Consider the following 54,349-nt stretch of genomic DNA (forward strand, 5'->3'; position numbering starts at 1 on the left):
GGGGGGCGATCAGGCCGAGACCTTTGTCTTTGCCGACGGGTTCGGGCAGGACACGATCACCGATTTCGACGCCCTGTTCGACGGGCGCGAAGATATCGACCTTTCGGCCGTGTCGGCGATCACCGACTGGGCAGACCTGGCCGCCAATCACATGACGCAGGTCGGCAGCAGCCGCGTGATCATCGCGGATGGCTCGGGCGATTTCATCCGGCTGGATGGTGTCAGCCTGGCCGATCTGGATCAGAACGATTTCATCTTCTGATGGTCGTCTGAGCACCTTATGGTTGGTTTCCAAACAGGCCCTCCCCTACCGGGGGCGGCCAAGACGCCGGTAGATTCTTATCATGTCCAAAGATCAGATTGCGTGCATAAACCCTAGCTGGTGCAATCATAAGGCAAGGCCAACTGTTGTGACCTACGACCAGAAGCGCGAAACCACCATTCCCGATCAGACCATGCAAAGTGCCGGTGTTTGATCCCACGGTTTGATGGTGCGATCCTTTCGCGGGAATGGAAGGAAAGCCTTATGGGACAAGTTCGTCACGGGAGCGCCACGACCACGCACGCTGTCGAAGCTGGAGTTTTACAGCTGATCCTTCCTGGCTGGGAGAGCGATTGCCTTGCACATGCAGCTGAGAGACGCCAGCCGCTGCGCACCGAGGACCGCACTGCGAGATCGGCAAGGTGGACGATCGATGTTCAGGCGCGATCTCGCTGGAATCCTTACGCTTTCCGTTCAAACGAAAAACGCCCGCCGGTCAGGCGGGGTCAACGCATAGTAAAGTATGGTTGCGGGGGTAGGATTTGAACCTACGACCTTCAGGTTATGAGCCTGACGAGCTACCGGGCTGCTCCACCCCGCGGTGTTTGTTTTTGAGTGGTCGTTTTGAGAGGGATTTGAGGTTTTTGCTAGGATTGGCGGTGACCTACTCTCCCACGTCTTGAGACGCAGTACCATTGGCGCGACGGCACTTAACTGCCGAGTTCGGGATGGGATCGGGTGTTTTGCTCGTGCTATGACCACCAAACCGAGGAAAAACCTCATTCTTTCGGCGATATTTTGGTATCGCCGAGAGGTATCAACAACCGTTGTCCAGGTTTTAGTAGGGATGTGTTTGCTTTGATTTGTGGTTCAGTCTTTCTGTTACTGGATCAAATCAAGCCTATCGGGCCATTAGTACCGGTCAACTGAACGCATTGCTGCGCTTACATCTCCGGCCTATCGACGTGGTGGTCTACCACGGCCCTCAGGGATACCTTGTTTTGAGGGGGGCTTCCCGCTTAGATGCCTTCAGCGGTTATCCTTTCCGATCATAGCTACCCTGCACTACCGCTGGCGCGATAACAGGTCCACCAGTGGATCGTTCACCCCGGTCCTCTCGTACTAGGGGCAACTCCTCTCAAGTATCCTACACCCACGGCAGATAGGGACCGAACTGTCTCACGACGTTCTAAACCCAGCTCACGTACCTCTTTAAACGGCGAACAGCCGTACCCTTGGGACCTGCTCCAGCCCCAGGATGAGATGAGCCGACATCGAGGTGCCAAACACTGCCGTCGATATGGACTCTTGGGCAGTATCAGCCTGTTATCCCCGGCGTACCTTTTATCCGTTGAGCGATGGCCCTCCCACTTGGGACCACCGGATCACTATGGCCGACTTTCGTCTCTGCTCGACTTGTCAGTCTCGCAGTCAGGCTGGCTTCTGCCATTGCACTCAACGAGCGATTTCCGACCGCTCTGAGCCAACCTTCGCGCGCCTCCGTTACTCTTTAGGAGGCGACCGCCCCAGTCAAACTACCCGCCACACAGGGTCCCGGAACCGGATAACGGTCCGCGGTTAGACATCAAGCAATGCAAGGGTGGTATCTCAAGGGAGGCTCCACAGGAACTGGCGTCCCTGCTTCGAAGCCTACCACCTATCCTGCACATGCATGGCCTGATGCCAGTGTGAAGCTGTAGTAAAGGTGCACGGGGTCTTTCCGTCTAACCGCGGGGAGCCTGCATCTTGACAGGCAATTCAATTTCGCTGAGTCGATGTTGGAGACAGCGGGGAAGTCGTTACGCCATTCGTGCAGGTCGGAACTTACCCGACAAGGAATTTCGCTACCTTAGGACCGTTATAGTTACGGCCGCCGTTTACCGGGGCTTCAATTCAAAGCTCTCACCTCTCCTTTTAACCTTCCGGCACCGGGCAGGCGTCAGACCCTATACGTCGTCTTGCGACTTCGCAGAGTCCTGTGTTTTTAGTAAACAGTCGCCACCCCCTGGTTTGTGCCCCCAGCCCCTAGTTGCCTAGGAACCGGGCCTCCTTCTCGCGAACTTACGGAGGTATTTTGCCGAGTTCCTTCAACATCGTTCTCTCAAGCGCCTTGGTATTCTCTACCAGTCCACCTGTGTCGGTTTAGGGTACGATCTCATGGATGGAGCTATTTCCAGGAACTGCTAAGCGGCCCACCCAATCCGATAAGGGGGGACAACCGTCGCAATCCGTCACATCCTCCTGGCTCAGGAATATTAACCTGATTCCCATCGTCTACGCATTTCTGCCTCGACTTAGGGGCCGGCTTACCCTGCTCAGATTAGCTTTAAGCAGGAACCCTTGGACTTTCGGCGAGGGAGTCTCTCACTCCCTTTATCGCTACTCATGTCATCATTCTCGCTAGTGATCTCTCCACCGGATCGCTCACACGCCGGCTTCACAGAAAAGACTGTATCCTGCGCTACCGCTTCGCTACTTGAGCGCGTTTGACCGCGCTGTCGCATCGAGGCGATAGAAGAGGACAAGTCCTATGTCACACTACGCTCTGCTACCATGCACTATGTGCATCCCTAGCTTCGGCTCATGGCTTGAGCCCCGTTACATCTTCGCCGCAGGACAACTTGTTTAGACCAGTGAGCTGTTACGCTATCTTTAAAGGATGGCTGCTTCTAAGCCAACCTCCTGGTTGTTTTGGTCGTCCCACCTGCTTTCCCACTTAGCCATGAATTGGGGGCCTTAGCTGAGGGTCAGGGTTGTTTCCCTCTCCACAACGGACGTTAGCATCCGCTGTGTGTCTGCCATCTAGTACTCCCGGGTATTCGGAGTTTGGTTAGGATCAGTAAGCCTGTGGGGCCCCATTACCCATCCAGTGCTCTACCCCCCGAGGGTATTCGGATGACGCTCTACCTAAATAGATTTCGCAGAGAACCAGCTATCTCCGAGTTTGATTGGCCTTTCACCCCTAGGCACAGCTCATCCCGATCCTTTTCAACGGATGTGGGTTCGGTCCTCCAGTTGGTGTTACCCAACCTTCAACCTGGCCATGCCTAGATCACTCGGTTTCGGGTCTGATCCCACGAACTCATGCGCCCTATTAAGACTCGCTTTCGCTGCGCCTACACCTATCGGCTTAAGCTTGCTCGTGAGACCAAGTCGATGACCCATTATACAAAAGGTACGCCGTCACCCCGCAAGGGGGCTCCGACTGATTGTAGGCGTTCGGTTTCAGGTACTGTTTCACTCCCCTCGTCGGGGTGCTTTTCACCTTTCCCTCACGGTACTGGTTCACTATCGGTCAGCAAGGAGTACTTAGCCTTCGAGGGTGGTCCTCCGATCTTCAGACAGGATTTCACGTGTCCCGCCCTACTTAATACGTCCTGTTGTGCTTCATATACGGGACTGTCACCCACTATGGTTGGCCTTTCCAGACCATTCTATTCACACGCAAGGCTCGGCTGGTCCCCGTTCGCTCGCCGCTACTGGGGGAGTATCAATTGATTTCCTTTCCTCCGGGTACTTAGATGTTTCAGTTCCCCGGGTTTGCTCTTCAAACCCTATGTATTCAGGTAAGAAGTACCTGGTTTTGCCCCTAGATAAGCGCGCAGCAACCACAGTGCCGATCCAGAGGATCGGTGTACCTGCATCGCGCTCAAGTAACGCTATGTGATAGCGCACTTAAACGTGCAGGCACGGAGTGGTTATCGCTGCGCGATAACTAGAAACTGTCAGGTGGGTTGCCCCATTCGGAGATCGTAGGGTCAAAGCTTATTCTCAGCTCCCCATGGCTTATCGCAGAGTATCACGTCCTTCATCGCCTCTTACTGCCAAGGCATCCACCAAACGCCCTTCTCGCGCTTGATTTGATCCAGAAAGAGAAAGACTTGATTGATTGTCCTACCGCCCGGAGGGCTACTTGAGGACAGTTGGCTGCCCCGCCGCGACCCGCGGACAATGGAAATCTCAAGCTCACGCTTTCCGATCAAAAGCAAACTATCCCGCTCCCGTCATCTTGATGACGGGAACATGACCGGTCCGTGCGGACCGATCTTGGTTAGTGTACTTGACTTGGACAACGTTGCTCTTTTTCCGGCGCTTGCGCGCCTCAGGTCACCTGTTACTCCAGGCAACCAAGCAAGTTGTTGATTTCTCTCTAAACGATGTCAAAGCTTCTTGCGAAGCGACGTCCGATTGGACGGGCAAACAGTCCAGACGACTGCTTGCCGATCATATCGGTATGTTGGATGACGAAGATACGCGGCCGGGGGTGGAGCCACCGCCAATTCACTTGAGGATTGGCGCACTCAAAATGCCTGGGCTTCACCATGACGAGGCGCAGCCGAGGAATGGTGGAGCCTAGGAGGATCGAACTCCTGACCTCCTGAATGCAAATCAGGCGCTCTCCCAGCTGAGCTAAGGCCCCATCAATGCCGCATCGCGTATCATCAAAGCGCCGCACCCGGCAGGGTATTCCAAAGGAATGCCCGAAAGGGGAAAGGCCCGACGATCCGAACGCGGTGCAGAAACATGCGGAACGAACGGCTCTCGTCGATTGCAAGCAATCGACTGCCGCCCGTCATTTTTGCCCTGCAAAAAAGACGTTGGTGGGTCGAGGAGGACTTGAACCTCCGACCTCACGCTTATCAGGCGTGCGCTCTAACCACCTGAGCTACCGACCCAAGTTGATTTTGCCAAAGGCAAAATCGACGTTGCCCGACAGGCGGATTTGCAGGGCAAATCTGCCGAAAGGGCAAGCCGCCGCGTCAGGCAATCACGAAGACCGGCAGGCCTGCGTGTTCTGTACTGAAGAGATACGAGGACGGTCCGGCCTGCGAGTTTGACCAACTTTGTTTGTTGATCTTCTGCTAAGTGATCTTTGTAACCGGCCGAGGCCGGTCATCCCGATCATCCTTAGAAAGGAGGTGATCCAGCCGCAGGTTCCCCTACGGCTACCTTGTTACGACTTCACCCCAGTCGCTGATCCTACCGTGGCCGCCTGCCCCCTCCGAAGAGGTTAGCGCAGCGTCGTCGGGTAGAACCAACTCCCATGGTGTGACGGGCGGTGTGTACAAGGCCCGGGAACGTATTCACCGCGTCATGCTGTTACGCGATTACTAGCGATTCCGACTTCATGGGGTCGAGTTGCAGACCCCAATCCGAACTGAGATAGCTTTTTGGGATTAACCCATTGTCACTACCATTGTAGCACGTGTGTAGCCCAACCCGTAAGGGCCATGAGGACTTGACGTCATCCACACCTTCCTCCCGCTTATCACGGGCAGTTTCCTTAGAGTGCCCAGCCGAACTGCTGGCAACTAAGGACGTGGGTTGCGCTCGTTGCCGGACTTAACCGAACATCTCACGACACGAGCTGACGACAGCCATGCAGCACCTGTCACTCTGTCTCTTGCGAGAAAACCTGGTCTCCCAGGCGGTCAGAGGATGTCAAGGGTTGGTAAGGTTCTGCGCGTTGCTTCGAATTAAACCACATGCTCCACCGCTTGTGCGGGCCCCCGTCAATTCCTTTGAGTTTTAACCTTGCGGCCGTACTCCCCAGGCGGAATGCTTAATCCGTTAGGTGTGTCACCGAATAGCATGCTACCCGACGACTGGCATTCATCGTTTACGGTGTGGACTACCAGGGTATCTAATCCTGTTTGCTCCCCACACTTTCGCACCTCAGCGTCAGTATCGAGCCAGTGAGCCGCCTTCGCCACTGGTGTTCCTCCGAATATCTACGAATTTCACCTCTACACTCGGAATTCCACTCACCTCTCTCGAACTCAAGACACCCAGTATCAAAGGCCGTTCCGGGGTTGAGCCCCGGGATTTCACCTCTGACTTAAATGTCCGCCTACGCGCGCTTTACGCCCAGTAATTCCGAACAACGCTAACCCCCTCCGTATTACCGCGGCTGCTGGCACGGAGTTAGCCGGGGTTTCTTTACCTGCTACTGTCATTATCATCACAGGCGAAAGTGCTTTACGACCCTAAGGCCTTCATCACACACGCGGCATGGCTGGATCAGGCTTGCGCCCATTGTCCAAGATTCCCCACTGCTGCCTCCCGTAGGAGTCTGGGCCGTGTCTCAGTCCCAGTGTTGCTGATCATCCTCTAAAACCAGCTACTGATCGTAGACTTGGTAGGCCATTACCCCACCAACTATCTAATCAGACGCGGGCCGATCCTTCACCGAAATTCTTTCCCCCCGAAAGGGCGTATACGGTATTAAACCCAGTTTCCCGGGACTATTCCGTAGTGAAGGGCACGTTCCCACGCGTTACTAACCCGTCCGCCGCTAGACCCGAAGGTCTCGCTCGACTTGCATGTGTTAAGCCTGCCGCCAGCGTTCGTTCTGAGCCAGGATCAAACTCTCAAGTTGAAACATCCTAAGATGTTCTTGACGTTCGAACCTCTGCACATCCTTGGTTGTGCTACCGCCTATCGGCTACTTGAGCACGATAAACAGCCAACCCACCCGGCTAAGGAAAGGGTTGCAACCAAGAGTCATCTGTCTGATGCACATCGATCTCCAAAGAAACCGAAGTCCATACAAGACAGTGAAGCTGACACTCCATCATCGGGGTATTCTAGCGTGCTAACGCCTTGCGGCTATTCAGCACAAACCCTAAGAGCGCGATATACAGACGTTGATCCATCGAATGAACCAAACCGCCCACATATCTCTTCAGATACCATCAATGTCAAACAGCCCAAGACAACAAACATACAGTTGCGCCCTAACTAACGGCGCGCCCGCACGTCCATGCCTCGATATAAATCCTCAACCAACAGCACCGCAGCGCCGCCGGTGAAGGGGTTCTAAGGATAACGCTCAACACCCGCAACCCCTTTTTTCATACACCAACACATTTTCTTCATACCATAAAATATCATTACATTCCATTAGGTTGGGTGAGATCCAATGTTGAATGCCTGTATTGTTCAGCCAGTCACATCGTAAGTTCAGGCCGACTCAAATTAAGTAGCTGGCCACAGGGCTCTCGATTCAGGTTCTATAGTCCGTGAACCGAGCCGCTGTTAACAGCTTCAAAGTGCAAACTCAGCTGTCTTGCAAAGGCACCCTGTGCGGCGAGGTCGGCAATCACGTGCTGATCGGCGGGGCCGGAAACGACCTGCTGGTTGGCGGCGATCAGGCCGAGACCTTTGTCTTTGCCGACGGGTTCGGGCAGGACACGATCACCGATTTCGACGCGTTCGACGGGCGCGAAGATATCGACCTGACAGGCGATGTCGGCGATCACCGACTGGGCAGGCCTGGCCGCCAATCACATGACGCAGGTCGGCAGCAACCGCGTGATCATCGCGGATGGCTCGGGCGATTTCATCCGGCTGGATGATGTCGCCTGGCCGATCTGGATGCAGGCGATTTCATCTTCTGAGAGGCGTCAAACGGGCCACCCCCTGCCCCGGTCAGCCCTTCAACAGGCCCAGCAGATACCGCCCGTAATCGTTCTTTGAGAATTGCCCGGCGCGGGCGCGCAGAGCGTCCGCGTCGATCCAGCCATTGCCATATGCGATCTCGTCGGGGCTGCCGGTCTGCAGTCCTTGCCGCTTTTCCAGTGTGCGTACGAAATTGCCGGCGTCCAGCAGGCTTTCGTGGGTGCCGGTGTCCAGCCAGGCATAGCCGCGCCCCATGCGCTCCACCGACAGGCTGCCATCGTGCAGGTAGGATTCCAGCAGCGTCGTGATCTCAAGCTCGCCGCGCGCCGAGGGTTGCACCTTGCGGGCACGCTCGGGCGCGCTGCCGTCCAGGAAATACAGCCCCGTCACCGCATAGTTCGACGGCGGCACGTCCGGCTTTTCGACGATCTGGGTCACGGCGCCCACCTTGTCGAACCCTACGACGCCGTATCTTTCGGGATCGGCCACGCGATAGCCGAACACCGTGCCCCCTCCGTCTTGGTATCCGCCAACGCCAGCATTTCCGACAGGCCGTGGCCGAAAAAGATGTTGTCGCCCAGCACCATGGCTGACGGGCTGCCATCCAGGAAATCCTCGGCCAGGATATAGGCCTGCGCCAGCCCGTCGGGGCTGGGCTGTTCGATCCATGTCAGGGTCAAACCCCACTGGCTGCCATCGCCCAGAGTGCGCTGGAACTGTGCCTGATCGTGCGGCGTGGTGATGATGGCGATCTCGCGGATGCCTGCCAGCATCAGCACCGACAGCGGGTAATAGATCATCGGCTTGTCGTAGATCGGCAGCAACTGCTTGGATACGCCCATGGTGATCGGATACAGTCGCGTGCCCGAGCCGCCGGCCAGAATGATGCCCTTGCGTGTGGTCATGGAAAAATGCCTTTCAGGTTCAATATCAGGATCAATTCGAAAGCGCCGCCAGCGCGCGGTCGATGCCCGCGCGCCAGTCGGGCCGGTCAATGCCGAACTGCGCCTTGAGGGCGGAACAGTCCATGCGCGAATTCAGCGGGCGTTGCGCGGGCGTGGGATAGGCGAACGTAGGGATTCCGGTCACCGCCACATTGCGCCCCGCGCGGGCAAAGATCTCTTCGGCAAAGCCCTTCCAGCTGGTGTCGGGCGTGCCTGAAAAATGATGCATCCCGCCCTTGCCGCCATCGTCCACCATGGCGCGGGCCATGGTCAGGCAGGCCGCCGCGATGGCATCCGCCGGGGTCGGCCCGCCGATCTGATCCTCGACGATGTTCAGCGCGTCGCGGGTCTCTGACAGGCGCAGCATGGTTTTCAGAAAATTGCTGCCATGGGCCGAAAACACCCAACTGGTGCGCAGCACCGCCCATTGCCCGCCAGCCTCGGCAATCGCGCGCTCGCCCGCCAGTTTCGAGCGGCCATAAGCCCCCAGCGGGCCGGGGGCGTCATCGGGGGACCAGGGCGCATCGCCATCCCCGGCAAAGACATAATCGGTCGAGATATGCACGAACGGGATCGCCCGCGCCGCACAGTCCCGCGCCATGGCACCGGGGGCGGCGCCGTTGATCACGCTGGCTTGCGCCTCGTCTTCCTCGGCGCGGTCAACGGCGGTATAGGCGGCGGCGTTGATCACCACGTCGGGCGCGTGGGTGGCGATGGCCGCCGCACAGGCGGCGGGGTCGGTCAGGTCGGCCCGGTCGCGCCCCAGCGCGATCACATCAGCCCGGTCGCGCCCCAGCGCAATGACCTCGGCCTGGGCCTGCAATTGCGTGGCCACCTGCCCGCTGCGTCCGAATACCAGTATCTTCATCGCATACCTCCCTATTCCCCCAAGGGGATGTGCCAACTGTCGGGCACGTCCAGCCCCAGATCGCCCAGCCGCGCCACCTGTTCGGCGCGGATCGCCTCGGCCCGGTCCAGAAACGCGGGCGGTACGCCCATCTCGCGCGACGGGTTGATCCGGGCCTCCAGCGCGTCCTGACGATACTGATGCTCGGGCAGGTCCAGAAACCCCTCGATCCGGCGCAGCGTTTCCAACGGGTGGGCGCGCACCTGCTCGAAGAAAAAGAACGCCGCGCGATCCGCCCCCAGGTGATGACGCAGCGATTGCACGACGCGCGCGTAATCGGCATGGGCCCGCGTGCCGGGATCGTCGAAATAGGCGGCAATCGTGGCCTCGTCCAACCTGGCCAGCTCCGCCGCGCGCCCCGAATATTCATACGAGAATTTCAGGCTCGACCACAGCCGCGCCGACGGGTGGCGCATGGTATAGATCGCCCGCACCTCGCGCGCGACACGGCCCACATGTGCCCAGCCCTCGCCATCCAGCACCGCGTAAAGGTTGGAAAAATCCGCCACCCAGGGCGCATCGCTCTTGCGCGGGGGGCGCATGTCGAACAACCCGCGATACCAGGCGTCATCGACCTGCGGCGCCAGATAGGGGTCGGCATACCAGGCCAGGTTGCGCTGCACATGCGGGTTGAGGCGGTCGGGGGCAAGGTTGCGCACCACGCGCTGATAGCGATCCAGCCGCCCGGCCAGCGACATATAGCTGCGCCCCTGCGGATCGGCGAAATAGTGGATTTCCTTTTCCGGGCTGAAATGGATGCCCGGATGGCCGGCCAGGTGGCGGTGCAGCCATGTGGTGCCCGCCTTCATCGCGCCCACGGACAGGAACAGCCGGTCCAGTTTTTGCGGTGTCTCGCTCATGCGGTGCCCTTTCCCGGCGATGCTGCCTGCGTGCCGTCCTGCGCCGATATCTGCCCGGCCACATCGGCGCGCGCCCATGTCTCTCCGCGACGGTTGAGCCACAGATCGTCCAGCCCGTCAAACAGGCCGGGCCGGTCCAGCGCACGGGCCAGCGCTGGCAGGACCGAGCCATCACCGGCCAGCGCCGCATCGTAATCGACCACCCGCACCGGGCCGAACCCGGCCCAGAAATCGCACAGCGCCTGCCAGTCATAATACCACGGGCCATCCGACGACTTGCCCGGTGGCAGGGCGGTCATCTCCTCCCACACGCCGGTCTTGCGCAGCTGATCCTGCCGCGCGGCCCGCCAGTCGGCAAGGTTGCGACGCGCGAGGATGGGAATGACGCTGTCAAAGGGCGCAAGGGCCGCGCGCAGGGCGGCGGCCTCGCCCGTGCCACGCAGATGGCTGAACGCCTCGGACGAGATCACCATGTCGCCCCGCGCCGGGGCCTGCGCGGCCTGTGCCGCCAGCGCGTCCCGCATCGCGGCGCGCAAGGGCGCATCGGGGGCGGGCACCTGCCCCTTGAGGCGCGGCATCGTCATCAGGCCGGGGCGGGTAAAGGCATTGGCGAACCGCGCGGCGTTGACCGGAGTTCTTGCGCGTCTCGGCCTCGACATAGACCGCCAGATCCTGCTGGCCCCGCCGCTCCCACAGGGCGATCTGGAACGACGTGGTGCCGGTCTTGTGCGGACCTGCATGCAGGAACAGCCGCCGCATTTCCCGTCACCCCGTGCCCAGACGTTTGCCCACACCGTCGCGCGATTGCAGCGCGCGCCACCAGCCCTCGTTATCCAGATACCATTGCACCGTGCGCGCCAGACCTTCCTCGACCGTCACGGAGGGCCGCCAGCCCAGTTCGGCGCGGATGCGGGCAGGGTCGATCGCATAGCGCGCATCGTGGCCGGGCCGGTCGGTGACGAATGTGATCTGATCGGCGTAAGAGCCCTGCGCCTTGGGCCGCTTGTCGTCCAGGATGGCGCACAGGGTCTGCACCAGATCGAGGTTCGTGCGCTCGTTCTCGCCGCCGATGTTGTAGCTGCGCCCGACCTGCCCCTTTTGCAGCACCAACAGCAAAGCCTCCGCATGATCTTCGACATAGAGCCAATCCCGCACGTTAGAGCCTGTTCCATAGACGGGAATGGGCTCTCCGGCCAAGGCTTTCAGGATCACCACGGGGATCAGCTTTTCGGGGAAATGAAACGGCCCGTAATTGTTGGAACAGTTGGTGAGCACGCACCGGCAGGCCATAGGTCTCGTGCCACAGCGCGCACCAGGTGATCGCCGCAGGCCTTGGAGGCGGCATAGGGCTGTTGCGGATCGTAGGGCTCTCTTCGGAGAACACGTCCGGATTTGCGGCAGGCTGCCGAACACCTCGTCGGTCGAGATGTGGTGAAACCGGAATGCCGCGGGCTTGCCCACCTGCGTCCAATGACTGCGCGCGGCCTCGAGCATGTTGTAGGTGCCGGTGATGTTGGTCTCGATGAAATCGCCCGGCCCGTCGATGGAACGGTCCACATGCGATTCCGCCGCCAGATGCATCACCGCATCGGGCGCATGGGCGGCAAACACATCGTCAAGGGCCGCACGGTCGCGGATATCGACATGCGCAAAGGCGTAATCGGGGTGATTGGCAACGCTGGCCACGTTGTCCAGACAGGCCGCATAGGTCAGCGCATCCAGGTTGACCACCTGATGCCCGTCGGCAATGGCGCGCCGCACCACCGCCGAGCCAATGAACCCGGCCCCGCCGGTGATCAGCAGTTTCATTGCCCGCCCTCCCACGCAAACGGGCTATCAAAGCCTGCGATGCCGGGGGCGGCGGCGTCCTTGTCGGAAATCACCGCATCGATGTCTTCCAGCGGCCAGTCGATGCCGATATCGGCGTCGTTCCACAACAGCGCGCCTTCGGTCTCGGGGGCGTAGTAATCGCTGCATTTATAGACGATCTCGGTATCGGGTTGCAGCGTCATGAAGCCATGGGCAAACCCGGCAGGCACCAGCAATTGCCGCCCGTTTTCAAACGACAGCTCGTATCCCACCCACTGCCCATAGGTCGGGCTGCCGCGGCGGATATCCACGGCCACGTCGAACAACGCCCCGCGCCCGCAGCGCACCAGCTTGTCCTGCGCATGCGGCGGGGCCTGAAAATGCAGGCCACGCACCGTGCCCACGGTGGACGACAGCGAATGATTGTCCTGCACGAAGTCGATGTCGATGCCCGCCTGCGCCAGCTTGGCCCGGCTGTAGCTTTCGCTGAAAAAGCCCCGGTGATCGCCAAAGCGCGGCGGCGTGATCAGCACGACGCCGGGCAGCGCGGTCTGGTCTGTCTGCATGGATCAAATCCTGTCGGTCTGAAATGTCTCGGCCACCGGGATAGCAATGCCGCGCCGCAGAGTCACCCGGTTAGTCACCCGGACACCCCGCGCCGCGCCATGCTGCCGAAAGAGGCCGGGTGGAACGGGCCCACCCGGCCTTCTGCCCGGTCGCCCGGTGCCGTCAGACCAGCACGATATCGTTCTGGATCGTGGCGAAATCGGTGATCCCGGTAAAGGTCAGGCTGTCGCCGCCCCCGAAGTCCAGGATCACGAAGCCATCGGCATTGAGGCTGGCAAAGCCGCTGGCATCACCGGCCCCGCCCAGCAGGGATGCGGCGATCTCGACCGTATCGACGGGCTGGAAATCGGCCACCCGGTCGGCACCAGACCCGGCACCAAAGACAAAGGTATCGGCCCCGATCCCACCGATCAGCACGTCATCGCCGATCCCGCCGTCCAGCGTGTCATTCCCGGCATTGCCCGACAGCCGGTCATCGCCATCTCCGCCGAACAGACCATCGAACCCGTTGCCACCGAACAGCAGGTCATTGCCCGCGTCGCCATGGATCGTGTCGAACCCGATACCGCCTTCCAGCCGGTCGTTGCCCGCCCCGCCCATCAGGCTGTCATTGCCGGCATTGCCTTCCAGCATGTCATTGCCGTCGCCGCCATACAGGGTGTCGAACCCTTCAGCGCCGATCAGGGTGTCGTTGTCGGCATCGCCATGCATCTCGTCAAAGGCGATCCCGCCTTCCAGCCGGTCATCGCCCGCCCCGCCATACAGCAGATCGTTGCCCGCATTGCCCGACAGAGTGTCGTTGCCACCGTCACCATGGATCGTGTCGAACCCGATACCGCCTTCCAGCCGGTCGTTGCCCCGCCCCGCCACATCAGGCTGTCATTGCCGGCATTGATGCTGATCCTCGCCCGCACCGGCATCTATCGTGTCGCTGCCCGGGCCGCCAGAGATCACATCATTGCCGTCACCCGCAGTGATGTTGTCCTTGCCGTCAAGCCCGTAGATCACATCGGCACCCGCGCCCCCGGTCAGGATTTCGGCCCGCATCGTGCCGATCACCGACAGCGGCGTTTGCAGCGCCGAGGTCAGGAAACTGGCATCGTTCGTCAGGGCGAAATCCAGCACCGCGTTGTCATAGGCCGCCGTGCCCGGCACCAGCCCTGCGTCCTGCGCCGCCTGTTCGGCCGCGGCGCGCGTGGCCGGGTCCAGCGTGTCCAGGTTGATCAGCGCGCCGGGAAAGGCCGCGTCATAGAACCCCGCCAGGCTTTCGCCCCCGTCATAGGTGAACAGGCTTTCGCCCGCGCTGTCCACGCGCCAGTCGTCACGATAGGCGCCATAAAGCTCGGCAAAGGTGAAGGGCCGCGCCAGCGGTGTGCCATCGGCCCGCGCCACATCGTTTGCGGTATCGCCGTTGCCATCGCCCAACAGCCCCTCAAGCGTGCCCATCAGTTCGGCATTCAGGCGCACATCCAGATCCAGCCGCCCGTCCTGCACCCGGATCAGCACCTGGCTGTCGCCATCGTTCACCACCCCATCGGCACCGGGATAGACGATGGCATAGGTATCGCCATTGCGGAACACGCCGGCCATTGCCCACCGCCACCGACTGCCCGTCGGTCAGCGCCGTGGCGGTGCCCGCGATATGCAGCGGTGTCGCGTCATTGGCATCGACCATCACCGCCGTGCCGTCCAGGTTGGTCGCAATCGCCTGGTTCACGCTGACATCGGTGCCCACCGGCACCATGCGCGCCTGCAACATGAAGTCGTCGGCACCGGTCGATTGCAGCAGCACGAATTCGCCCGCAGCCTGGAAATCATATCCGACGCCATCCAGCGTCTGAAGATGCGGATCGCCCGAGACCCAGCCGAAATTCGGCAGATCGGGCAGGCCCGGCAGATCGAACAGGTCGCTCAGATCAGCCACCACTGCCGCTCATCCACCACCATCGCCACCGCCGCCGCTACCACCACCTCCTGGTGCCTGGTCGGCTGCACCCGCGCGGTTCTGGACGGCTCACGATCCATGAACGAGAAATCCCCCGCCGCCAGATCGCGCAGGAACCCCAGCGCGGCATCGACGATCTCATCCACCGTTGTGCCATCGGGTAGCGTGTCCTGGGGCAGGTTCTGGCGCAGCAACGACTCGTAGCTCTCCAGAGCAGTATTCAGAAAGCTGAAATCGGTCGCCAGCAACGAGGTTTCGGCCGCATCCAGCAGGTCCAGGTATTGCCCCACGGTGATGGTCTCGGGGTTCGATCCAAGCGCTTCAAGCAGGTCGGTATCGCCGGTAAAGGCCGCCGTCGTGGACAACAGCCCGGCCCAGGCGGTGAAATCCTCGATCGAGGTGATCTCGGGAAAGTCGGGAAGCATGGCAACTCCTTATAAGGTTTGGGTCAAATATCCGGGTAATTCCGGCTGACAATCTGAAAAAAACGGCGCAATCACACACACTGGCACCATGGCAGGGCAAAGGGGGATCAGGCAAGGGGGGACAATCAAGCACGGCCCGCTGTCGACGCGGGCCACGCAGCCGGGTCGGATAATGGCAGATCAGATGATGGTTACGTTGTCCAGGATCGTCGACAGGTCGGTGACATTGCTGAAGGTTTTGACTACCAGAGTTCCGGATGTTGGTGCATCAGAAAACCATCGGCGTTCTGACTGGCAAAATCGGCCAGATCGGTGGACCCATCCAAAAGGCCGGCTGCGATCTGCACCGTATCGACAGCCTGGACATCGGCGATGCGATCATGGTCAGAACCCACGCCAAAGACAAAGGTATCGGCCCCGATCCCGCCTTTCAGCACGTCCGCCCCGGCCCCGCCGTCCAGCGTGTCGTTGCCGGCGTTGCCTTCCAGCCGGTCCACGCCTGCGCCGCCAAACAGCAGGTCGAACCCGTTGCCCGCAAAGATGACATCGTTGCCCGCGTCGCCGTTCAACGTGTCGAACCCGATGCCGCCCTCCAGCCGGTCGGCATCACCGCCGCCATACAGCAGGTCGTTGCCCGCGTTGCCGGACAGCGTGTCATTGCCCGCGTTGCCGTGGATCGTGTCGAACCCGTTCAGCCCGAACGCGGAATCGTCGCCCACCCCCGCGTCGATGCTGTCAAAACCGACGCCGCCATTCAGCAGGTCATCGCCCGCACCGCCGTCGATCAGCGTCATTGCCGGTGCCCGCGGTGATCGTGTCCGCGCCCGCACCACCGTCCAGCACGTCATGACTGCCCTGACCCTGCAACGCATCGTTCCCGCTGCCACCATACAGCACGTCGCCATCCTCGCCGCCGTCCAGCACGTCGTCGCCCCCAGCCCGATCAAGAGATCGTTTCCATCGGTGCCGGTCAGCGTGTCACGGTCCGGGGTGCCGGTTCTTTGCGTGCCATCGGCCAGCGCGTCCAACTGGTCCGCGGCGGTGGCAATCTCGGCGAGGGGCAGCAGCTCGGCCTCGGCCTCCGCCAGCCTGTCGCGCATCCGGGGCTCCAGCGTGTTGATCCGAAAGTCCAGCTCGGCCTGGATGCCCGCAATAAGCTGAAAGGGTCCGAACCCCTTTTCGACCGTGTTGACCTCCTGCGCCTCGCTGAACGGGCTGAAGGCGGTGGTCACGAACCTGACCACGATCAGACCACCCTCGGCCCGCTGGCTTGTGGTCGTCCGGGTTTCGATCGCATCATGAATCTGCCCGGGAATTTCCTGTGCGATCCGGCGCAGCGCCCCGGCCGTATCGGCAAGCGAACCGCGCAGCACCTGCGCGCCCATCGCGCCGTCTTCAAGGGCATGTGCCACCTCCAGCCGCACCGTGACCGCATAGGCCAGCGCCCCGAACAGCCCGATGGCCGATTCCGGGTTCTGGCCGTTCAGGATCGTGCCGGCCTGTCCCAGAACGCGTAGCAGCGCCTGTTCGGCGCTGGCAATGGTATCAAGCCGCTGCTGCTCTGACGGATCTTCGACGGCCTGAAGCCGCAGCAACTCGCCCCGTGCCGCGCGGGCATCGGCAACCGCCGTGTTGATGGCCACGGTCGGGATCAGCGCCTGAACGACCTCAAGCTCCTGCATCAGGGTGACGCCAAGCTGGTCGATACTGGCCTCAAGCGCATAGATCTTGCTGGAGAGCTCATCGATCTTCTGCTGGGTCGGATCGCCGTTGGTCAGGTCATAGATGGAAAACCCGACACCAACGACATCAACCACAGCGCCGATCCCGGGCAATGACCCCCAAAGGTGCAGGCATGACGAACTCCGCCCTTGTCCGGCACTCCGCAGGTGGCCTGCCGTCTGGAAACCAGCATGCCTGATTGCGGCCACCGATCAAGTTCGACATGCATCCCGGGATCGCCGATCAACCCGCCCGCCGCATCGTGGCGCTGTGCGGTCACGTTCAGGGCATTGGTGACGATGAATCCGCTGACACGCAGTTCGGTCCGTGCGTACAGCGTCATGAACCCTTCGGAGGTTTCCAGCACCGCCTGCCACAATAGAATGCAGACAGACAGGCAGTCCCTGACAACAGGTCTTCGTGAACCGCGGGTCGACAAGAGAACAAGCGGGAAAGCCCCCGGCCCCTGACGGTAAATGTTGAAGAGCTTGTTTTTGCGATGCGTGTCGTATATACTTATATATATCCAAGGAGTCATGTCATGATCGAAACCAAGATCCGAAAGGTTGGCAACTCCGCCGTCATGACCCTGACGACCGAAATGCTGACAATCCTCGATGCAAAGGAGGGTGACACGCTGTTCGTGGTGCGCGGCGATGATGGCAGTCTGAAGATCACCCCACACGATCCCGCGGTCGCATCCGCATTGGCTGCCGCAGAGATCATCATGGACGAGAACAGGGATCTGCTTCAGGCTCTCGCATGACGGGGCCAACCTGGGTTCCGCTTGCCGCCGTCCTTGCGATCCATGATCGACAGATAACCCGCCATGGCGGGGCCTCCGGACTGCGCGACCATACGCTTTTGGAGATGGGCTGCGCCCGCGCGATGAACCTCGCCGCATATACCAACGCCGACCTTGCAGAGATCGCGTCCGCCTATGCCTTCGGCATCTCCAAGGCACATGCCTTCGTTGACGGAAACAAGCGCACGGCCTTCGTGACGGCCCTCACATTTCTGCGGCTCAACGGGTACGCCTTCCGGCCGCCGCCAATCGAAGGCGTCAGGATGATGGAGGATCTGGCCTCAGGGCAGGTCAGCGAGGCGGATTTCACCAAGTGGCCTCTCGAGTGGACTGACTCCGCTCTGACCACTCGAGGATTTCTTCAAGTAAAACGGTCACTCAAGTAAAAGGCTCCTCTGGATAACCAGCGGGGCCGTCAAAACTTACCATAAGGCGCCGGGCAAAGCCCTCGTTTGTCACTTGTGAATTATACGCGTGCCCTAAATGAACGTGACCTCGTCCAGGATCGCGCCGGTGTTGGTGACGCCGGTAAAGGTCAGCGTGTCGCCATTGCCGAAATCGAGGATCAGGAAGCCGTCGGCGTCACGCCCGGCAAACGCGATCAGATCCGCCGCCACCGGCGTGCCACCGCCCATCAGGGCCGCGTCGATCTCGATCGCGTCGATGGCGTTCTGGAAATCGGCCACCCGGTCCGCGCCGGACCCGGCCATGAACACAAAGGTATCGACCCCGATCCCGCCTTTCAGCACGTCATCGCCCCTGCCCCGCCGTCCAGCGTGTCGTTGCCGGCGTTGCCTTCCAGCCGGTCCACGCCTGCGCCGCCAAACAGCAGGTCGAACCCGTTGCCCGCAAAGATGACATCGTTGCCCGCGTCGCCGTTCAACGTGTCGAACCCGATGCCGCCCTCCAGCCGGTCGGCATCACCGCCGCCATACAGCAGGTCGTTGCCCGCGTTGCCGGACAGCGTGTCATTGCCCGCGTTGCCGAACAGACCATCGAACCCGTTGCCACCGAACAGCAGGTCATTGCCCGCGTCGCCATGGATCGTGTCGAACCCGATACCGCCTTCCAGCCGGTCGTTGCCCGCCGCTACAGCAGGTCATTGCCGGCATTGCCGCGCAGCAGGTCGTTGCCTGCACTGCCATGAAGCGTGTCGAACCCCTGCAACCCGATCAGCGTGTCATGGCCCGCATCGCCATGCATCACGTCGAACCCGAAGCCGCCGTTCCAGCAGATCGTCGTCCGCGCCGCCACGCAGCAGATCATTGCCCGCATTGCCCGACAGCGTATCGTTGCCACCGCCGCCTTCGAGGTTGTCATCGGCACCCGTGCCCGTGACAACCTCGTCGTCGGAGTCCATCACCGGCCCGTCGTCATCCGCCGCCCCGGTGTCAAGATCGACCGTGCCGCCGGTCGCGGCAAATGTCTGGGTCACGATGACCGATTGATAGGTGCCCGAGCTGAAGCTGAAATTGCCCCGCTCGACACCGATGCCGACATAATCCAGCGCCGGGTCGAGGATATTGGCCCGATGGCCGGGGCTGTCCATCAACGGGACATGCAGATCCTGGACATCGTCCATGATGCCCGCCGCCCCGCGTTCGCTCTGAACGGCAAGGTTTTCCGCCGACTGCCAAGCGCCGCTGAAGTCGAAGCCCGCATCGCGCATGCGCTGGTTGGCGGACGAGCCGCTGCGCCGCCGGTGTGGGAAAAGATGTTCTCTTGCAGCATCCATTGCGAATGCAGCTCTGATGCAACGTTGAGGTTCAGCTCAAGCGCGAGCGGGTCCGCCCTGACCCTGGCGCGCTCTGCGTTGATCAGGCTCAGCATGTATATTTCGTATTGATCGGCCTGCGTCATGCCTTCGTCCTTCTGGTGTCCTGACGCATAACGGTGCGATTGAACCGGATACCAAACGATACGGGCAGTCTTTTCATGGCGATTTCGAGGCGTAAACAGTTTGGGGTCGGAAAGGACCAAACTGTGCTGGAAAGCGCCGATCGCCCGGTGTCCGGCGACATATGCCCCCGGCCTTTCACAGGCGAAAGACCGGGGTGTGACGTCAGAGGAACGTGACCTCGTCGAGGATCGCGCCGGTGTTGGTGACGCCGGTAAAGGTCAGCGTGTCGCCATTGCCGAAATCGAGGATCAGGAAGCCGTCGGCGTCACGCCCGGCAAACGCGATCAGATCCGCCGCCACCGGCGTGCCACCGCCCATCAGGGCCGCGTCGATCTCGATCGCGTCGATGGCGTTCTGGAAATCGGCCACCCGGTCCGCGCCGGACCCGGCCATGAACACAAAGGTATCGACCCCGATCCCGCCTTTCAGCACGTCATCGCCCAACCCGCCATCCAGACGGTCGGCGCCCGGCGTTGCCCTCCAGCCGGTCATCGCCGTCGCCGCCGATCAACACGTCGCCGCCAGTGCCGCCAAACAGCAGGTCGTTGCCGACACCTCTCCAGCGTGTCGGCCATGGTTCCGCCTTCCAGCCGGTCATTGCCCTCGCCGCCATCAAGGCTGTCATTGCCGTTGTTGCCATAAAGGGTGTCGGCCCCGTCCCCGCCCAGCAGGGTGTCATAGCCGTCCAGCCCGCGCAGCAGGTCGTCGCCCGTGCCCCCGTCAAGCCAGTCGAACCCCAGCCCGCCATGCAGCTCATCGTCGCCCGCCCCACCCAGCAGGCTGTCGTTGCCGTAATTGCCCGACAGCGTATCGGCCCCGTCGCCGCCATCCAGCGTGTCATAGCCGTTCAGCCCGAGCGCCGGAATCGTCGCCCGCGCCCGCATCGATGCTGTCAAAGCCGAGGCCGCCGTTGATGCTGTCTGCGCCGGCCCCGCCGGTCACCGTGTCGTTGCCATCACCCGCCGCGATGCTGTCGCCCGGATCGTCCGGCCCGGCCCCGCCGGTCAGAACGTCATTGCCCGCCCCGCCCAGCAGGGTGTCGGACCCGGTTCCGCCGGTCAGCGTGTCATCCCCTGCCCCGCCATCCAGCAGGTTGTTGCCCGCGACACCGCTCAGCACATCGTTGCCGTAGTCCCCCAGCAGCGTGTCATCGCCATCGCCGCCGGTCAGGGTAAGGTCGCGCAGCGCCAGAACCTGCGCAAGGCTCAGGCTGGTGTCCGAGAACTGAAAGTCCTCGATCCCGCGGAACACATCGGTGCCGCGATAGGAGACGATGGTGACCTGGCGCGCCGGGCCGCTGACCACCATGCTGTTGAGCGTGCTGATCCCCACGATGGCGCGGTCGGTCCCGGCCCCGCCATCCAGCGTGTCATCGCCATACCCGGCCCACAGCGTGTCATCGCCCTCGCCGCCCAGCAGGACATCGTTGCCGTCGCCACCATCCAGTGAATCGTCGCCCAGCCCGCCGATCAGCGTGTCATTGCCGGCATAGCCATAAAGGGAATCGTTGCCTTCCCGCCATCGGCACGGTCATCGCCACCATAGGCATAGATCCGGTCGTCGCCGTAATCGCCGATCAGCCGGTCGACCCCCTCGGTGCCATAGACCGTGCTGTTGCGCAGCGGCAAGCTCTTCGAGGGTCAGCACATCACCAAAGGACCCAAGGCGGAATTCGAAATGCTCGACGCCGGTCACCTCTGTCCGGTTGCCGTCGTGGGTGATGACAAGGTGATCCGCCGGGCCGCGCACGGTGACGCCGCTGGCGCGCACGCCGTCAAGGATCAGCCGGTCGATGCCGTCACCGCCCTGAACCGTGTTGTCGCCCGAGCCGCTGACGAACGTGTCGTCGCCGGTCTCGCCTTGCAAGCTGTCGTTGCCGTCGCTAGGCACCAGCGTGTCATTGCCTGCCCCGCCCGTAGCCGTGTCATCGCCCGCGCCACCATCCAGGTAATCCGCGGCCCCGGCCCCTTGCAGGCTGTCTGCCCCCGCGCGCCCGAACAGCGCGCTGCCGTCGGCGCCCGCCTGCATCGTGTCATCGCCCAGGCTGCCCAGGTCCTCGGCCAACTGGCGCCAGGTCATCACCTCGAAGGCGGTGCCGTTCCAGCTTGCGTGGCCCTCGACCAGCATCAGAAGCTGCCCATTGCCCAGCACCGCGACCTCGGGCGGAAAGGCGTAATAGTTGGTCTCGTAATCGGGCACCCGGCGCTCGGCGCACATGATTGCTGCAGGACACCAGCACGTTGTCGGCATCAAAACGATAGCCATAGGTGGTGTAGGCGGGTTGTAGCCCGAATACATCGCCGTGATCAGGAACCCGCCATCGGGCATCGCCGCGGCGCGCAGGTCGACGTAATAGGCATCCAGCGCCACCGCCTCGGTCAGGGGGGTGCCGTCGCTGTCGAACCGGCGCCAGAACCCGCTGTCCTCGCCACGCCAGGCCACCACGAAATCACCGTTCTCCAGCACCGCGACCGAGCCGCGATCGGCCCATGTCTCAAGGCTCTGGCTGATCATGAAACTGTCGGTGACGGGCACGCCCGCCGCGTCATAAATGCGTCCCAGGACTGCCGGATGATCGCTGTCATTGCCCGGCGCGCCCTCGCCGCCGCGCATCACCACGATGTAATTGCCATTCCCCAGCGCCGCGGTATCCGACACCAGGCTGTGCAGGTCATAGCCATAGGACACGTTGCCGACCCAGGGCGTGATCTGCACCGGGCCGCCAACCGGCGCGCCGGTGGCGTCGAAGCTCTGGGTATAGGTCGTGTCGGCCCCGGAATACTGCGCCGGGATCCCGGCATAGCCGCCATCCCACGAGACGGCAAGCCGCCCCCGCCAGCCCGGTGATGGCCGCCGAGCCACTGGTGGCGGACACATCGACATACTGATCGCGCGAGTCCAGATAGCGCGGCGGCACCGGCAGCAGGATATCGGAGATCAGCCCGCCCGCGGCATCATGGGTCTGCACCCGCAGATCGCCCGAAGCCCGGTCATGCCAGCCGATCACATACCCGCCGCCCTCCAGCCCGGTGGCAAAGGGGTAATAGTCGGGCACCTGGGATTGCACCACGCCCTCAAGCCGCGCCAGCGAGATCAGGCCACCCTGCGCCGCCCCCGTCGCGTCATAGCGCTGTGCGCTGACTTCGACATCATAGATGAAAAGATCGGGATCGGGGCGGACCCTTTGTTCGAACACCACCAGCGCGCCGCCATCGGCCAGTTCGGTGATGACGGAACGGTATTGCTCGCCGGCACTTTCGGCGTGGACGCGGGTGATGTCGGCGGCAGGGACAAGATGATAGGTCATGGGGGAATCCTGTGCGTTGGTGATCATGACCGACGACGCGCTGAATTTGAAAACCACCAGGATCAGCCTCGCCAATCACGACCCCATTTTAAGGCCCCGGGCCCGGCGTCTGAATGATCTGCGTCAATTGGAATATGTTTGGCCCCGACTGTGACCCCGGCTGTGACGGAAACCTTGGATGAAACTTTCACGGCATCCGGGTCGTGCATTGTGCATGGCCCCGAGACCCCGGCCGCATGTCATCAAGGAGAGAGACTATGAAAACCGCATCCAAACTGGCCGCCACGGCGCTGGCCCTGCTGATCTCGGCACCGGCCCACGCCGACAACCCGATGGTCGGGGGCGCGGCGATGCTCGAGACCAAGAACATCGTCGAGAATGCCGTCAACTCTGCCGATCACACGACCCTCGTGGCCGCGGTCCAGGCGGCCGGGCTGGTCGAGACGCTGCAGTCCGAAGGCCCGTTCACGGTGTTTGCCCCGGTCAACATGGCGTTCGAGGCCCTGCCCGCAGGCACCGTCGAAACCCTGCTCAAGCCCGAGAACAAGGCCATGCTGACCAAGGTCCTGACCGCGCATGTGGTGGCCGGTGACTGGTCGGCCGCCGAGATCGCCCGCCGCGCGCGCGCCTCGTCCGATGGGTTCTATCATTTCAATGCCGTCTCGGGCGATGCGCTGTCCGCGCAGGTCCGCGGCAACAATGTCTATATCTATGACGAAAGCGGCAATGCCGGGCGCGTCACGATCGCGGACGTCAACCAGTCGAACGGCGTGATCCACGTCGTCGATACGGTGCTGGTTCCCAAGTAATCCGGCCAGAAGGGTCGCATCCGCGCACGCCCTTTATTGAAGACGACACATGGCGGCCGCTCGGCCGCACAGGCGAAAGACCGGGGTGTGACGTCAGAGGAACGTGACCTCGTCGAGGATCGCGCCGGTGTTGGTGACACCGGTAAAGGTCAGCGTGTCGCCATTGCCGAAATCCAGGATCAGGAAGCCGTCGGCGTCACGCCCGGCATAGGCGATCAGATCCGCCGCCACCGGCGTGCCACCGCCCATCAGGGCCGCGTCGATCTCGATCGCGTCGATGGCGTTCTGGAAATCGGCCACCCGGTCCGCGCCGGACCCGGCCATGAACACAAAGGTATCGGCCCCGATCCCGCCGATCAGAACGTCGGCCCCGGTGCCGCCGTCCAGCCGGTCCGCGCCGCCGTTGCCTTCCAGCCGGTCATCGCCGTCGCCGCCCAGCAGCGTGTCACCGCCCGAGCCGCCCCGCAGCAGGTCGTTGCCTGCACCACCCTCAAGCGTGTCGGCCATGATCCCGCCTTCAAGCAGGTCATCACCATCGCCACCTTGCAGCAGGTCGTTGCCGGAATTGCCGATCAGCGTGTCGGCGCCGGTGCCGCCATCCAGCGTGTCGAACCCGTCACCGGCGATCAGCAGGTCGTTGCCAGCCCCGCCCGAGATGGAAGTCAAAGGCGATCCCGCCTTCCAGCCGGTCGTCGCCATCGCCGCCATTCAGGACATCGAACCCGTTGCCGCCCTCCAGCGTGTCGTTGCCCGCGTCACCGTTCAGCGTGTCGAACCCGTTCAGCCCCAGCACGACATCGTCGCCCGCACCCGCATCGACGCTGTCCAGCGAAGCCGCCGTTCAGCAGGTCATTGCCCGCACCGCCCGTCAGCGTGTCATTGCCCGCACTACCCGACAGGGTGTCGTTACCTGCATCCCCGGTGATGCTGTCATCGCCACTCGTTCCGGTGTCGACCACCGGCGGGGTGGAGCGGCTGGTTGATCAGGGCAGGCTGGCCCTCGATCACGGCGGTGAACTCGGTTTCCAGCCCGTCGAGCATATAGGCGAAACCGTTGGGAAAGATCGCGCCGAAATGCGCGTTCAGCGAGCGGCCCTCGGTTTGATCCTCGAAGGTGACGCTGCCACCGACCGGAGTGCCATTGGCATCGTATTGCCGCACCACGGCCTCTTGCCGGTAGGGCGTGCCGCCGATGGTGTGATAGAGGATCGCATAACCGCCATCCGACAACGCGAATATCTGCCCGTCATATTGCGTGCCGCCGGTCAGGTCGGTGTTCACCACTTCGGGCCCGCGCAGAAAGCTGCCATCGGAGTTGAGCAACGCCTGGAACAGCTCGGGGTCGGCATCCACGCCCTCGCGCCGGTTGGACCAGGTCACGACGATGGTGCCATTGTCCAGGGTCAGGGCGTGCACGCTGTCCTCGGCCGCGCGGTTGAAGGCCACGTTGTCGGTGCCGCCGATGGTGAATTCCTCGCCGATCTGGGTGGCGTCGCGGTCAAAAAGCCGGGCCAGCACATCGCGGCTGGCCTGATCCTGATAGATCAGCAGCACGTTGTCGCCGGCCTGCGCCAGCGCGATCGACGCGGGCTGTGCCGCAGAGGATGCCGAACGACTGCTCGCCGGTCGGGGTAAAGCTGGCGGTGGCGCGGTCCTCTCCTGCGGTCAGGGTCAGCGCGATCCGCGGCGTGACACTGGGATTGCTGCCCGACACCCCCGCCGAGACCAGCACATCGCCCAGGTCCAGCAGCGGCGTCCGCGTCCCGTCCAGCGCGCTGACCGACGCGGTGTTCCTGTACTACGATCGTGGCCCCGGACATGGCGGCGGGCGCCTCGTCCAGCCGCGTGCCATCCGCCGAGAAATGGATCGTGTCACGAAAGCTGGTGTTGGCACCCAGATTGGTCGCCAGGACCGACGGGTTCTCGCCCCTGATGTTCAGCGCGAAACTGCCATCCTCGGCCAGGATGACACTGCCGACCGCAGAGTAATACGGCAGCAGGGTGCCGAAATAGACGAAACCCGTGCAGACTGCGTCTGGGGTGTACTGACACGGCTTGCGGTGCGACCAGCGGGAACGTCCAGCCGGAAGCAGAGGCGACCATGTCGCAGCTGATTGTCGACATCATGGCGGTAAACCGGTTGCCGACCTGAACGGCTATAGGTGACGGGTTGGGACAGGACAGTCGGCAGTTCGTCGTTGAAAATCACGGACATCTACAATTCCCTTAATGCAAACAAGATTCGTGGATGCACCTTACACATGGCCGCAGCCCGGCCATCATCAGGATTGATGACGGGGCTGATCAAAATGACAGAAACGCCCCCGAAATCCCTGACCGGACGGCGTAGGATCAGCCGTGCAAACCGTCGCCGCGCCGCCGTCGCCCTCAACCGCGCGGCTTGTTTGCCGCCAGGTGGTCGGCCAGACGCAGCGCCAGGGCGATCATCATCAGCGTCGGATTGACATGGCTTGCGGTCGGCAACACCGAACCGCCCGCGGCATACAGCCCCTCGACCCCGTGCACCTTGCAATCGGTATCGACAACGCCCTCTTCGGGCCGGTGCGACATCCGCGTGGTGCCCATCATGTGCCCCAGATCGATCGCCACCGCGCGCTCGGGCGCGCCATTGACAACCCAGTCCGAAAGCTGCGGGCGCGGCAGGCCCATGCCGGTCGCCGCGGCGCCGAACTGCTGCCCGATCCGCAGCAGGTTTGCGCGGGCCGCCTCTCCGGCGGACCAGGTCACGAAAGGACGCGCAAGACCAAAGGCATCGCGCCTGTCCGACAGGGTCACCCGGTTCTCGGGCAGGGGCGGCTGTTCGGTCGTCGCCTCGATCCGCAACCCCGACAACTTGACCGGAAGCCGACCGTTCTGGAAATCCCGGGCGACGGTGTTGGGAAACAGCCGCAGCGCCACGTCGACGATCACGCTTGAGATCGGCCGGGGTATGTAATTCCTCTCGATCGGCAGCGTGCCGTGGCCCCGCGCACGATCCGCACCGGGCTGCGCGCGACGCACATCGCGTCTTTCAGAACCGACGGGCTTTGCCGTTTCAGGATGCGTCTGGCGGCGGTGAACGGGTCGTCATCCGCGCGCTCTTCGTTGACGAACAACGCCCCGTTCAGCGCGCGTTCGGCCCGTTGCCATGCGGGGTCCAGCGCAAGCCCGTGCATGTAGACATGCGTCCGACCGTCCTGGCGATATCCGTACAGGCCAAAGCGCGACGCAAGATCGGGCGCGGCCTCCTTGTCAAAGCGGGCGATGGTCGCGGTCGGGTGGTCGGTCAAATATCGACCCACCGTGTCATGCCTGTTTCCCAGCCCACGCGGATCGGCATCGCGTGACACCAGCAAAAGCCGCGCGTTTTCGATCGTGCTGGCGGCAAGGATACAGATCGGGGCCGCGACCTCGATCCGATGGCCCGCAAGGCTGCGCGCCTCCAGGCCGGCAACCCTGCACCCCTCGGGATCGGTCAGTATCCGCGTCACGGTCGCGTTGGTCAGCACGCGCACGCCATCGGGTGGATCGGCCACGAAATCGGCACCGAACCGCATGATGTCGGTCACGCTGCGCCGCGACCGGGCAAATTTCCAGAAAACGGTACGGAACGCCGTGTCCGACAGGGACGGTTCGGGCGGGGTATGCCCGATCCGATCCCAAAGCGTGGCATCATACGGGCCCGGCCCAAGGTTCAGCAGATCCCCGGCCTGCGCAAGCCAGGGGGCAAGCGCGTCCCTGCTCACGGGCCACCCCGAAAGCGGCACCCAGTCCCGCGCCTGCGCGATCTGCTCGAACACCGCCGACTTGCCCGCCCAGGCCTGCGTCGATCCGCCAAGCCCCCGACAGCGCAGGCCATAGGTCTGGCGCGCACCGTCCCAGTGGGTTGTCAGGCTGCGATGATACAAGTCGCGTGCGGCGAATTCCTCGGCGCTCCAGCAGCCATCGGCGATATCGACCGCATTCAGCGCCTCATGCGCGTCGTCCTGGGTCAACCCGCCGCTTTCCAATACCACGATGCTGCCCATGCGTCCGGCCAGCGCGCGGGCCAGTGTCAGGCCGCACGCCCCGCCACCGACAATCGCAACATCGGCGTTAAGTCGTTTCAAATCGACGGCTTTATCCAAGGTTTGAATTGTCATTCCGACCGTTTCGCCTTAGCTTTTTATAGCTTTGATGAACGGGTGTGGGCCTGCAATACGCAAAAGCCGATCGAGGGCAAACGAGTTTGCCTATGTGGCTGCTGTGCTTATCGAACAACGCCAGTAATTCTATGGACGGGTCTGATCATGCCACGTTTGGGTTTGCGCGAGTGGGTCGCTGTCGGACGCGTGATCGCGCATGGTGACCTTTTGCGCACCTCCAGCAATCTCGGGCTCTGCCAGAAATTCGAACGCAGCCTTGCCCGCCGGATGGGCGCGCGCCACGCACTGGCCGTGAACAACGGCACTGCGGCCCTGATCACGGCACTGCAAGCCTGCCGGATCGGCCCCGGGGACGAGGTTCGGTGCCGGCCTATACCTGGATGGCCAGCGCCGCGGCCGTATTGCATGTCGGCGCCGTGCCGGTGCTGGTCGAGATCGACCAGACCCTGACCATGGACATGGACGACCTGGCGGCCAAGATCACCCCGCGCAGCCGCGCCGTCATTCCCGTGCATATGAACAACCGGCCCTGCGACATGGACCGGCTGCTGGAGATCGCGGCCAGGCACGACCTGCGCGTGATCGAAGACGCCTGCCAGGCCATCGGCGTGCGCTACAAGGGCCGCGCCTGCGGGACGATGGGCGATGCTCGAGCACCTTCAGCTTCAACCAGACCAAGAACATGACCTGCGGCGAGGGTGGCGCGGTTCTGGCATCCGGTCGACCTGATCCATGAACGCGCGCTGTTGCGCGCATGACATGGGGGTCAACTTTCGCAAGTTCACGCCCCATCGTCACGGATCTGGAATTCGTCGGCGGCATTTCCGCATCAGCGAGATCGAGGCGCCATGCCTGAACGTGCGCAGCTGTCGAAGCTGCCGGGGCGGATGCGCGCGATGCGGCGGCGGGTGGCGGCGATGGAACCGATCCTGAACAACAGCCGAGCTTGCCGATCGCACCGCACAACAACCCCGGCGAGGCCTGCAGCATCGTCGTGACCTTCGACACCGAGGCAGAAGCCATCGCGTTTGCCGATAACCTCGGGGTTCGGCGGCTTTTCGACACGTCCAAGCATGTCTACACCAAATGGACCGCCATTCTGGAAGGGCGGATGGCCCATCCCCGGTTCGACCCCTGGGCCTGGGCCGACGGCAGCGCCGCCGCCCTCGGCCGACGCCTGCCCCCGCACGCTGGACCTGCTGGCCCGCAGCTGCGCGATCAGCCCGATCCTGCAACTGCCCCATCCTGCCGCGATCCTGCTGGCCCGGCGGCTGGCCAAGCGCGTGCCCGCAAGGGGCGCGTGACGGCCCGGCGGCGTCACAGATCGTGGATACGCCCCGGCCTGCACCGCCCGCGCAACAGATCCCGAAACGCCAGCAGGTTGCCTGTCAGTCGGCCCCGGCGGTCGATCCACGGTTCGGGCCACAGCGACTTGGCGCTGTTGGCCAGCACGTTGCCGGTCATCAGCTTCAGCGCCCGCGCCCAATGATATGTGCCCTTGCGCACCAGATAGACCGGGTTGGCGATCTGCGAATAGCCCAGCCGCAGGCCGCTGATCCGCCCGGTCTTGGTGGCCAGATGCACCCCCCTGAGCTGTGGATTCTCGACAATCCGTCCGAACGCCGCCATGCGCCGGGAGAAATCAAGATCTTCCAGCCAGCCATAAAGCGGCAGGGTCGTGTCGAAACGCTCGGGGTGGGCCCGGACAGCCGTGCCGCGCACCGCCATGTTGCATCCGTAGGTCGAATAGACGGTGCGCGGCGCGGCATCGGCCATCGACTGGCGCGGCCCGCTCCAGCAGGGCCAGCCCCTGCGCGTGATCATAGCCGGGGCCGCTGCAGACCGTCAGTAACACATGGCCGGTGTGCCGATCACCACATCCTGCGTGTGTCTCGAAGAAGACAGCGCAGGGCGGCCGTCACGCTGCCGTCGGCGATCAGGAAATCATCGTCGATAAAGAACACGATCCCGGCATCCCCGGCATGGTGCCAGCACCGTGTTGCGTTGCGCCGACGACCCCTTGGGCCCGTGCAGCACATCCAGCCGGAACGGCAGATCACCCAGCCCCGTGGCCTCCATATCCGCGCCATCGGCGACCGAGACGATCACCCGGTCAGGCAAGTCTGACAAAGCGGCCATGTGAAGCACCGTTCTGCCGACCACCCCGGCCCGGCCCGTCGTGGCAATGCCGATGACGACACTCAGCCGGTTCCGGGATGTCATCTTTGCGGCTTCATCAACCTGATCAGCAGGGGCCTGCTCCTGCACCGGCATGCGAAGGCGTGTGGTGAGCGCCGGTTTCGTCACACGGAAACGCCCCGGCCACCCGGTTGCTGCGATGCCAGCACATACTGGCCATAGGTTTCGCCATATTGCGCGACCACATCCAGATCGACAGCGTTCAGCGTCAGGCCCACCTTTCCGGTATCCCCGCCCAGACGGGTCAGCGCCTCTTGAACGAACGTCGCGCGGCGTGTCTTTCCAGCGGACGACAAAAGCCACCGAATCCGAAAGGCGCGCCAGCAATGGCGCATCGGCCATGTTGGCGACCGGGGGCCCGTCGATCACGATCAGATCGTAGACCTTGCGCGCCTCGGCCAGATAGCGGGGCAGGTTGGCCCCCGCAAACAGGTCGGTCGGGCTGGTGACGGGCGCGCCTTTGGGCAGCAGGTCAAGTTCACCCGCCCCTGGCACAAGGTCATCAAACCCGTATGTCCGGGTGCGCATCACCTCGGTCAGGCCTTCGTCCCGTTCGGCCCCGAAAAGACGCGTGGTTCCCCCTCGTCGCAGGTCGGCATCGATCAAAAGCACGTTGAGCCCGGCCGAGCTTGCCGAGGTTGCCAGGGCCGCTGCAAGGCTGGTCTTGCCTTCCCCCGGCACCGCCGATGTCATCAGCAACACCGGCGACCTGCCTCTCGGGTCCCGGCCAGAATCCCAGCCCGAATCCCGGCCCAGATCCCGGCTGGAAAGCTCATGGCGGAGCAGTCGGACAGCCTCGGCATAAGGGGACATGGGAAGGTCGCGGACCATATCCCAGGCAGACGCTTTGGGCGGCAGCATCGGGATGCTGGCCAGCACGGGCCGCCCAAGCGTGCGCTGGATCTGGCGGGCCGTCATGAATCCGGGCTGCATCGATTCACGACCATACCCGATCCCGATCCCAACCATGGCCCCCGAGGCAAGAAGGAAGATGATGATGGCATTGGGCGTCGGAAAGCGCGGGTCCAGTGGCGGATTGGCCGGGTCGATCACCTCGACCCCGCTGATCAGGTAGGTGATGCTTTCATCCACCAGCCCGGCGTTGTTGAGATACCGCTCGTAGAGGGCCCCGTAGGCCGCGGCGCGACGCTCCAGTTCGCGCATCTCCACGCTGGACCGGCTGGCCTCGCCGGTTTCACCACCGGCCTGCGTCAGCGCATCGACGATCAGCTGCTCGCGCAGTTCAAGCGTTTCGATCTCGTTGGCGATCAGGCCCAGGATGCGCTGCACCTCGTCGGTCAGTTGCCGCTGGATCGCGGCACGTTCCTCGCGCAGGGCGGTCATGCGCGAGTTGGTCGTGCTGGGGCCGCCAAGGGCCGTTTCACGGCGCTCGAGTTCCAGCAGCAGCGTGCGCAATGTCGCAAAGATCTCGGACCCCTGCATTTCAGGAAGGGAGGCCGTGGTGCCCCCCGATGACACCACCTCGGTCGCCCGCGCATACACGGCCCGACGTTCCGCCAGTGCTGCACGGGTGTTGATCAGTTCGGAATTGAGTTCCGTCAGCCGCTGCTCGGACAGCGTGATGCCGGGTTCGCCTGACACCAGATTGTTGTCGATCCGGAAGGATGCGACAGCATCCTCGGCCTGCGACAACTGAAGCTGCAATTCGATCGCGCGCTCGTCCAGCCAGCCGGCCACACGGGACGCCTGCTGAAACTGCGACACCCTCGCGGTTGGCGACAAAGGATGACCCGATCGTATTTGCGATCCTGGCCGCAAGATCAGGATCGTTGGCAATGACCCGGATGCTGATGATGCCGGTGTCCCCCTCGCGATTGACATACAGGGTGTCGCGCAGGGTACGCACGGCATGGGCCGTCGCCGGATCAAGCCGGTCAAGCAGCGCCGCATCCTCTGCGCGCAGCGCAGGCGAGGTTGCAAGGACCGTTTCGATCCAGCCCTCCAACCAGCCTTTTGGTTCGGACTGAAAGAACGGCTGACTGGTCGAGACCCGTCCGGGCCACGACATCGCTCAGGACCTGGGTGGACTGGATGATATAGACCTGACCTTCGACAAAGGCGTCGATCGCCGCCGCGGCAGAGGCCTCGGTCTCAAGCGGGCTGCGCGCGGGCGGCTCGACCATCAAAAGGAGCTTGCCTTCGTAGAGCAGCTCCATCCGTGTCACGAGCAGCGCCCCGAGAACCCCGCCAACCACCATGCAGATCAGCACTTCACGGAACCGGCGGCGCAGGAACGCCCCCCATTGCCGGAACATGTCGGCAAGGGTCTGGGTCTCGAATCCGTGCGCACGGATGTCGTGGTACGCCCCCGCGCCACGGTATCGGCCCTGTGCCCTGTCATCACGACCCCGTCCCGCGCAGAACGACCAGAGAGGTCAGCAGAAGTATGGTCACATCCCTGCGCAGGGTCATGGTCTGCACATAGCGCAGATCCATCTCGACCCGCTCGGCATAGGTGGTGGCGCGACCGCGACCGACAACTTGCCACAGTCCCGTCATGCCCGGCCGAACCGACAGGACGACGCCCGCAACGCCGCCATACCGCTCAAGCTCTTCATTGGTCACGGGGCGCGGCCCGACGATGCTCATGTCACCGCACAGCACGTTCCACAGTTGCGGCAATTCATCGAGGCTGGTCTTGCGCAGGAACCGCCCGAACGGCGTGACACGGTGATCCCTGGCAAGTTTGAAATGCGCGCGCCATTCCGCGGCTGCCTCGGGATCGCTGGCCAACACCGCCGCAAGCCTGCGATCGGCATCCGTCACCATCGTGCGAAACTTGATGCATCCGAAAGTGCGCCCTCGCAATCCGGCACGCCGATGCACGAAGAACGGCGTGCCGCCGTCCCGCGCGACCAAAAGCGCGATAACGACAAGCAGCGGCGACAGAAGAATAGACAGCCCCCCCGCAATAATCATGTCCAATGCGCGCTTTCCCCGTGCCTCGTAAAAGGAAAGCGTCCGATTTTGTTCTCTTTTTGTTCTCAAAATTCTTGCATTTTGCCAAGCCGCACAGTGTTACGACTGGACCGTTAAAATCCGACATCATAAGCCCCCCAGCTTGGATGTGTCTTAATTCCGCCATAAAATTAACAAAAAGTCGCCTTTAAAAATACGCCAACCGCCGCAGGCGAGAAGCCGGAATTTATCGTTTTAAACGAAACAGATTGTTTCGCATGGGCCTCTTGCATTTGATTTGGACGCATTGACCCCAAGTGGCATGACGTCCCTGATGGTGTTTCGCAGGGAAGATATCCAGATAGGGAGCAACGGGAATTTCAACCAAGGCGAGTGCGCAAAGTGACCAAGAAAATCAAGGTCTTGAACATATGCGAAACGGCCCGTGGCGGTGTCGGAATCTATCAGAACATCATTGCTGGATTGGCCGAACGCGATATCGAGATGCACCACCTTGTTCCGGAGCAGGATGCCGATTTTCTCGATGACACCCTATTCCTTCACCGATTTGACAGACCGCGGCGCGGGGTAAATGCAACCGCTGCGATGATGCGCAGGTTTCGCCGCATTGTGGACACAATTGATCCGGACCTGTGTTTCTTCCGCAGCAGTTTCGCCCTTGCCTGCCTTGTCCAGATGCGGGCCCGTCGTGATCGGCGCCCGGCCCTTTACTGCCCGCATGGCTGGGCAGTGTCCAATTATCCGCCGGATTCAGCCAGGGCCCGCCTGATTCGAGCCCTTGAGGGACGGTTGAGCGGGCTGGCTGATTCGGTCGTTTGCGTCTCGAAGCACGAGGCCGCGATTGCCCGCGCCCACGGATACCGGGGGCGGTTCGAGGTTGTCGAGAACGCGGTTCCCGGCGCGGCCCCTGACGCAAGGGCCTAGCCTTTTCACTGATGAGCCATCCGCGCTGCATCTGTTGTTCGTCGGACGTCAGGATCGGCAAAAGGGGTTCGACATACTTGCCCGCGCCCTCGAGGCCAGCGGGCGTGCCGATCTGCGTCTGCATGTGATCGGTGGCAAGGTGCGTGACGACGGGCCGGATGTGACCATGCCCAAGGCCGCCCGCGCCGTGGGCTGGGTCGCGCATTCCGAGATCGACAGCTGGTATCGCTCGGCCGATGCGTTGATCGTCCCGTCGCGTTGGGAGGGGCTGCCCCTGGTCATCCCCGAGGCCTTGCGCAACGGCACGCCGGTTCTGTGTTCCGAGCGCAGCGGCATGCAGGACCTGATCACGCGCGGCCAGACCGGCGATCACTTTCCACTCGACGAACGCGCGCTGACCACCTTGCTGCGGGGATTGGACAAGTCTGCCCTGCGCAGGATGCGCCCCGCCTGCCGCGCCGCGTTCGATGCGCGCTTTACGGTTGACCGGATGCTTGACCAGCTCGAGGCACTGGTCCGGCGCATGGTACATCAGGACGGGGCGGCCGCGCGGCGGCAGGCGGCATGAACCAGCACCAGCTCGCAGCAGGCAAGCCAAGGATCACGAAGAAGTGGCGCCAATGCAGCAAGTCGACGACCAGGCCATTGACGATCTGCCCGGTCAGGATGGCGAACACCATCAGGCGCAGGACCCTGCGCGGATCGTTCACGGAAAACGACCGCAGCAGGCCGACCATCACCGCGCCGATGGCCCCGAAAAGGTCACGAAGCCCAGCCAGCCGTTCTCGACCATGACCTTGAGAAAGATGTTGTGCGGGTCCAGATCGAGACTCGCTCTGGGGGAAATCGGCCCGCCGGACAAAATGGCCAGGGCCGATCCCCAAGGGCTCGCGCAGCGAGATGGTATAGGCCGTGACCCAGTTCGAAAACCGCTCGGTGTCGTAATACTGAAGCTGCGCACGCTGCGCAAAGAAATCATCCAGCCCCAGCGCGTCGAGCATGAAGGGCAGGCCGACCACGATGGCCCCCCCCGAGATCACAAGCAGGGCCAGAAGCCATTTCATGTCCCGCACTGACCGCGTGCAGACCGCGATCAGCGTCATGAACACCAGCACGACGACCGCCGCGTTGATCCATGCCCCGCGTGAGAAGGTCAGAACCATCAGCGCCAGCACGAACAGCGAAAATCCGATCATGAACACCCGTGCCCGGGCGCGGGCCACCAATGCGCGGGCCATCAACAGAAAGCCACCTGCAACCATGTAGGGGCCATAGACATTCGGGTCCTTGAACAACGGCGACAGCCGCAACCCCTCATCCGAGCGGAAATAGAGATCGACCGGCCCCGGGGCGACCCCGGCCAGCGCGGCAACCCCGACCACGCCACCGCAGATCGTGCCAAGAACAAACGCCGCATAAAGCGCGTCAACGGCCCGCGCGCCGAACACCGATGCGAAATGCGGTCATGAACCAGCAGGATCAGCGCCAGATACAGGGTGATCAGGAAATACATGACCCCGAAAGAGAAACTGTTGGCGATCACAAGCGACAGGATGTTGAACACGATAAAGCCGACAAGCAGCGCGTGAAATGTCCGCGTCTCGGGCGTGATCTCGAACCGCAACCCGATCGTCAAAACCAGGATCAGAAATCCGATGGCAAACAGCAGGTCCGTCGGCGCAGGCTCGATCGCGACGACAAAGGCGGTCGCAAAAGCTGATCAGGATGCACCGCAAGGCAAAGCGCTGGACCGAAAGGTATGACCGGCTTGGCGCCGAAAGGGTGGATGACATAGACATGCTTCAGCGCCCGGCCCTTGGGCAGTCCGCCCGCTGCGGCCTGCATCGTCCTTCAAAGTCGCAGTGATGCGATCCTGCCCGCATTATAGACCGAAAACTGGCTGTTTTTAAGGTAAATCAGTGACCTGTGCACCGGAATCATGACAGGGATCAGGACGGGCGCAACAAGGGCCGCACGGTCACGACCAGGGCCACGCAGTGCAGCGTGAACGCCGCGCACAGGCCCCAGACGACCCCGGTCAGCCCCCCCGCCATCACCCCTATGGCCGCACAGCCCGCAACCAGCACGACCGACAGGACCCGCAGCGCGAAAAGCTGCGTGAAACGGCGGTGCGCGACCAGAAGCGCATCCAGCATCGCCTCGAACCCCTGAATCGATGCCGCCAGCATGGCGACAGCCAACAGCGTGCCCAGATCGTGGTAATCCGGCCCGAACAGCGCCGCGACCAACCAGTCACCGATCAGCAGGCAGCCCGCGACGGCCAGGGCCATGAACGCCAGGATGCCAAGCGCAAGGTTGCGGACCAGCCGCGTCAGATCGGCGATCTGACGGGTGGTCCTGTAGAGCGTGAACCGCGCGATCAGGCTGTGCATGATCACCCAGAAGAACGTGATCGTCGCCTGCATGGCATCAGCCGACAACCGTGTAATACCCCAACGACACCACGCTCAGGAATGTGGCGATCAGATAGCGCGGGATGTTGCCGTGCAGCGCAGACAGCAGCCCGGTCAGCGCCAGCATCACCGAAGATTTCCCAAGTTCGCGCATGTTGGCAAGGTTTGCGGCAGCGTCATCGCCATGCGCCCGCGCAAGCCGTTGTGCCAGACCCAGGTCAAAGATCACCGCCATCAGCCCCCAGATCACCATCTGGCAGAAGAACGCGGTCACGACCGGGTAGCCAAGCCACAGAAGCGTCCAGATCGTCATCGTGCTGGCCACGCCGCGGATGATCAGTGACGCGGCCATCAGGTGCATCTGCTCGTAGCGCTGGAAAACCCCGTAGGACAGCTCGGACAGGCTTTCGGATGCCTTGGCCAGCCCCAGGATCAGCACAAGCCACGCGGTCAGCCCTGTCAGGACCGCAAAGGAAAGGCCGACGACCACCAGGTAGCCGACCACGACCGACACCAGCAAAAGGTTGCGGAAATCCCGGAACGCAAAGCCGGTTGCCTCGCCCGAGGCAAAATTGACCTGCATGTTGAGGTTGAAGAAAAGAAGACCGGGATCACCAGCGAGGTGGCCAGGCCAAAGGTGCCCACATCCTCGATCGTGGCAAGCCGGGTGAGCGCCACAAGTGTCAGGAACTGGGTGATCAGGTAGACGACATGCCCCAGCAGACCCCATCCCATCAACGTCCTGATGCGGACGAGTCCGGGCTTTTGTGTCATCCGAGGCTTTCCAAACGTCATGCTGCGGCCCCGGATCACCCTCTGACTGATGTCTCACAATCAGGCCTGACCGCGCGCAGCACAAGCCGCGTTGCATCACGCGCGGCAATTGGAACCATCGCGCAGGGCCCGAACGTCAGGTCAGTTCGACAGCACGGCGCCGTAAACCTCAAGGAGCCGCGCAAGATGCGCCCGGGCGCGACGGCCGTGGCCAGATCAGAGGCGACTGGAACGCGCCGATATCGGGCAGCCGACGCAGGGCTGCGATCAAGTCCGCATCGCGGGGCGTGTCATACAATGCCCCGTTCTCGCCATCGCGGATCACCTCCGATGCGGCACTCCAGGCCCCGCAGACCACCGGGATTCCGCGCAGCAACGCCTCGATCGTGACCATGCCCTGCACCTCGTACCAGGTGCTGGGGAACACCAGCGCGCGCGCCTTGGCCAGATGCGCCTGCACCGCATCCGGCCCCAGCCAGCCGGTGATCCGTGCCGCGGCCGGTCACCGCGCGGATCGCCCCGGCCTCGGGGCCGTCGCCGATGAACAGCACCGGCATGTCCAGCGCCCGGGCCACCCGGGCCAGTTGCAGACCGCCCTTTTCGGGCGACAGCCGCCCGACGAACACCAGCGTCTTGTTGGCGCGCGCATCGACGGGCGGGCCGCCGGTGTCGATCGGGTTCAGAACCTTGTGCCACACCGCCCCGGACGGCAGCCTGCCCTGCATGACCTGTCGCTGTTTCTCCGAGATATAGATGATGTGGCGCAAGCCGCGCGGCAATCGGCCGGGGCCAGCGGCCACAGCCCCGCGCAGCACCCGCCAGGCCTTGTGCGCGGCGCTGCGCACATCGCAATTCGTCGCTAGGCACGATGCCCCAAGCGGCGTGCGGGTGCAGATTTCATGGCGGTTGTAATCGTAAAACCCGCCATTCGGACAGGCGAGGAAGTATTCATGCATCGTAAAGACCGACCGTAGCGGCCCTGCCGCCAGTTCCGGCCCGATCGACGGCGACAGCGCCTTGGCATAACCATGGCAATGCAGCACCGTGCGCGCCGGATCGAACCGCTGTGCCACGTCGCGCAGGGCCTTGCGCGCGGCCCCGTTCCAGATGCCGCTGCGCATCGCACGCAAACGGTTCGGATCGTCAAGGATCGTCTTTTGCTCCAGGCAGATCACCTCGATCCCGGGATGATCCAGCCGCGCGGACACCGGCCCGCAGGCGGCAAAGAAGGTCACGGCGATGCCATGATCGGCCAGCAGCCGGGCGCTTTCGATGGCGACCTTGGCCTGCCCGCCCGTCACATCGGCGAAATCGCCGACGATCAAGACATGATCAAGCGGCTTGCGTCTTGCGTTGGTCATGTCGGCCCGCACCACCTTGTTCCTGCATCAAGCTGCCTTGCAGAACTGTAGTCCAGGTCGGGCCGGGACTCATAGCCCAATGGGTCGGGAACGCCGCGACAGGCCGTGCGAGAAAACAAAGTGCCGCGCCCGGAGTTCAGGCGGCCCCGACCTTTCGCATGCGAAAGGTTCAGGGGAGATGTCAGGCCCACCCGTCAGATGAACGTCACCTCGTCCAGGACCGCGCCGGTATTGGTGACACCTGTAAAGGTCAACGTGTCGCCATTGCCGAAGTCGAGGATCAGGAAGCCATCGGCGTCACGCCCGGCATAGGCGACCAGGTCGGATGCCTCGGGCGCACCACCGCCCAGCAGGGCCGCATCGATCTCGATCGCGTCGATTCCGTTCTGGAAATCGGCCACGCGGTCGGCACCATACCCCATGCCGAACACGAAGGTATCGGCCCCGATCCCGCCTTTCAGCACGTCCGCCCCTGCCCCGCCGTCCAGCGTGTCGTTGCCGGCGTTGCCTTCCAGCCGGTCCACGCCTGCGCCGCCGAACAGCACATCGAACCCGGCATTGCCGAACAGGACATCACCGCCCGCCCCGCCCGACAGGGTGTCGGTGCCCAATCCGCCCGTCAGCCGGTCGTCGCCGGTGCCGCCATCCAGGCTGTCATTGCCGTTGTTGCCCTCAAGGGTGTCGGCGCCGGTCGCCGCCGATCCAGCGTGTCGAACCCGTCACCGGCGATCAGCAGGTCGTTGCCAGCGCCCGCCCGTCATGCTGTCGAATCCCAGGCCCCTTGCAGCGCGTCCTCGCCATCGCCGCCGTCCAGCGTGTCGTTGCCGAAATTGCCCATCAGCAGGTCATCGCCGCTGCCGCCCAGCAACAGGTCGAACCCGTTCACCCCCTGCAGCGTGTCATGCCCGGCCTCGCCCAGCAGGGTATCGGCCCCCACCCCGCCCGACACGCTGTCCCAGCGGCCCCGGCCTCGACCCGGTCGCTGCCCGCGGCAGCGCTGATCGTGTCGTCGCCCGCCGTGCCGGTCAGGGTCTCGGCGAACGCTGTGCCGCCCTGCCCCTGCCCCGGCCCGCCCGACGCATCCGGATCGGGCCCGGCCAGCAGCGCGGTCGTGGTCCAGGTGGCATCGCGGAACTTGACGTACTCGATCCCGAACAACAGGTCGTGACCCTGCGCACTGTGCAGCTCGACCCCGCCCGCGATGGCGGCAATCGCGCCAAGCTGCGCGCGGTTGATATCCAGCACCGCGGTGTCGGTGCCCGCCCCGCCGCGCAGCGTGTCGTTGCCGGCCCCGCCGGTCAGGATGTTGTCGGCATCGTTGCCGGTCAGCGCGTCATCGCCCGCGCCACCGATGGCGTTCTCGATCACCACGCCCGCCGCAACGGTATAGCCACCCGCGACCCCCTCGGCCGCCGACAGGAACCCGCCGCCGCCGAACTCTCCCGCAAGCGTGGCGGCGCGCAGGTCGATCACCGCGTCGCGCCGTGCCGAGCATGGCGCAGGGTATCGACCCCGTCGGTGTCCCAGATCGCGCGCCAGGTGGTGCCGCCCCGGTTGGCCTCGGGCAGGTCATAGACATTGTCATCGCCCCCGAACCAGTCGTTGGCCCCGTATTTTTCCTGCAACACCGCGATATCCAGCGCCATCGGCCCCGTCTCGAAGCCCCAGCGCCCGCTGGTGGCGCCCTGTGCTGTGGCGGCGCCGGTGAAATAGCCGCTGTTGTAGGTCATCGTGGTAAACACACCCTGGTTCAGATCATGATCGCCATATTGCTCGTACTCGCCGAACACCCCGCCCATGATCGCGGATGTGCCGCCAGTGTCATGCGGATGCGCCAGGCCCAGCCCGTGCAGCACCTCGTGGGTGATCGTGACCATGCCAAAGCCGCCCGGTTCAAGATCGCCGCCCGCGGTGCGGTCCCACAGGGTCGCGTCGAACACACCCACACCGGCGTTGAATTCGCCCGGCGGGTTGAAATAACCAAGGAATTCGCCGCGCGACTCGTTGGTATCCAGCACCAGCACGAAATCGGCTGCGGCCCGGCTGCTGGTCTGCACAAAGCGCAACCCCGAGACCTGCGCGATCTGCTCGAACACCGCCGCGATGCGCGATTGCTCATAGGCGTTGAACCCTTCCGAGGTATAGCCATCGGCGGCCACGCCCGGAGGTGCGAAATAGTACCTCACCACCGGGTCCGGCAACTGCGTGCCCCAGTCGATCGTGTCCAGCGGATCATAGGGTTGCGGCACGTAAGGATCGACCGTGATGCGATAGCTGCCGGTCAGGCCCGCGTCATAGCCCGCCGCCTGGACATAGACGGTCTGGTCGCTGTCGGCGGTATAGGCCAGCGCGGAATCGAAGCCACCAGGAATCGTCGTTGAAGGCCAGCAGGGTGCCCTGTGCATCCAGCAGCGTCAGCGCCGGGTCCTCCAGCGTCACCCCGGTCAGCGCGATCAGCACCGCTTGCCCGGCCACAAGATCCAGCGCGAACCAGTCGGTATCGCCCCCGTCTCGATCGTGCCGGTGGCATCCAGCCCCAGGCCGACCACGCCGGAGGTGGCGGTGGTGGCGGTGTAATCGTCGCGGGCCACCGGGCCAGCATCCGTGCGGGTGATCAGCAACTCGTAGCTGCCGGTCTCGGCACCAAAAGCCCCGGCGGACAGGTAATGCGTGCCGCCAAAAGTGCTGGTGAAGGTCAAGAAGGCATTCAGCCCCACGCCGCCATCGTCGTCAAAGGCGATCTGCGTGCCGCCGCCGTTATGCACCGACAGGAACGGATCGGACAGCGTCAGCCCGGTCAGCGCCACCGCATAGGTGCCCCCGGCCTGCAAGGTGATGCGGAACCAGTCCTGATCGCCGGTAAAGTCGATGGTTTCGATGACGGGGCTGTTCAGGGCGATGTCGGCCGCCGTGCCGATGTTGGCGGCGATGCCGAACCCGGTTTCATGCAAGGTGGGGGCATGGGGGTTGATCGTTTTTTCGAGACGGCAGGCAACACACATGGGCAACTCGCTGGATTCAAGGGAGATTCGGGATGGTTTCAGGTGCCGCTATAAACGGTTCCACGGCAAAGGGAACGGGGCCTTACAGCCGTTTTTTCACCCAGCCCAGGAATGCCTTGTCGGCGTCGCTCAGCCGTGGTGCGCCCGAGGCGGCCCAGACCCCCTGCCAGTCGGCCTGCAACGCATAGACATCGGCGCCGGGGATCAGCGCGCGCGCGGATTCCAGCGTTTCGGGGGCCAGTTGCGGTGGCCGTGCGGGGGCAGGGCTGCGCGGTGGCCCGCCCCGGCGTGGGGTCACGCGCAGGATGTCGCCCGGTTCCTCGGACAGGTGGTAATCGGGCAGGTGATCTGTGGCGATCATCTCGCGCAGCATGGCGCGGAACACCCGGCGCGGGCTGGCCGAGCCGGACTTGTGATGCAGCACCGCCACCGAGATGCGCCATTCGGGCTGTCGGCCGCAATGCTTGCGCGCCAGTTCGTAGATCCGCCGCTCCAGCGGCTTGCGCAGGCGAAAGTAATCGCGGCTCAGCGTCAGCACCGATTTCGACAGCACCGCCCGGATAGAGCCAGTCCGACGAGGGTGACGGCCACGCTAGACCATGCGCCCGCCACGGGTCTTGCGGGCGATCTGCCAGGTCTCGATCAGGCCAAAGCCGGTTGTCACCTCGTGCCTCGCCGGTGTTCCAGGTTGGTGGTGATGCGCGTGCCCGCCAGACCGCTCGAACGCCTCGACGCAGGCGACGATAGCCGTCACCGCTGAAGTTTCGCGGTTGGTCGCCACCAGCAGGTCATGCGCGGTCAGGTGCAGCGTGCGGCTGATCGTGCGCCCGGCATTCAGCGCGGCAACAAGCTGGCTGATGCAATAGATCAGGATGTCCTTGTCATGGATCGTGGCCAGCCCCTTGACCGAGGGGGTCACGGTGATCTGCGCGCCGTTGTGGGTGTAATCCAGGATGCGCCGGTCGGGCCGGGTGGACAACGAAAACATCGGATGCTCCATCGAGGCCAGGTCGTCCTTTGGACTGGCCGCGAAGATGTCGCAGACAAAGAAATCCGATTGTGGATGATATGCGGGCCCCAAGGCCCCTGCCCCGCCTGTCACGCGCCTGTTCCTTCACTGCCTCAGCTTCACGACCGGGGCGATTTTCGCCCTTCTTGCCGCGCCCCCGGTTGATCCGGGGGATTCGTGGTTTTGCTGACACTCGAGGGTAAAGTTATCCACAGGCTGCGTCCAGCGCTGATCGCGCAAGGATCGTGGGATCAGAGTCGCAGCGATCGGGTTTTCAGAGTCGGCTCTGACGTGGTTTCAGAGTCGCATGCCCGCCATGTGATCTCCAATCCGCCCTGTGAAAACAAGGGGCTTTGGCAAGACACCCACACCCTGTAACACTACAATAACCAATATTTAACCGCGATTTTCAGCAGCCCCCTGCACTCAAACGCCTGATCTGACATGGAAAACAGCGAGAATTTGCTTGGGAAATCAGAAAAATATGCCGACGTCGTGCGCAAAATGCTTTCATGTATCGCCTTTTGCGGTATGCTGGCAAAAACATATAACATGGGGCTGGATATGGTATCCGAGAGTCTGCACACCCCCCTATTTCGGCATCGACCCCGACCGGGCCATGGCCGATCTGGACACCACCGCCGACACGGGGCGGTTCTGCGCGGTATCGCACAGGCCTGTCGCGCAGGGGCGCGACGACCTGGCACGACAGGGTATGGACGAGACCGGAGGCAAGACGCTGCGGCTGTTTTCCACATGGGAGATCACCCGCTACCTGATCCCGGTGAACGCCGCGCATTTCCGCCGCGTGCTGCAAGCGCCAATCCCGGACCTGCCGCAGGGCCGCAGCGGACACCACCGGCGGGCGCCAAGTGGTTCACCCTCGACGAGGTGCTGCGCCTGCGGGCGCATTTCTCGCAGGCAGGCAGCCGCGCCAAGGAATACCGCCCCTATCGCCCTGCCGGGCCTGCCCGCGAAGATGGTTGCGGTGGCCAATTTCAAGGGCGGTGTGGGCAAGACCAGCACCGCCGCGCACCTGGCGATGTCGTGCGGCCCTGGATGGCTACCGCGTGCTGGTGGTGGATCTGGATTCCCAGGGCTCGATGACCTCGATCTTTGGTGGCGCGGGTTGCGGATGAATGGCAGACGGTGTTCCCGCTGCTGGCGCGGCATTACGCGCGCCATGTGCAGGCCGACAACCAGCGCCGCGCAGGACCGGGGCGAGCCGCCGCAGCCGCTGGACGATACCCTGTCTGAGGCGCTGGACATGCGCGCCGACGCCCTGATCCAGACCACCCACTGGCCCAACATCGACCTGATCGGCGCGCAACTGAACCTCTATTGGGCCGAGTTCCAGATCCCGGTCTGGCGCATGGCCGCGCGCGGCTGGAAGCTGTGGGATGCGCTGGCCGACAGTCTTGAGGCCGATGGCGTGCTGGACCGCTATGACCTGATCTTTTTCGACACGCCCTGCGGCGCTGGGGTATCTGACCATCAACGGGCTGTCGGCGGCCGACATCCTGTTGGTGCCGCTGGGGGCGTCGTTTCTGGAATTCGACAGCACGGGGCGGTTTTTCGACATGCTGCATTCGACCTTCGCCAGCATCGAAGAGGCCGAGAACATGGCCGCCCGCGCGCTGGGGCGCGAGGGGCTGGCGTTTGAATGGGATGCGGTGCGCGCGCTGATCACCCGGTACGACGGCGCGCAGCAGGGCGAGATGGCGGCGCTGATGCAGGCCTATCTTGGCCCCACCCTGTCGCCCCACCGGCAGGATTTCACCGCGCTGATCGGGCAGAGCCGGCGAGCAGGTCAACGGCATCTACGAGGCCGATTACCGCGATTTCAACCGCGAGACCTATGTGCGCGGGCGCGAAACTTTTGACGCAACCTATGCCGCGTTCAAACGGCTGCTGACGGGCGTGTGGCGGCGCGACGAGCTGGCCGCGCAAGAGGCCGCGGAATGACGGCGCGTTCAGCCGTCCGCGCGACCCTGCCTGCCGATGATGTGCTGAAAGGAGGTCTGCCATGGCCAAACGCAAACGTCTGAGCCTGCCGTTGCCTGGCGCGCATTCCGGTGACATCGGGGCCGGTGACACGCCGATGGGTGCGACCGCCCGCCCGGCCCTGCAATCGCGCGCGCCGATCGCGCAGGTGGCGGGCGATGCCGCCGCCGCCGCCGCGTTCCACGATGTCGCGGGCGAGTTGTCGCGCGCCCGCGAGGATGGTCGTCTGGTGGTGGCCCTGGCTCTGGACGCCGTGCGCGCCGATCACCTGACCCGTGACCGGCTGACCTCGGAGACCGAGGACATGGAGGCCCTGCGCGCCAGCATCGCCACCCGTGGCCAGCAGACCCCGATCGAGGTTCTGGCCCTGCCCGGTGGCGGGTATGGGCTGATCTCGGGGTGGCGGCGGTTGCAGGCGCTGCGCGATCTGGCGCGCGACGACCCCGAACGGTTCGGCACCGTGCTGGCCCTGCTGCGCCGCCCCGACACCGTGGCCGAGGCCTATTGCGCCATGGTCGAGGAAAACGAGATCCGCGCCGACCTGTCGTTCTATGAACGCGCCCGCATCGTGCAGCGCGCGGTTGACGACGGCGCGTTCAGCGACACCAAGCAGGCCCTGAACACGCTGTTCGGCGCGGCCAGCTATGCCAAGCGGTCCAAGATCAAATCGTTCCTGCGGGTGGTCGAGGGGCTGGATGATGTGCTGCGCCATCCCACCCGGCTGGCCGAGCATCTGGGCCTGAAACTGGCCCGGGCGCTGGAGCACGACCCCGCCCTGCCCGACCGTCTGGCGCGCGCCCTGGACGCGGTAGATCCGGCAGACCCCGAGGCCGAGCTGGCGGCTATCAAGGCAAACCTTTCGCATGCGAAAGGTTCTGCCAAGGAAAAGCCAAAGTCTGAGACCCCTGAAGCAGGGTCTAAACCAGCGGCCGACTATAGGTCCATCGGTCCCGGTCTGATGCTCGAGTTGGACGAGGGCCGCGTCGGCGTCACCGGCAAGCGGCTGAGCCCTGATCTTGTCAAGCGGCTGGAGCAATGGTTGCGCGCCCAGCCCGAGGCACGCTGAGACACATGGCGGGGCGCGTGCAACGGCACCGTACACCCTGCCGTCAATGCGCTAATCGGCCCCTAGCGTCTGTAGCAGTCACCCCTGCCCTGTCACAGACTCGGAGTCGCCCTCAACTGTCCGATACCTCTGCCATCCTGTCGCTGCCCTATATCCAGCCCGCGCAGGCTCAGAAACACGTCACCCATAACGAGGCGCTGCACCATCTGGAGCTGTTGGTACAGCTGAGCGTCACAGACCGCGCCCGCAGCGACCCGCCCGCCGCCCTGACGGATGGCGTGGCTGGTCGTCTGAGACGGCAATACCTAGATCCGGACCGCCGGGCAGGATCGGGTCGACCGCCTATGCATCTACGCGCAGGCCGGTGCAATCAACCGCCTGACCTTCGCCGCCCTCGCCACGCTGCTGAGTCATGATGGGGTTGGCAATCAGGTGAAAATCAACAAATCCGGTGAAACAGAGACTGTCAGCCTGCTGTTCCAGACCGGCTGGTCGGGCCGGGCCGAGATGGGCCTGCAGGGTCGGACTGGGTCACCATCATGGTCAGCACCGATGGCAGTGCCTGGACCGCGGCGCTGGCGGTCGAACCGGCCACGGGGGTGTCGACCTCGGCGCAAGGGGGTCGGATTGACGGGCCGACCGAGGTCTCGCGCGGCCTGCTGCTGCATGGGCGCCCTGGCTGCGGTCCTATGGGGCCGCCAATATCCTTGGCCCGGTGGCTCAGGCTGCCGGTGACGTGCCGACTGGTGCGGTTATCGAGCGTGGGGCAGGGGCCGATGGCAGCCATGTGCGCTTTGCCGATGACACCCGGATCTGTAACGTCACAGCCGCGGCGCAGGCCCGCGATGCGGCGGTGGGCGCGCTGTTCGGCCTTGTCAGAGCCTGTATCCGCGCCGTTGCGGTTGATGGCGGTAGGGCGTTGGATCTGGTCCTGATCGCTTGACACAGGGCCTGTTGCGACAGATCCAAAACCTTTCGCATGCGAAAGGTTTGGCCTGCGACAGGCCCGGTGTCAGATATCCTGGATCAGGGTCGGAACCCGATGCACCTCTCCGGTCCTGTGGTCGACTATAGGCCCATCGGCCCCGGCCTGATGCTCGAGCTGGGCGAGGGCCGCGCCGACATCACCGGCAAGCGGCTGGGCCCTGATCTGGTCAAGCGACCGGAGAAATGGTTGTGCGCCCAGCTCGAGGCACGCGGACCTCCGTAGTGGAGTGCGTGCCTGGGGGCTGGCGGTAGATGCGGCCGCGGGGCCGCCGATCCCGGCGCAAGAGGTCCGGATCGACGAGCCGATCACTGGCATTGCCGTGACCCAGAGCCTGTCTGATGCCACCATCGAGCGCCTGACAAAGACGGGGGTCTCGGGGTCCGGACCCACTGCACCCTCGGTCGGCAATGCCTCGGTCACCGACAGCAGACTGGCGCTGGAGGTCTATGCCTATGCCACGGCAAGTGGGTCGGCCGAGGTGTCGCGCGGCCTACTGCTGCATGGTCACCGCAATGCCAATGGTGGAAAACTGCAATTGATGTTGGTCGAGCTGTCTAGCCCGGTCAACGCGATGGCCTCTGGAGGGATCGTGTCGCGCGGCCGGACGTCCGGGGCATGGTCGCCCTGGCTGCGGTCCCATGGAGCCGCCAGTATCCTTGGCCAGGTTGCTCAGGCCGGTGGCTGCTATGTGCGCATTGTCGATGTCACCCAGATCTGCGACGTCACTACCGCGGCACAGGCCAGCGATATAGCCAATGGACACGCTCTTCGACCTTGTCAGAGCCTGTATCCGTGCCGTTGCGGTTGATGGCGGTAGGGCGTTGGATCTGGTCCTGATCGCTTGAACAGGGCCTGTTGCGACAGATCCAAAACCTTTCGCATGCGAAAGGTTTGGTGCGCAGGCCCGGTGACAGATATCTTGGAGCGGCACCAAAAGGGCGGAGATTTCCCCGCCCTTTTCGTGGTTTTGAATGACCTGCGTTTGCGCCTCAGATGAACGAGACGTCGTCCAGAATGGCCCCGGTATTCGTAATGCCGGTAAAGGTCAGCGTGTCGCCATTGCCGAAGTCGAGGATCAGGAAGCCGTCATCGGTGCGCCCGGCATAGGCGATCAGATCCGACGCCACCGGCGTGCCACCGCCCAGCAGGGCCGCATCGATCTCGATCATGTCGATGGGTTTGAGATCGGCCACACGATCCGCACCCGAGCCGGACATGAACACAAAGGTATCCACACCGATCCCGCCGATCAGAACGTCATTGCCTGCGCCACCTTCCAGCCGGTCCGCGCCGCCGTTGCCCTCAAGCCGGTCGTCGCCATCGCCGCCCAGCAGCGTGTCACCGCCCGAGCCGCCCCGCAGCAGGTCGTTGCCTGCACCACCCTCAAGCGTGTCGGCCATGATCCCGCCTTCAAGCAGGTCATCACCATCGCCACCTTGCAGCAGGTCGTTGCCGGAATTGCCGATCAGCGTGTCGGCGCCGGTGCCGCCATCCAGCGTGTCGAACCCGTCACCGGCGATCAGCAGGTCGTTGCCAGCCCCGCCCGAGAGGAAGTCAAAGGCGATCCCGCCTTCCAGCCGGTCATCGCCCGCCCCGCCATACAGCAGATCGTTGCCCGCGTTGCCGCGACAGCGTGTCATTGCCCGCGTTGCCGTGGATCGTGTCGAACCCGTTCAGCCCGACCACGAGATCGTCGCCTTCGCCCGCATCGACGCTGTCGAACCCGAAGCCCGCGTTGATCACGTCGTTGCCGTCGCCGCCGATCAGCGTGTCGTTGTTGAAGGCCCCGCTCAGGGTGTCGTCTCCGATCCCGCCTGTGACCAGGCTGGGTGCCGTGGTGGCCGATGCGGTGATGCCCGCCACGCGGCCCCCGGCATTGCCGATCAGCACCTGGATATCCGCAGCTGACAATCCGTTGAAGGTCAGGGTGTCCCCGGCACCGAAATCGACCACGACATTGCCCGCGCCGTCGTTGCTGGCGGCGGCCAGGGCGGCGTCGACATCCACCTGTGTGGCCCCGTTGCGCACGGTCAGGGTTTCGCTCGCCGATGGCGAAGTCGCTGATCGTGTCGTTGCCGCCGGTATAGACAAAGCTGTCGGTGCCGCCGCGCCCGTCAAAGCGTTCATCGGCGCTGCTGCCGCGGATCGTGTCATTGCCAGACCCGCCACGCAGATGTTCGAAGTTGACGAATTGCGTGGTGAACGTCCCGCTTGGCGACAGGGCGCCGCTGGCGATGCCCGCCTCGGCGTCGATGCTGACCGCCTCTGCGATCATGCCGCCATCAAGCCGCAGCCGGTCAGAACCCGGCCCCACCGTCCAGGTTGTCATTGCCGCCTGCGAGGCGGAAGGAGTCATTCGCATCCGACCCGGTAAAGCTGTCGTTGAACGCGCTTCCATAGACCTCCCATACGTCGTTCGTTCCGGCGATGGTTTCAGTGTTGCCGAAGCCGTCATTGGCGATGGTGCCGGTGGACAGGTCCACGTCCAGCCCCTGCGTGCCGTCCCGGAAGTGTCAGCCGGACAAGCCCGCTGCCATTGATGGTCAGGCTGTCGGTGCCATCGCCCATTTGCTAGGCTGACCCACTGTTCGGTGGCGGTGGTGACGGTAAAGCCATCGACTCTGGCTCGATGAAAGCCCACCCGCCGACGGCCAGCGCAGCCGCTGTCGGCGGGTTGGCCACATCCACGAACGTGTCGGTGTTTCCGCCCGAATAGGCCACGCTGCCGGTATTGGCCGCACCGTCGATATTGACCGTGATGGTCTGGGACAGGGCGTCCAGAAAGCTGTAATCGACAGAGACGAACCCGTTTACGATATCCGAGAAATCCATCAGGTCATTGCCCAGACCCGGAACGATGTAATCGCCGCTGCCGTCGTTGTCGCCGGTGACAAAACGGTCGTCGCCATCGGTCCCGATCAGGGCATCCAGTCCGGACGTACCGATGATGTCGTTGAAGTTGCTGGCCTGCGTTCAGTGTCTGCACCTGCGCCACGGTGGCATGTGTTGAAGGTCAGGCTGTTGCCGCCGCCAAAGTTCACCACGACGCCGCCCGCGCCATCGCTGCTGGCCGCGTCCAGGGCTGTTTGCACCGTCTGGGGCGTGCCCAGGTCAAAGGTCACGGTTTCGCTGCCGAAGGAGAAATCGCTGATCGTGTCGTTGCCGCCGTTGTAGGTAAAGCTGTCGGTGCCGCCCCGCCCGTCGAACCGTTCATCCGCGCTGCTGCCGATGAAGGTGTCGTTCAGGTTCGACCCGCGCGCCCATTCGATGCTGGTCAGGCTGTCGGTAAAGGCCCCCCGAACCAGCTGCCGCTGGCGGTGCCCGCGTCCAGGTCGATGGTCATGCCGCCGTCGACGCCGAACCGATCATACCGGATGCGGTCGAACCCACCGCCGCCGTTGACCACGTCATTGCCCTCGCCGGTGATGAAGGCCTCGTTCGCGGCGCTGCCGATCAGGGTGTCGTTGCCAAAGCCGCCCGGCAAGCTCCCAGACCACTGCCGGTGATGGCTTCGGTGTTGCCGAACCCGTCATCGATCACCGTGCCGGTGTTCAGGTTGACCGAGACTGCGCCAAATCCGCCGTCAAGCCGCAGCCGCACATCGCCGCTGCCGGTGATGGCATAGCTGTCGGTGCCTTCGCCGCCACGCACCTGCATCCACTGACCGGCCGCCAAGTTCAGCGCAAAGCTGTCATCGTTCATGCCGCCGTAGACACCCAGCCCGCCGTTGACCGCGCCTGCATCCATCGGTGCATTGAGCCCCAGCAGGCTGTCGGTGCCCGCATCGGCCTTGTCCACGCTGCCGGTGCCGGTGGCCCCGTTGATCACCACGTCGACGCCGCGCTCGATTGCGCTGTAATCCAGATCGACATAGCCATCGGTGCCGCCATTCGCGCCTGCGTTGATCGTGTCGTTGCCGATCGAGCCCAGGACATACCGAGGCCGCCGCCGGTGGTGATGTTGATCATTGTCCAGCGTGCGCAGGAGCTGCTCGATCGCGCGGAGGAGACTGGCATGACCGGCCGCGCCCGCGGCGCGGGCCTGCACGCCTGCCGGGACTGGACAGCAGGATATCCTGCCCCGGCGCAGAGGCCCCGGTGGCCACGCCAAGGTTGGTGATGCTGTTGTTCAGCGCCTCGAACCCGGCCAGTGTCGGCACCACGTTCAGCGGGGCGCCCCCGATCTGAAAGATGTAGTCGGTGTCGGTGTTGGCGTCAAAGAAGGCCAGTACGATGTGTGTGCCCTGGTTGGTTGTGACAGAGCCCAGGAAATCCTCGTTGAACGGGTTGTCCGAAAACGGCACGCCGTTGAACAGAACGCCCTGATCCTGGCTGCCGCCCAGATCTACCTCCAGGAAGGTCCCCGTTCCCGGTGTCGATCAGGCTGTAATTGATAAAGGCTTGGTTATTCGGAAATACCACTTGCAATGTGGCCGCGCCCACCGCCGATGGATTGTCGTTCTGATCATAGGTGACGGAAAAGCCGGACAGAGTATAGGTCGTCATGGTGCATAGGTCCCAATATTAAAAATATCATGGTTTCCAATTCGCATGAAAATTCGGCGCAAGTCCATCAAAACGAGCGGGGGCTTGCAGAAACTTTCGTGAAACGCGGCCGAAAAAGATGACGCGCAACAACACCGGTCTCCACTCTCAGATCAAGTGTCAAGGTGGATGATTTGATTGTGTTGATCTCGTCAGAGCAGCGCGTGCGGCTATCAAAGTGGGGGCAGAACCAAAATGAACCGCCTTGTAGACCACATCTGTGAGTGACGAAGAACCAGAGGAAGGGAAGCCCGGGTGCCGGGCTTGAAAGGATAGAGCGAGCTTCATCCGGGTCCGACGTTGAAAGGGCCCTAACCATGGCCAAAACCACAGCCCGACCGCAAGCCGCATTTCGGAAACAGTTCGAGGTAGGGCAGAAACCGACGCGTGCCATCGCCACGGATATCCGTCAGATTCCGCTCGACCAGTTGGAGCTGAGACCGTTCAACGTGTGCAAGGTCGCCGCTTACGCGTAAGCTGTGGTCCGAGAACAGGGCGATGCGAGGAGTGCATATGAATCGGTGTCGAAGGGCCTGGAACAGGCCTGGCATTCGCAGATGGCAACATGACTGCAGCCAAGGTGCATCAGGTGTCCGTTGTCGATGTCGATGTGGCCCAAGTTCGCCAAAGAACTGGTCTCTCACAGGCTGAATTCGCCCGAAGCATCGGGTAGCTAAGGGCACGCAAAGACACGCTCTTGAACTGGGAACATGGGTGACGACACCCGACGGGTCCTGCTCAAGTCCTGCTGGCCTTGATCGCAAAGAAGCCATCGGTGGTGCAAGATCTGCTGCGAGGCGCTTGATCTGTGGCGCAAGGCGCGATCCCTATGACGCTCCTGCCGAACATACGCTCAGTCAAGCCTACAGATTGCTGAGCTCGCGAGCGGGGGTGAGCGGTGTATCGTCGGTCAGGGGATAGCGTTGCTCCCGAACCTACTCCAACAATCCTAGCTTTTCCGCCCGATCCAACAGCATTTTCACCGAAGACGGCTGCCATCTCGTTCGGCCACGTGGTGTGCGTTCGCGCATTGATTCCAGCCGTTCACAGATCGCCTGAAGCGTGATGTCGGGATCCGCGCCCTTGATGGCGGCGACGATGGCGGGCAGGTGGTCGTCGGTTTCGCGGCGTCCGGCGCGGGCCAGCACCTCGGCAGGCAGGAAGCCGTCGCGGACATAGGCCCTCACAGCGCGCAAAAGGCGGCTTTGGGTCCAGTCGACGCGCCTCGGGCAAGGGGCTGTTGATGATGCGCAACACATCTTCCCAGGCCAGGTCGGGGCGCAATCGGCGCACATGGGGCACCCAGTCTTGTGCCGTCTCGTTCAGGCGCTCCATGTAGCCGTCCTGTCGCGCCAGCCGCACCTTGCGAAGAGCAGCAGGGTCTTTGGCCCGTAGCCCAGGGTTCCCGCCCACGCGGCCCTTGGTACGGGCGCTCGCCAGCCCCGCCTTGGTACGTTCCCGGATCAGCGCGCGCTCGAACTCGGCCGCGGCGCCCAGAACCTGCAGCGTGAACTTGCCCTGCGGGTGATGCCGGTGTCGATCGGGTCCTGAATTGACCGGAAGAACACGCCCTTGGCCTCCAGCCGTTCGATTACCTCCAGCAAATGCGACAGCGACCGCGCCAGCCGGTCGATGCGCACGACGACCAGCGTGTCGCCCTCTGGCCACGCGTTCGAGCACCCGCGCCAGCACCGGCCGCGCACGATTGCCGCCCGAGGCGTGCTCTTCATGGATTTCTGCGCAACCTGCAGATTTCAGGGCCTGCGACTGGGGCAGGGGGGTCTGATCCTCGGTCGAGACGCGGGCATAACCGATCAGGGGCATCAAAACGGGCCGTCTGCAATTTTATATAACGCGAGAAAACGACCGATTGATAGGCTTGGAAAGAGAGGCCGTATCATGGGCCGTTCGTCGCCCAATATCAGATTCCTGTTGACCAAAATCGCTCATTGGCATATATTGCCAGTAAAGGAGATCTGCCCATGGTGACACGCAACGTTGTCCTGACCGAAACTCAGGACTATCTGGTTCAAGCACTGGTGGCGTCCGGGCGCTACCAGAATGTGAGCGAAGCGATGCGCGCTGGCCTGAGACTGCTCGAGCAGGAAGAGGCACAGCTGGCAGGGATCCGAAGGGTCTTCTTGAAGGCTTGGCGCAGGCCAAGGCGGGCGATCTTGCGGAGGGTAGTGGCGAAGATGCGGTCCGCCGAGCCTTTGCGACTGCGCGCGCTCGTTCATGAGCCGATCCTTCCGGCTTACGCGTCGTGCGGAAGCCAGCCTCACCGAGATCGCGAGATGGACGATCGAGAATTTTGGGCTGCGCCAGGCGGAGCTCTACGAGGCCGAATTGCTCAGCCGGTGTGAAGGTGTTCTTGAACGGTCAGGCGTATAGCCGGAGTTGCGCGGTTCTCGTGGATGAGTCCGTTGACTTGCGGTTCGTTAGGGCAGGGGAGCATTTCCTGGTCTTTCTGGATCGGCCGGACGAGATCATCATCGTCGATATCCTGCACTCCCGCAGCGATCTCCCTCGTCATATAGCGGCGCTGATGGCGTTGAAGAATGAAGGCCTCTGATCCGCGTCACAACCCCGCGGCCTTTGTCAGGTTCACGCGGAACCGGTCGCGTCGGCGCTGATAGCGGCGGGTCATTTCGGCCGAGGCGTGGCCGAGGTGCTTCTGGACGTAGCGCTCATCGACCTCTGCGCTGCTGGCAAGACCGGCGCGCAGAGAGTGGCCGGAAAAGAGCGCCAGCCGTTCCTTCTCGGGCAGCTCCGATCGAATGCCGGCGTCTTGGACCGTGCGCTTGATGAGGCGCGCAACATGTTTGTCGTTGAGCCGGGTGCCCGAGGCACGTTTGCCGTCCCGCGATATGCCCACAAAGACCGGCCCGAAATCAATCTTTGCAAAGTGCAGCCAGTGTTCCGAGCGCATGCACCGGGCAGGTCTGGTCGCTGCGAGCCGCGTCCGATCTCGACCTCGCGCCAGCCGGTCTTGGCGTTGAGGGTCAGCAGCGCGCCCTTGTCGAAGATCTCGATCCAGCCGCCTGAGTCCGGCGTGTCGTCCTTGTGAGCATCGAGGCTGACGATCTCGGACCGGCGCAGGCCCGCCGGCATAGCCGATGAGCAGGATCGCGCGATCTCGCAAGCCGCGCAGGTCGTAGGGCAGGGTGGCCACCATGGCGAGGATGTCTTCCGCCAGGATTGCTTCTTTCTGCACGGGCGGGCGGCGCATGTCTTGCGCTTGATCCCGGCCAGCACGGTGGCGATGTGACGGTTCTTGCGGTCGAGCGAGAAACCCCGCTGTGCGTAGTTCCAGGCG

Annotated in this window: 64 protein-coding genes, 3 tRNA genes, 3 rRNA genes and 10 pseudogenes (2 of these 80 cut by a window edge); 18 read left to right on the top strand and 62 right to left on the bottom strand. The window is 63.3% G+C overall.

Annotation, left to right across the window (positions count from 1 at the left end):
- Window positions 1-262, top strand: the 3' portion of a protein-coding gene (locus ACQ651_RS20910; protein WP_430450539.1) for a hypothetical protein. The gene continues 59 nt to the left of window position 1, outside the view; the window shows 262 of its 321 coding nt (coding positions 60-321); its start codon lies beyond the left edge, outside the window; it ends in the stop codon at window positions 260-262.
- Window positions 263-786: 524 nt separating this feature from the next.
- On the opposite strand, the gene ACQ651_RS20915 is transcribed toward ACQ651_RS20910, so the two are convergent.
- The 19 genes and pseudogenes from ACQ651_RS20915 to ACQ651_RS21005 all read right to left on the bottom strand — a co-directional run bounded on the left by ACQ651_RS20915 (window position 787) and on the right by ACQ651_RS21005 (window position 17,209).
- Window positions 787-863, bottom strand: a tRNA-Met gene (locus tag ACQ651_RS20915).
- 50 nt (window positions 864-913) lie between these two features.
- Window positions 914-1,028: ribosomal RNA gene (gene rrf, locus ACQ651_RS20920) — 5S ribosomal RNA — on the bottom strand.
- A 125-nt stretch (window positions 1,029-1,153) separates the two neighbouring features.
- Window positions 1,154-4,123, bottom strand: a 23S ribosomal RNA gene (locus ACQ651_RS20925).
- A gap of 483 nt (window positions 4,124-4,606) precedes the next feature.
- Window positions 4,607-4,682 (bottom strand) — tRNA-Ala (locus ACQ651_RS20930).
- A 179-nt stretch (window positions 4,683-4,861) separates the two neighbouring features.
- A tRNA-Ile gene (locus ACQ651_RS20935) sits at window positions 4,862-4,938 on the bottom strand.
- A 236-nt stretch (window positions 4,939-5,174) separates the two neighbouring features.
- Window positions 5,175-6,641: ribosomal RNA gene (locus tag ACQ651_RS20940) — 16S ribosomal RNA — on the bottom strand.
- Together the 16S, 23S and 5S rRNA genes with 3 tRNA genes alongside form the textbook arrangement of a ribosomal RNA operon.
- Before the next feature lie 634 nt (window positions 6,642-7,275).
- On the bottom strand, window positions 7,276-7,524 hold the full coding sequence (locus ACQ651_RS20945; protein ID WP_430450475.1) for a hypothetical protein: 249 nt from the start codon (window positions 7,522-7,524) through the stop codon (window positions 7,276-7,278).
- Window positions 7,525-7,693: 169 nt separating this feature from the next.
- Window positions 7,694-8,568: pseudogene (gene rfbA, locus ACQ651_RS20950) on the bottom strand (glucose-1-phosphate thymidylyltransferase RfbA).
- Window positions 8,569-8,599: 31 nt separating this feature from the next.
- Window positions 8,600-9,475, bottom strand: coding sequence for a dTDP-4-dehydrorhamnose reductase (rfbD, locus tag ACQ651_RS20955; RefSeq protein ID WP_430450476.1), 876 nt, complete (start codon window positions 9,473-9,475; stop codon window positions 8,600-8,602).
- Between the two features lie 11 nt (window positions 9,476-9,486).
- Window positions 9,487-10,374, bottom strand: a complete 888-nt coding sequence (locus ACQ651_RS20960; RefSeq protein ID WP_430450477.1) for a sulfotransferase — start codon at window positions 10,372-10,374, stop codon at window positions 9,487-9,489.
- Window positions 10,371-11,033 (bottom strand): hypothetical protein, encoded by a 663-nt coding sequence (locus tag ACQ651_RS20965; protein WP_430450478.1) that lies wholly within the window; start codon window positions 11,031-11,033, stop codon window positions 10,371-10,373. Before ACQ651_RS20965 ends, ACQ651_RS20960 begins: the two co-directional genes overlap by 4 nt.
- Window positions 11,034-11,139: 106 nt before the next feature.
- Entirely contained in the window at window positions 11,140-12,183 is a 1,044-nt protein-coding gene (gene rfbB, locus ACQ651_RS20970) for a dTDP-glucose 4,6-dehydratase (protein ID WP_430450479.1), read from the bottom strand.
- Window positions 12,180-12,749 carry a dTDP-4-dehydrorhamnose 3,5-epimerase gene (gene rfbC / locus ACQ651_RS20975; protein ID WP_430450480.1) on the bottom strand — a complete coding sequence of 190 codons (570 nt, stop codon included), beginning with the start codon at window positions 12,747-12,749 and terminating at the stop codon, window positions 12,180-12,182. The genes rfbB and rfbC overlap by 4 nt, the downstream gene beginning before the upstream one ends.
- Window positions 12,750-12,912: 163 nt before the next feature.
- Window positions 12,913-13,620, bottom strand: coding sequence for a calcium-binding protein (locus ACQ651_RS20980; protein WP_430450481.1), 708 nt, complete (start codon window positions 13,618-13,620; stop codon window positions 12,913-12,915).
- 9 nt (window positions 13,621-13,629) lie between these two features.
- Window positions 13,630-14,196 (bottom strand): calcium-binding protein, encoded by a 567-nt coding sequence (locus ACQ651_RS20985; protein ID WP_430450540.1) that lies wholly within the window; start codon window positions 14,194-14,196, stop codon window positions 13,630-13,632.
- Window positions 14,183-14,674 (bottom strand): VWD domain-containing protein, encoded by a 492-nt coding sequence (locus tag ACQ651_RS20990; RefSeq protein ID WP_430450482.1) that lies wholly within the window; start codon window positions 14,672-14,674, stop codon window positions 14,183-14,185. The genes ACQ651_RS20985 and ACQ651_RS20990 overlap by 14 nt, the downstream gene beginning before the upstream one ends.
- On the bottom strand, window positions 14,662-15,120 hold the full coding sequence (locus ACQ651_RS20995; protein WP_430450483.1) for a hypothetical protein: 459 nt from the start codon (window positions 15,118-15,120) through the stop codon (window positions 14,662-14,664). Before ACQ651_RS20995 ends, ACQ651_RS20990 begins: the two co-directional genes overlap by 13 nt.
- 242 nt (window positions 15,121-15,362) lie before the next feature.
- The gene (locus ACQ651_RS21000; RefSeq protein ID WP_430450484.1) at window positions 15,363-16,937 is read right to left on the bottom strand and encodes a calcium-binding protein; all 1,575 of its coding nucleotides are present in this window, start codon (window positions 16,935-16,937) and stop codon (window positions 15,363-15,365) included.
- Window positions 16,895-17,209, bottom strand: a complete 315-nt coding sequence (locus ACQ651_RS21005) for a hypothetical protein (protein WP_430450485.1) — start codon at window positions 17,207-17,209, stop codon at window positions 16,895-16,897. The genes ACQ651_RS21000 and ACQ651_RS21005 overlap by 43 nt, the downstream gene beginning before the upstream one ends.
- A 174-nt stretch (window positions 17,210-17,383) precedes the next feature.
- Here ACQ651_RS21005 and ACQ651_RS21010 point away from each other — a divergent pair, with 174 nt between their 5' ends.
- Entirely contained in the window at window positions 17,384-17,608 is a 225-nt protein-coding gene (locus ACQ651_RS21010; protein ID WP_430450486.1) for an AbrB/MazE/SpoVT family DNA-binding domain-containing protein, read from the top strand.
- Window positions 17,605-18,033 (top strand): type II toxin-antitoxin system death-on-curing family toxin, encoded by a 429-nt coding sequence (locus ACQ651_RS21015; RefSeq protein ID WP_430450487.1) that lies wholly within the window; start codon window positions 17,605-17,607, stop codon window positions 18,031-18,033. Before ACQ651_RS21010 ends, ACQ651_RS21015 begins: the two co-directional genes overlap by 4 nt.
- Window positions 18,034-18,126: 93 nt before the next feature.
- On the opposite strand, the gene ACQ651_RS21020 is transcribed toward ACQ651_RS21015, so the two are convergent.
- From ACQ651_RS21020 to ACQ651_RS21075, 12 genes and pseudogenes are all read right to left on the bottom strand, one after another.
- Window positions 18,127-18,396, bottom strand: a complete 270-nt coding sequence (locus tag ACQ651_RS21020) for a hypothetical protein (protein ID WP_430450488.1) — start codon at window positions 18,394-18,396, stop codon at window positions 18,127-18,129.
- On the bottom strand, window positions 18,390-18,668 hold the full coding sequence (locus tag ACQ651_RS21025) for a calcium-binding protein (RefSeq protein ID WP_430450541.1): 279 nt from the start codon (window positions 18,666-18,668) through the stop codon (window positions 18,390-18,392). The genes ACQ651_RS21020 and ACQ651_RS21025 overlap by 7 nt, the downstream gene beginning before the upstream one ends.
- Window positions 18,651-18,722, bottom strand: a pseudogene (locus tag ACQ651_RS21030) (hypothetical protein); the annotation flags it as partial. The gene ACQ651_RS21025 and the pseudogene ACQ651_RS21030, both read right to left, overlap by 18 nt.
- Window positions 18,723-18,736: 14 nt before the next feature.
- A complete protein-coding gene (locus ACQ651_RS21035) occupies window positions 18,737-18,850 on the bottom strand; it encodes a hypothetical protein (protein WP_430450489.1) in 114 nt (37 codons plus the stop codon).
- A complete protein-coding gene (locus ACQ651_RS21040) occupies window positions 18,828-19,382 on the bottom strand; it encodes a CAP domain-containing protein (protein ID WP_430450490.1) in 555 nt (184 codons plus the stop codon). Before ACQ651_RS21040 ends, ACQ651_RS21035 begins: the two co-directional genes overlap by 23 nt.
- Before the next feature lie 598 nt (window positions 19,383-19,980).
- Window positions 19,981-20,061, bottom strand: coding sequence for a hypothetical protein (locus tag ACQ651_RS21045; protein ID WP_430450542.1), 81 nt, complete (start codon window positions 20,059-20,061; stop codon window positions 19,981-19,983).
- Entirely contained in the window at window positions 20,036-20,431 is a 396-nt protein-coding gene (locus ACQ651_RS21050; protein WP_430450491.1) for a calcium-binding protein, read from the bottom strand. The genes ACQ651_RS21045 and ACQ651_RS21050 overlap by 26 nt, the downstream gene beginning before the upstream one ends.
- A complete protein-coding gene (locus ACQ651_RS21055; RefSeq protein ID WP_430450492.1) occupies window positions 20,385-20,879 on the bottom strand; it encodes a calcium-binding protein in 495 nt (164 codons plus the stop codon). The genes ACQ651_RS21050 and ACQ651_RS21055 overlap by 47 nt, the downstream gene beginning before the upstream one ends.
- Before the next feature lie 18 nt (window positions 20,880-20,897).
- Window positions 20,898-21,053, bottom strand: a pseudogene (locus ACQ651_RS21060) (calcium-binding protein); the annotation flags it as partial.
- Window positions 21,017-21,127, bottom strand: coding sequence for a hypothetical protein (locus ACQ651_RS21065; RefSeq protein ID WP_430450543.1), 111 nt, complete (start codon window positions 21,125-21,127; stop codon window positions 21,017-21,019). The gene ACQ651_RS21065 and the pseudogene ACQ651_RS21060, both read right to left, overlap by 37 nt.
- Window positions 21,078-22,160, bottom strand: a complete 1,083-nt coding sequence (locus tag ACQ651_RS21070) for a calcium-binding protein (protein ID WP_430450544.1) — start codon at window positions 22,158-22,160, stop codon at window positions 21,078-21,080. Before ACQ651_RS21070 ends, ACQ651_RS21065 begins: the two co-directional genes overlap by 50 nt.
- 58 nt (window positions 22,161-22,218) lie before the next feature.
- The gene (locus ACQ651_RS21075; protein ID WP_430450493.1) at window positions 22,219-22,854 is read right to left on the bottom strand and encodes a hypothetical protein; all 636 of its coding nucleotides are present in this window, start codon (window positions 22,852-22,854) and stop codon (window positions 22,219-22,221) included.
- Between the two features lie 257 nt (window positions 22,855-23,111).
- Between ACQ651_RS21075 and ACQ651_RS21080 the strand changes: the two genes are divergently transcribed.
- The gene (locus tag ACQ651_RS21080) at window positions 23,112-23,663 is read left to right on the top strand and encodes a fasciclin domain-containing protein (protein ID WP_430450494.1); all 552 of its coding nucleotides are present in this window, start codon (window positions 23,112-23,114) and stop codon (window positions 23,661-23,663) included.
- A gap of 93 nt (window positions 23,664-23,756) precedes the next feature.
- On the opposite strand, the gene ACQ651_RS21085 is transcribed toward ACQ651_RS21080, so the two are convergent.
- The 6 genes from ACQ651_RS21085 to ACQ651_RS21110 form a co-directional block, all read right to left on the bottom strand.
- Complete coding sequence (locus ACQ651_RS21085; RefSeq protein WP_430450495.1) at window positions 23,757-24,329, bottom strand: calcium-binding protein; 573 nt, start codon at window positions 24,327-24,329, stop codon at window positions 23,757-23,759.
- Window positions 24,280-24,492 carry a calcium-binding protein gene (locus ACQ651_RS21090; RefSeq protein ID WP_430450545.1) on the bottom strand — a complete coding sequence of 71 codons (213 nt, stop codon included), beginning with the start codon at window positions 24,490-24,492 and terminating at the stop codon, window positions 24,280-24,282. The genes ACQ651_RS21085 and ACQ651_RS21090 overlap by 50 nt, the downstream gene beginning before the upstream one ends.
- Window positions 24,419-24,622 carry a calcium-binding protein gene (locus ACQ651_RS21095; RefSeq protein ID WP_430450496.1) on the bottom strand — a complete coding sequence of 68 codons (204 nt, stop codon included), beginning with the start codon at window positions 24,620-24,622 and terminating at the stop codon, window positions 24,419-24,421. Before ACQ651_RS21095 ends, ACQ651_RS21090 begins: the two co-directional genes overlap by 74 nt.
- Window positions 24,594-25,217 carry a hypothetical protein gene (locus ACQ651_RS21100; RefSeq protein ID WP_430450497.1) on the bottom strand — a complete coding sequence of 208 codons (624 nt, stop codon included), beginning with the start codon at window positions 25,215-25,217 and terminating at the stop codon, window positions 24,594-24,596. Before ACQ651_RS21100 ends, ACQ651_RS21095 begins: the two co-directional genes overlap by 29 nt.
- 834 nt (window positions 25,218-26,051) lie before the next feature.
- Window positions 26,052-26,594, bottom strand: a complete 543-nt coding sequence (locus tag ACQ651_RS21105) for a GMC family oxidoreductase (RefSeq protein ID WP_430450498.1) — start codon at window positions 26,592-26,594, stop codon at window positions 26,052-26,054.
- Complete coding sequence (locus ACQ651_RS21110; RefSeq protein WP_430450499.1) at window positions 26,591-27,772, bottom strand: GMC family oxidoreductase N-terminal domain-containing protein; 1,182 nt, start codon at window positions 27,770-27,772, stop codon at window positions 26,591-26,593. Before ACQ651_RS21110 ends, ACQ651_RS21105 begins: the two co-directional genes overlap by 4 nt.
- Before the next feature lie 180 nt (window positions 27,773-27,952).
- Between ACQ651_RS21110 and ACQ651_RS21115 the strand changes: the two genes are divergently transcribed.
- The 3 genes and pseudogenes from ACQ651_RS21115 to ACQ651_RS21125 all read left to right on the top strand — a co-directional run bounded on the left by ACQ651_RS21115 (window position 27,953) and on the right by ACQ651_RS21125 (window position 28,544).
- On the top strand, window positions 27,953-28,258 hold the full coding sequence (locus tag ACQ651_RS21115) for a DegT/DnrJ/EryC1/StrS family aminotransferase (RefSeq protein ID WP_430450500.1): 306 nt from the start codon (window positions 27,953-27,955) through the stop codon (window positions 28,256-28,258).
- Window positions 28,171-28,446 (top strand): annotated as a pseudogene (locus tag ACQ651_RS21120) (DegT/DnrJ/EryC1/StrS family aminotransferase); the annotation flags it as partial. The gene ACQ651_RS21115 and the pseudogene ACQ651_RS21120, both read left to right, overlap by 88 nt.
- Entirely contained in the window at window positions 28,437-28,544 is a 108-nt protein-coding gene (locus ACQ651_RS21125) for a DegT/DnrJ/EryC1/StrS family aminotransferase (protein WP_430450546.1), read from the top strand. The pseudogene ACQ651_RS21120 and the gene ACQ651_RS21125, both read left to right, overlap by 10 nt.
- Before the next feature lie 93 nt (window positions 28,545-28,637).
- Here ACQ651_RS21125 and ACQ651_RS21130 read toward each other — a convergent pair whose 3' ends face one another.
- The gene (locus ACQ651_RS21130) at window positions 28,638-28,883 is read right to left on the bottom strand and encodes a hypothetical protein (protein ID WP_430450501.1); all 246 of its coding nucleotides are present in this window, start codon (window positions 28,881-28,883) and stop codon (window positions 28,638-28,640) included.
- Between ACQ651_RS21130 and ACQ651_RS21135 the strand changes: the two genes are divergently transcribed.
- Window positions 28,882-29,112, top strand: coding sequence for a hypothetical protein (locus tag ACQ651_RS21135; protein ID WP_430450502.1), 231 nt, complete (start codon window positions 28,882-28,884; stop codon window positions 29,110-29,112). The two genes, ACQ651_RS21130 and ACQ651_RS21135, sit on opposite strands and share 2 nt — an antisense overlap.
- Before the next feature lie 13 nt (window positions 29,113-29,125).
- Here the strand turns inward: ACQ651_RS21135 and ACQ651_RS21140 are convergent, their stop codons facing one another.
- The 4 genes from ACQ651_RS21140 to ACQ651_RS21155 all read right to left on the bottom strand — a co-directional run bounded on the left by ACQ651_RS21140 (window position 29,126) and on the right by ACQ651_RS21155 (window position 32,953).
- Entirely contained in the window at window positions 29,126-29,632 is a 507-nt protein-coding gene (locus tag ACQ651_RS21140) for a glycosyltransferase family 2 protein (protein WP_430450503.1), read from the bottom strand.
- Window positions 29,633-29,752: 120 nt separating this feature from the next.
- Window positions 29,753-31,705, bottom strand: a complete 1,953-nt coding sequence (locus tag ACQ651_RS21145) for a GumC family protein (RefSeq protein WP_430450504.1) — start codon at window positions 31,703-31,705, stop codon at window positions 29,753-29,755.
- Window positions 31,706-31,902: 197 nt separating this feature from the next.
- A complete protein-coding gene (locus ACQ651_RS21150) occupies window positions 31,903-32,283 on the bottom strand; it encodes a hypothetical protein (protein WP_430450505.1) in 381 nt (126 codons plus the stop codon).
- A gap of 85 nt (window positions 32,284-32,368) precedes the next feature.
- On the bottom strand, window positions 32,369-32,953 hold the full coding sequence (locus ACQ651_RS21155; RefSeq protein WP_430450506.1) for a sugar transferase: 585 nt from the start codon (window positions 32,951-32,953) through the stop codon (window positions 32,369-32,371).
- Window positions 32,954-33,328: 375 nt separating this feature from the next.
- Here ACQ651_RS21155 and ACQ651_RS21160 point away from each other — a divergent pair, with 375 nt between their 5' ends.
- Together ACQ651_RS21160 and ACQ651_RS21165 are read left to right on the top strand one after the other, a co-directional pair.
- The gene (locus ACQ651_RS21160; RefSeq protein WP_430450507.1) at window positions 33,329-33,871 is read left to right on the top strand and encodes a glycosyltransferase; all 543 of its coding nucleotides are present in this window, start codon (window positions 33,329-33,331) and stop codon (window positions 33,869-33,871) included.
- Complete coding sequence (locus ACQ651_RS21165; protein ID WP_430450508.1) at window positions 33,825-34,439, top strand: glycosyltransferase family 4 protein; 615 nt, start codon at window positions 33,825-33,827, stop codon at window positions 34,437-34,439. Before ACQ651_RS21160 ends, ACQ651_RS21165 begins: the two co-directional genes overlap by 47 nt.
- On the opposite strand, the gene ACQ651_RS21170 is transcribed toward ACQ651_RS21165, so the two are convergent.
- Window positions 34,348-35,319: an O-antigen ligase family protein gene (locus tag ACQ651_RS21170; protein ID WP_430450509.1), complete on the bottom strand. Its 972-nt coding sequence runs from the start codon at window positions 35,317-35,319 to the stop codon at window positions 34,348-34,350. The two genes, ACQ651_RS21165 and ACQ651_RS21170, sit on opposite strands and share 92 nt — an antisense overlap.
- A gap of 17 nt (window positions 35,320-35,336) precedes the next feature.
- Here ACQ651_RS21170 and ACQ651_RS21175 point away from each other — a divergent pair, with 17 nt between their 5' ends.
- Window positions 35,337-35,591 (top strand): hypothetical protein, encoded by a 255-nt coding sequence (locus ACQ651_RS21175; RefSeq protein WP_430450510.1) that lies wholly within the window; start codon window positions 35,337-35,339, stop codon window positions 35,589-35,591.
- Window positions 35,592-35,820: 229 nt separating this feature from the next.
- Here the strand turns inward: ACQ651_RS21175 and ACQ651_RS21180 are convergent, their stop codons facing one another.
- From ACQ651_RS21180 to ACQ651_RS21225, 10 genes and pseudogenes are all read right to left on the bottom strand, one after another.
- Window positions 35,821-36,297, bottom strand: a complete 477-nt coding sequence (locus ACQ651_RS21180) for a lipopolysaccharide biosynthesis protein (RefSeq protein WP_430450511.1) — start codon at window positions 36,295-36,297, stop codon at window positions 35,821-35,823.
- A 4-nt stretch (window positions 36,298-36,301) separates the two neighbouring features.
- Window positions 36,302-36,868: a hypothetical protein gene (locus ACQ651_RS21185; RefSeq protein WP_430450512.1), complete on the bottom strand. Its 567-nt coding sequence runs from the start codon at window positions 36,866-36,868 to the stop codon at window positions 36,302-36,304.
- 360 nt (window positions 36,869-37,228) lie between these two features.
- A complete protein-coding gene (locus ACQ651_RS21190) occupies window positions 37,229-37,519 on the bottom strand; it encodes a glycosyltransferase (RefSeq protein ID WP_430450513.1) in 291 nt (96 codons plus the stop codon).
- Between the two features lie 1,095 nt (window positions 37,520-38,614).
- Complete coding sequence (locus tag ACQ651_RS21195; protein ID WP_430450547.1) at window positions 38,615-38,944, bottom strand: hypothetical protein; 330 nt, start codon at window positions 38,942-38,944, stop codon at window positions 38,615-38,617.
- Window positions 38,918-39,100 (bottom strand): annotated as a pseudogene (locus ACQ651_RS21200) (calcium-binding protein); the annotation flags it as partial. The pseudogene ACQ651_RS21200 and the gene ACQ651_RS21195, both read right to left, overlap by 27 nt.
- Before the next feature lie 77 nt (window positions 39,101-39,177).
- Window positions 39,178-39,369 carry a calcium-binding protein gene (locus ACQ651_RS21205; RefSeq protein ID WP_430450514.1) on the bottom strand — a complete coding sequence of 64 codons (192 nt, stop codon included), beginning with the start codon at window positions 39,367-39,369 and terminating at the stop codon, window positions 39,178-39,180.
- On the bottom strand, window positions 39,303-39,893 hold the full coding sequence (locus ACQ651_RS21210) for a M10 family metallopeptidase C-terminal domain-containing protein (protein ID WP_430450515.1): 591 nt from the start codon (window positions 39,891-39,893) through the stop codon (window positions 39,303-39,305). The genes ACQ651_RS21205 and ACQ651_RS21210 overlap by 67 nt, the downstream gene beginning before the upstream one ends.
- On the bottom strand, window positions 39,890-40,825 hold the full coding sequence (locus ACQ651_RS21215; RefSeq protein ID WP_430450516.1) for a hypothetical protein: 936 nt from the start codon (window positions 40,823-40,825) through the stop codon (window positions 39,890-39,892). Before ACQ651_RS21215 ends, ACQ651_RS21210 begins: the two co-directional genes overlap by 4 nt.
- 48 nt (window positions 40,826-40,873) lie before the next feature.
- Window positions 40,874-41,422, bottom strand: coding sequence for a PPC domain-containing protein (locus tag ACQ651_RS21220; RefSeq protein ID WP_430450517.1), 549 nt, complete (start codon window positions 41,420-41,422; stop codon window positions 40,874-40,876).
- 82 nt (window positions 41,423-41,504) lie between these two features.
- Window positions 41,505-42,422: pseudogene (locus ACQ651_RS21225) on the bottom strand (replication initiator protein A).
- Between the two features lie 628 nt (window positions 42,423-43,050).
- On the opposite strand from ACQ651_RS21225, the pseudogene ACQ651_RS21230 reads away from it, so the two are divergent.
- The 4 genes and pseudogenes from ACQ651_RS21230 to ACQ651_RS21245 all read left to right on the top strand — a co-directional run bounded on the left by ACQ651_RS21230 (window position 43,051) and on the right by ACQ651_RS21245 (window position 47,297).
- Window positions 43,051-44,396 (top strand): annotated as a pseudogene (locus tag ACQ651_RS21230) (AAA family ATPase).
- Window positions 44,397-44,457: 61 nt separating this feature from the next.
- The gene (locus ACQ651_RS21235; protein WP_430450518.1) at window positions 44,458-45,501 is read left to right on the top strand and encodes a ParB/RepB/Spo0J family partition protein; all 1,044 of its coding nucleotides are present in this window, start codon (window positions 44,458-44,460) and stop codon (window positions 45,499-45,501) included.
- A gap of 736 nt (window positions 45,502-46,237) precedes the next feature.
- Complete coding sequence (locus ACQ651_RS21240; RefSeq protein WP_430450519.1) at window positions 46,238-46,444, top strand: hypothetical protein; 207 nt, start codon at window positions 46,238-46,240, stop codon at window positions 46,442-46,444.
- A gap of 271 nt (window positions 46,445-46,715) precedes the next feature.
- The gene (locus ACQ651_RS21245; RefSeq protein ID WP_430450520.1) at window positions 46,716-47,297 is read left to right on the top strand and encodes a hypothetical protein; all 582 of its coding nucleotides are present in this window, start codon (window positions 46,716-46,718) and stop codon (window positions 47,295-47,297) included.
- A 181-nt stretch (window positions 47,298-47,478) separates the two neighbouring features.
- Here ACQ651_RS21245 and ACQ651_RS21250 read toward each other — a convergent pair whose 3' ends face one another.
- The 7 genes from ACQ651_RS21250 to ACQ651_RS21280 form a co-directional block, all read right to left on the bottom strand.
- A complete protein-coding gene (locus ACQ651_RS21250) occupies window positions 47,479-48,129 on the bottom strand; it encodes a calcium-binding protein (protein ID WP_430450521.1) in 651 nt (216 codons plus the stop codon).
- Complete coding sequence (locus ACQ651_RS21255) at window positions 48,071-48,616, bottom strand: calcium-binding protein (RefSeq protein ID WP_430450522.1); 546 nt, start codon at window positions 48,614-48,616, stop codon at window positions 48,071-48,073. Before ACQ651_RS21255 ends, ACQ651_RS21250 begins: the two co-directional genes overlap by 59 nt.
- Window positions 48,617-48,786: 170 nt before the next feature.
- A complete protein-coding gene (locus ACQ651_RS21260; protein ID WP_430450523.1) occupies window positions 48,787-48,972 on the bottom strand; it encodes a hypothetical protein in 186 nt (61 codons plus the stop codon).
- Between the two features lie 88 nt (window positions 48,973-49,060).
- A complete protein-coding gene (locus ACQ651_RS21265) occupies window positions 49,061-49,321 on the bottom strand; it encodes a hypothetical protein (protein WP_430450524.1) in 261 nt (86 codons plus the stop codon).
- Window positions 49,322-49,407: 86 nt separating this feature from the next.
- Window positions 49,408-49,611, bottom strand: a complete 204-nt coding sequence (locus tag ACQ651_RS21270; RefSeq protein WP_430450525.1) for a hypothetical protein — start codon at window positions 49,609-49,611, stop codon at window positions 49,408-49,410.
- Between the two features lie 152 nt (window positions 49,612-49,763).
- Window positions 49,764-49,973, bottom strand: coding sequence for a hypothetical protein (locus ACQ651_RS21275; RefSeq protein ID WP_430450526.1), 210 nt, complete (start codon window positions 49,971-49,973; stop codon window positions 49,764-49,766).
- Window positions 49,943-50,536 carry a hypothetical protein gene (locus ACQ651_RS21280; RefSeq protein ID WP_430450527.1) on the bottom strand — a complete coding sequence of 198 codons (594 nt, stop codon included), beginning with the start codon at window positions 50,534-50,536 and terminating at the stop codon, window positions 49,943-49,945. Before ACQ651_RS21280 ends, ACQ651_RS21275 begins: the two co-directional genes overlap by 31 nt.
- 814 nt (window positions 50,537-51,350) lie before the next feature.
- Here ACQ651_RS21280 and ACQ651_RS21285 point away from each other — a divergent pair.
- Window positions 51,351-51,509, top strand: coding sequence for a hypothetical protein (locus tag ACQ651_RS21285; RefSeq protein ID WP_430450528.1), 159 nt, complete (start codon window positions 51,351-51,353; stop codon window positions 51,507-51,509).
- Between the two features lie 459 nt (window positions 51,510-51,968).
- Here the strand turns inward: ACQ651_RS21285 and ACQ651_RS21290 are convergent.
- Window positions 51,969-52,857: pseudogene (locus ACQ651_RS21290) on the bottom strand (recombinase family protein).
- A gap of 158 nt (window positions 52,858-53,015) precedes the next feature.
- Here ACQ651_RS21290 and ACQ651_RS21295 point away from each other — a divergent pair.
- Together ACQ651_RS21295 and ACQ651_RS21300 are read left to right on the top strand one after the other, a co-directional pair.
- Window positions 53,016-53,272: pseudogene (locus tag ACQ651_RS21295) on the top strand (type II toxin-antitoxin system ParD family antitoxin).
- Between the two features lie 189 nt (window positions 53,273-53,461).
- Window positions 53,462-53,605 carry a hypothetical protein gene (locus tag ACQ651_RS21300; protein WP_430450529.1) on the top strand — a complete coding sequence of 48 codons (144 nt, stop codon included), beginning with the start codon at window positions 53,462-53,464 and terminating at the stop codon, window positions 53,603-53,605.
- A 6-nt stretch (window positions 53,606-53,611) separates the two neighbouring features.
- Here the strand turns inward: ACQ651_RS21300 and ACQ651_RS21305 are convergent.
- A pseudogene (locus ACQ651_RS21305) lies at window positions 53,612-54,349 on the bottom strand (tyrosine-type recombinase/integrase) (it continues 372 nt past the right edge of the window).

The sequence above is a fragment of the Rhodophyticola sp. genome, assembly GCF_965284195.1.
Lineage (GTDB): Bacteria > Pseudomonadota > Alphaproteobacteria > Rhodobacterales > Rhodobacteraceae > Rhodophyticola.

Coding starts and splice junctions, on each gene's coding strand:
- rfbD (WP_430450476.1), bottom strand. CDS start 9,475: ATGAAGATACTGGTATTCGGACGCAGCGGGCAGGTGGCCACGCAATTG.
- ACQ651_RS20960 (WP_430450477.1), bottom strand. CDS start 10,374: ATGAGCGAGACACCGCAAAAACTGGACCGGCTGTTCCTGTCCGTGGGC.
- ACQ651_RS20965 (WP_430450478.1), bottom strand. CDS start 11,033: ATGTCGAGGCCGAGACGCGCAAGAACTCCGGTCAACGCCGCGCGGTTC.
- rfbB (WP_430450479.1), bottom strand. CDS start 12,183: ATGAAACTGCTGATCACCGGCGGGGCCGGGTTCATTGGCTCGGCGGTG.
- rfbC (WP_430450480.1), bottom strand. CDS start 12,749: ATGCAGACAGACCAGACCGCGCTGCCCGGCGTCGTGCTGATCACGCCG.
- ACQ651_RS20985 (WP_430450540.1), bottom strand. CDS start 14,196: ATGGGCACGCTTGAGGGGCTGTTGGGCGATGGCAACGGCGATACCGCA.
- ACQ651_RS20995 (WP_430450483.1), bottom strand. CDS start 15,120: ATGCTTCCCGACTTTCCCGAGATCACCTCGATCGAGGATTTCACCGCC.
- ACQ651_RS21010 (WP_430450486.1), top strand. CDS start 17,384: ATGATCGAAACCAAGATCCGAAAGGTTGGCAACTCCGCCGTCATGACC.
- ACQ651_RS21015 (WP_430450487.1), top strand. CDS start 17,605: ATGACGGGGCCAACCTGGGTTCCGCTTGCCGCCGTCCTTGCGATCCAT.
- ACQ651_RS21035 (WP_430450489.1), bottom strand. CDS start 18,850: ATGCATGGCGATGCGGGCCATGACACGCTGATCGGGTTGCAGGGGTTC.
- ACQ651_RS21040 (WP_430450490.1), bottom strand. CDS start 19,382: ATGGATGCTGCAAGAGAACATCTTTTCCCACACCGGCGGCGCAGCGGC.
- ACQ651_RS21050 (WP_430450491.1), bottom strand. CDS start 20,431: ATGCGGGCGCGGGCGACGATTCCGGCGCTCGGGCTGAACGGCTATGAC.
- ACQ651_RS21070 (WP_430450544.1), bottom strand. CDS start 22,160: ATGCGCGGCGGCGAGGGCGCGCCGGGCAATGACAGCGATCATCCGGCA.
- ACQ651_RS21075 (WP_430450493.1), bottom strand. CDS start 22,854: ATGACCTATCATCTTGTCCCTGCCGCCGACATCACCCGCGTCCACGCC.
- ACQ651_RS21080 (WP_430450494.1), top strand. CDS start 23,112: ATGAAAACCGCATCCAAACTGGCCGCCACGGCGCTGGCCCTGCTGATC.
- ACQ651_RS21115 (WP_430450500.1), top strand. CDS start 27,953: ATGCCACGTTTGGGTTTGCGCGAGTGGGTCGCTGTCGGACGCGTGATC.
- ACQ651_RS21135 (WP_430450502.1), top strand. CDS start 28,882: ATGTCTACACCAAATGGACCGCCATTCTGGAAGGGCGGATGGCCCATC.
- ACQ651_RS21130 (WP_430450501.1), bottom strand. CDS start 28,883: ATGCTTGGACGTGTCGAAAAGCCGCCGAACCCCGAGGTTATCGGCAAA.
- ACQ651_RS21140 (WP_430450503.1), bottom strand. CDS start 29,632: ATGATCACGCGCAGGGGCTGGCCCTGCTGGAGCGGGCCGCGCCAGTCG.
- ACQ651_RS21150 (WP_430450505.1), bottom strand. CDS start 32,283: ATGTTCCGGCAATGGGGGGCGTTCCTGCGCCGCCGGTTCCGTGAAGTG.
- ACQ651_RS21175 (WP_430450510.1), top strand. CDS start 35,337: ATGAACCAGCAGGATCAGCGCCAGATACAGGGTGATCAGGAAATACAT.
- ACQ651_RS21180 (WP_430450511.1), bottom strand. CDS start 36,297: ATGCAGGCGACGATCACGTTCTTCTGGGTGATCATGCACAGCCTGATC.
- ACQ651_RS21185 (WP_430450512.1), bottom strand. CDS start 36,868: ATGCAGGTCAATTTTGCCTCGGGCGAGGCAACCGGCTTTGCGTTCCGG.
- ACQ651_RS21215 (WP_430450516.1), bottom strand. CDS start 40,825: ATGCACAGGGCACCCTGCTGGCCTTCAACGACGATTCCTGGTGGCTTC.
- ACQ651_RS21220 (WP_430450517.1), bottom strand. CDS start 41,422: ATGTGTGTTGCCTGCCGTCTCGAAAAAACGATCAACCCCCATGCCCCC.
- ACQ651_RS21235 (WP_430450518.1), top strand. CDS start 44,458: ATGGCCAAACGCAAACGTCTGAGCCTGCCGTTGCCTGGCGCGCATTCC.
- ACQ651_RS21250 (WP_430450521.1), bottom strand. CDS start 48,129: ATGACACGCTGTCGCGGCAACGCGGGCAACGATCTGCTGTATGGCGGG.
- ACQ651_RS21255 (WP_430450522.1), bottom strand. CDS start 48,616: ATGAACGCTTTGACGGGCGCGGCGGCACCGACAGCTTTGTCTATACCG.
- ACQ651_RS21265 (WP_430450524.1), bottom strand. CDS start 49,321: ATGGATTTCTCGGATATCGTAAACGGGTTCGTCTCTGTCGATTACAGC.
- ACQ651_RS21285 (WP_430450528.1), top strand. CDS start 51,351: ATGGCCAAAACCACAGCCCGACCGCAAGCCGCATTTCGGAAACAGTTC.